At 66.0% G+C, this 42,500-nt stretch carries 29 protein-coding genes, 2 tRNA genes, 2 rRNA genes and 1 pseudogene (1 of these 34 cut by a window edge); 7 read left to right on the forward strand and 27 right to left on the reverse strand.

All coding sequences use genetic code 11. The annotated features are described in order from the left end of the window. Window positions 1-78, forward strand: the 3' end of a protein-coding gene (locus PQ455_RS15975) for an NAD(P)/FAD-dependent oxidoreductase (protein ID WP_273687087.1). The gene continues 1,557 nt to the left of window position 1, outside the view; 78 of the gene's 1,635 nt are visible here — the last part of the coding sequence; the start codon falls outside the window, past its left edge; it ends in the stop codon at window positions 76-78. 250 nt (window positions 79-328) lie between these two features. Here PQ455_RS15975 and PQ455_RS15980 read toward each other — a convergent pair whose 3' ends face one another. The 11 genes from PQ455_RS15980 to cyoA form a co-directional block, all read right to left on the reverse strand. Then, entirely contained in the window at window positions 329-1,495 is a 1,167-nt protein-coding gene (locus tag PQ455_RS15980; RefSeq protein ID WP_273687089.1) for a hypothetical protein, read from the reverse strand. A gap of 1 nt (window position 1,496) precedes the next feature. After that, window positions 1,497-1,904: a hypothetical protein gene (locus PQ455_RS15985; RefSeq protein ID WP_273687091.1), complete on the reverse strand. Its 408-nt coding sequence runs from the start codon at window positions 1,902-1,904 to the stop codon at window positions 1,497-1,499. A 254-nt stretch (window positions 1,905-2,158) separates the two neighbouring features. After that, window positions 2,159-6,373 (reverse strand): translocation/assembly module TamB domain-containing protein, encoded by a 4,215-nt coding sequence (locus PQ455_RS15990; protein ID WP_273687093.1) that lies wholly within the window; start codon window positions 6,371-6,373, stop codon window positions 2,159-2,161. Then, window positions 6,373-8,421, reverse strand: coding sequence for an autotransporter assembly complex protein TamA (locus PQ455_RS15995; protein ID WP_273687095.1), 2,049 nt, complete (start codon window positions 8,419-8,421; stop codon window positions 6,373-6,375). Before PQ455_RS15995 ends, PQ455_RS15990 begins: the two co-directional genes overlap by 1 nt. A gap of 130 nt (window positions 8,422-8,551) precedes the next feature. Then, window positions 8,552-9,094: a response regulator transcription factor gene (locus tag PQ455_RS16000; protein ID WP_273687097.1), complete on the reverse strand. Its 543-nt coding sequence runs from the start codon at window positions 9,092-9,094 to the stop codon at window positions 8,552-8,554. Beyond that, window positions 9,091-10,401, reverse strand: coding sequence for an ATP-binding protein (locus PQ455_RS16005; RefSeq protein WP_273687098.1), 1,311 nt, complete (start codon window positions 10,399-10,401; stop codon window positions 9,091-9,093). Before PQ455_RS16005 ends, PQ455_RS16000 begins: the two co-directional genes overlap by 4 nt. After that, the gene (locus PQ455_RS16010) at window positions 10,398-11,105 is read right to left on the reverse strand and encodes an SURF1 family protein (RefSeq protein ID WP_273687100.1); all 708 of its coding nucleotides are present in this window, start codon (window positions 11,103-11,105) and stop codon (window positions 10,398-10,400) included. Before PQ455_RS16010 ends, PQ455_RS16005 begins: the two co-directional genes overlap by 4 nt. Continuing rightward, window positions 11,102-11,518, reverse strand: coding sequence for a cytochrome o ubiquinol oxidase subunit IV (gene cyoD, locus PQ455_RS16015; protein ID WP_273687102.1), 417 nt, complete (start codon window positions 11,516-11,518; stop codon window positions 11,102-11,104). Before cyoD ends, PQ455_RS16010 begins: the two co-directional genes overlap by 4 nt. After that, window positions 11,515-12,144 (reverse strand): cytochrome o ubiquinol oxidase subunit III, encoded by a 630-nt coding sequence (cyoC, locus tag PQ455_RS16020; protein ID WP_273687103.1) that lies wholly within the window; start codon window positions 12,142-12,144, stop codon window positions 11,515-11,517. Before cyoC ends, cyoD begins: the two co-directional genes overlap by 4 nt. 3 nt (window positions 12,145-12,147) lie before the next feature. Then, window positions 12,148-14,151 carry a cytochrome o ubiquinol oxidase subunit I gene (cyoB, locus tag PQ455_RS16025; RefSeq protein ID WP_273687104.1) on the reverse strand — a complete coding sequence of 668 codons (2,004 nt, stop codon included), beginning with the start codon at window positions 14,149-14,151 and terminating at the stop codon, window positions 12,148-12,150. Then, complete coding sequence (gene cyoA / locus PQ455_RS16030) at window positions 14,151-15,293, reverse strand: ubiquinol oxidase subunit II (protein ID WP_420542877.1); 1,143 nt, start codon at window positions 15,291-15,293, stop codon at window positions 14,151-14,153. Before cyoA ends, cyoB begins: the two co-directional genes overlap by 1 nt. Before the next feature lie 194 nt (window positions 15,294-15,487). On the opposite strand from cyoA, the gene PQ455_RS16035 reads away from it, so the two are divergent. The 3 genes from PQ455_RS16035 (at window position 15,488) to PQ455_RS16045 (ending at window position 19,395) form a co-directional block, all read left to right on the forward strand. Beyond that, a complete protein-coding gene (locus PQ455_RS16035) occupies window positions 15,488-16,816 on the forward strand; it encodes an MFS transporter (RefSeq protein WP_273687106.1) in 1,329 nt (442 codons plus the stop codon). Window positions 16,817-16,880: 64 nt separating this feature from the next. Next, a complete protein-coding gene (locus PQ455_RS16040; protein ID WP_273687107.1) occupies window positions 16,881-18,332 on the forward strand; it encodes an MFS transporter in 1,452 nt (483 codons plus the stop codon). 64 nt (window positions 18,333-18,396) lie between these two features. Further along, entirely contained in the window at window positions 18,397-19,395 is a 999-nt protein-coding gene (locus PQ455_RS16045; protein ID WP_273687108.1) for an LLM class flavin-dependent oxidoreductase, read from the forward strand. A 319-nt stretch (window positions 19,396-19,714) separates the two neighbouring features. On the opposite strand, the gene PQ455_RS16050 is transcribed toward PQ455_RS16045, so the two are convergent. From PQ455_RS16050 to PQ455_RS16100, 11 genes are all read right to left on the reverse strand, one after another. Next, the gene (locus PQ455_RS16050; RefSeq protein ID WP_273687109.1) at window positions 19,715-22,507 is read right to left on the reverse strand and encodes a bifunctional aconitate hydratase 2/2-methylisocitrate dehydratase; all 2,793 of its coding nucleotides are present in this window, start codon (window positions 22,505-22,507) and stop codon (window positions 19,715-19,717) included. A gap of 308 nt (window positions 22,508-22,815) precedes the next feature. Beyond that, on the reverse strand, window positions 22,816-23,502 hold the full coding sequence (locus PQ455_RS16055; RefSeq protein WP_273687111.1) for a response regulator: 687 nt from the start codon (window positions 23,500-23,502) through the stop codon (window positions 22,816-22,818). After that, the gene (locus tag PQ455_RS16060; protein ID WP_273687113.1) at window positions 23,499-26,180 is read right to left on the reverse strand and encodes a sensor histidine kinase; all 2,682 of its coding nucleotides are present in this window, start codon (window positions 26,178-26,180) and stop codon (window positions 23,499-23,501) included. Before PQ455_RS16060 ends, PQ455_RS16055 begins: the two co-directional genes overlap by 4 nt. Continuing rightward, window positions 26,177-26,758: a potassium-transporting ATPase subunit KdpC gene (kdpC, locus tag PQ455_RS16065; protein WP_273687115.1), complete on the reverse strand. Its 582-nt coding sequence runs from the start codon at window positions 26,756-26,758 to the stop codon at window positions 26,177-26,179. The genes PQ455_RS16060 and kdpC overlap by 4 nt, the downstream gene beginning before the upstream one ends. Before the next feature lie 11 nt (window positions 26,759-26,769). Further along, window positions 26,770-28,806 (reverse strand): potassium-transporting ATPase subunit KdpB, encoded by a 2,037-nt coding sequence (gene kdpB / locus PQ455_RS16070; RefSeq protein ID WP_273687117.1) that lies wholly within the window; start codon window positions 28,804-28,806, stop codon window positions 26,770-26,772. A 14-nt stretch (window positions 28,807-28,820) separates the two neighbouring features. Then, window positions 28,821-30,524 (reverse strand): potassium-transporting ATPase subunit KdpA, encoded by a 1,704-nt coding sequence (gene kdpA / locus PQ455_RS16075; RefSeq protein WP_273687119.1) that lies wholly within the window; start codon window positions 30,522-30,524, stop codon window positions 28,821-28,823. 10 nt (window positions 30,525-30,534) lie between these two features. Beyond that, on the reverse strand, window positions 30,535-30,624 hold the full coding sequence (gene kdpF / locus PQ455_RS16080) for a K(+)-transporting ATPase subunit F (protein ID WP_273687121.1): 90 nt from the start codon (window positions 30,622-30,624) through the stop codon (window positions 30,535-30,537). Between the two features lie 309 nt (window positions 30,625-30,933). Continuing rightward, window positions 30,934-31,009, reverse strand: a tRNA-Thr gene (locus tag PQ455_RS16085). An 87-nt stretch (window positions 31,010-31,096) separates the two neighbouring features. After that, entirely contained in the window at window positions 31,097-31,300 is a 204-nt protein-coding gene (locus PQ455_RS16090) for a hypothetical protein (protein ID WP_273687124.1), read from the reverse strand. Further along, window positions 31,297-32,421 carry a PepSY-associated TM helix domain-containing protein gene (locus tag PQ455_RS16095; RefSeq protein ID WP_273687125.1) on the reverse strand — a complete coding sequence of 375 codons (1,125 nt, stop codon included), beginning with the start codon at window positions 32,419-32,421 and terminating at the stop codon, window positions 31,297-31,299. Before PQ455_RS16095 ends, PQ455_RS16090 begins: the two co-directional genes overlap by 4 nt. 29 nt (window positions 32,422-32,450) lie before the next feature. After that, a complete protein-coding gene (locus PQ455_RS16100; RefSeq protein ID WP_273687126.1) occupies window positions 32,451-34,613 on the reverse strand; it encodes a TonB-dependent siderophore receptor in 2,163 nt (720 codons plus the stop codon). A 121-nt stretch (window positions 34,614-34,734) separates the two neighbouring features. On the opposite strand from PQ455_RS16100, the gene PQ455_RS16105 reads away from it, so the two are divergent. Further along, window positions 34,735-36,057, forward strand: a complete 1,323-nt coding sequence (locus tag PQ455_RS16105) for an MFS transporter (RefSeq protein WP_273687128.1) — start codon at window positions 34,735-34,737, stop codon at window positions 36,055-36,057. A gap of 64 nt (window positions 36,058-36,121) precedes the next feature. Here PQ455_RS16105 and PQ455_RS16110 read toward each other — a convergent pair whose 3' ends face one another. Next, window positions 36,122-37,042: a M14 family metallopeptidase gene (locus tag PQ455_RS16110; protein ID WP_273687130.1), complete on the reverse strand. Its 921-nt coding sequence runs from the start codon at window positions 37,040-37,042 to the stop codon at window positions 36,122-36,124. Window positions 37,043-37,351: 309 nt separating this feature from the next. Between PQ455_RS16110 and PQ455_RS21085 the strand changes: the two are divergent. Further along, window positions 37,352-37,495 (forward strand): annotated as a pseudogene (locus PQ455_RS21085) (hypothetical protein); the annotation flags it as partial. 239 nt (window positions 37,496-37,734) lie between these two features. After that, window positions 37,735-37,995, forward strand: coding sequence for a cupredoxin domain-containing protein (locus PQ455_RS16115; RefSeq protein WP_273687132.1), 261 nt, complete (start codon window positions 37,735-37,737; stop codon window positions 37,993-37,995). A 351-nt stretch (window positions 37,996-38,346) separates the two neighbouring features. Here the strand turns inward: PQ455_RS16115 and PQ455_RS16120 are convergent, their stop codons facing one another. The 4 genes from PQ455_RS16120 to PQ455_RS16135 form a co-directional block, all read right to left on the reverse strand. Continuing rightward, window positions 38,347-38,730 (reverse strand): hypothetical protein, encoded by a 384-nt coding sequence (locus tag PQ455_RS16120; RefSeq protein ID WP_273687134.1) that lies wholly within the window; start codon window positions 38,728-38,730, stop codon window positions 38,347-38,349. A 336-nt stretch (window positions 38,731-39,066) separates the two neighbouring features. Further along, window positions 39,067-39,143, reverse strand: a tRNA-Met gene (locus PQ455_RS16125). Between the two features lie 140 nt (window positions 39,144-39,283). Continuing rightward, window positions 39,284-39,398: ribosomal RNA gene (gene rrf / locus PQ455_RS16130) — 5S ribosomal RNA — on the reverse strand. Window positions 39,399-39,510: 112 nt separating this feature from the next. Further along, window positions 39,511-42,301, reverse strand: a 23S ribosomal RNA gene (locus tag PQ455_RS16135). Window positions 42,302-42,500 lie beyond the last annotated feature (199 nt).

A 42,500-nucleotide genomic window follows, 5' to 3' on the forward strand; every position in this document is an offset into this window, starting at 1 on the left:
CTCTCGGCGGCGATCGACGGGATCAAGGTGGCGGAGGCTGTGGCGCTCGCGATGGTGGGGGGAGGGCCAGCAAACTAAAATGACCGCCCCTCACCCCGATGGTGGCGCGCGTCTTGAACGAGTGCGAGGATTGTGCGGCCTCGTGCCAACTCGCGATTGGTGCCAACCGCTGACTTTGTGATATTCCTGCCATTCACCGGCGATGTGACGAACGGCACGTCTTACCAAATGCCGACATTCAGCGATTGCTTCTCTGATCTCATGGGTCGACTGAGATTTAGCCGGTAGCGAACAGGCGGATCTTGCTGCGAAAGTCGGCAAATCCGCCCTAGAAGAAGATGGGTTCACCCTCTACCTTCATCCAATCTCGCCGCTGCCGTTCAACATAGCGGCCATTTACGCCGATCCGAACTCCGTACCGTAGACGGTCACTTGCGGTTAGTTCATCGAACTGATTCCACCCCAACTGACATGTAATTTCGCGACCATAGTCAGTCCTCAATCGGAACGTCTTCGAAGAACCAATGATACTATCTACGATCCCCGTCATGTGGACGTCGCGACCCGCAACTGAGGCGTAGGATGCTCGAATGCGATCGCCTGCGATAGCATCAACTTCTACAAAAACCTCTGCGCCGCCTGAAGTTGACGAAAACTGAAGTTTTGATACGTCGCCGTCCGCAGACGGGAGAATTTCTACAATCTGTTGAATAAATTCGAAGTTATCGCGGCCATAGTCATCAGGAAGCTGGCCTTCCATCGCAAGATCAACCGTCCGCTCAATCTGTTCCGCGAACTCACGCCCACGCTGATACGCTTCCTCGGCGACGGCTTCCGGCTCTAAATTGCGTGTGCGACGTTGCGCTCGCAACCGGGCTCCGTCGATTTCTGGATCGTCGATGGCGATTAGAAGGCTGGCAAATTCCGGTTGCCTCACCGGGTAATCGATGAAGTTCTTGTCTCGACCGCCCGACAGCGAGTTAGGTGTTAGGGCCTTCCGAACAACATCGTAAACGCTGTCAACAAGGCCCTTGAAAGTCGAAAACGGCATACCTTCTTCAGACATTTCATCGCCGTAAAACTTGAATGCAAAAAGAGCATCGGATTGCGCGATTGAGTCTGGCGCCGTCCGAAAGGAACCTAGAAGGGGCACGCCCGACTTCGGCAGGAAACCACGAATTTCACTTTCGCGTTTTTCCTCGTAGCGCTGCACCCCGAGATCGAAATCGGTTTGAAGGAACCAGCAATATGGCTGACTTAAGGCACCGCGAACGGATAGCCGTCCTTGCTTAAGCGCGGTTAGTTCACGCTCCGAAATAGGCGAAGCTAGATAATAATCTCCCGCTTCAAATTCATCCGATTTGAAAAACAAATAGGTTAGAAGTCCAATGCGACAGGTGAAAATCGCAGGCCCGTTCAGAAAGTATAGAACCTCATCTGGGACAATGTGCCCCAGGTTCCAGTCCGTTCTGCCCGTCTGCCACGTTTCCCACATACTACGCCCCACCCGCCAACGGCGGCAACGCGGGTACAAACTTCCCCATCAAATCGATACCATCATAGGCCCAAAACGTGTGGTGCGAAGGCTGGTTGGCCGTTGGCGTCGGAGCCAGCTGGCCATCATCTTCGGTCACATCGCCCCTGAAGATATGCCAACGGGCCGCGTAGCGAAATAGCTCCTGCGCGTGTGTTGCATCTGCCTCGCTTGTCCACACCGAAAGACCAAAGGCCATGCAACCGCCGGCACGTGCCATCGCCTGCTTACGAGGGAGGTCCGACCGAGCGTGCGGCGTAAAATCCTCTTGGCTGGCCGGATCGGTTTCGCAACCATGATATAGGGTCGTGTTCACCTCGGCGGCGTCATGCGGACAGCCGTTCGGGAACCACTCCGGAAACTCACCCATACTTTGACGCTGTTCGGACAGGCTCTCCCATAAGGGCGGCGCTATAGCGGCAAATTCCTAATTTGTAATCCATCGACGTAGCAGGCCCATCGGAATGCTCCAATCCGGATTGGATCGGCTAGCAGGACGCCCCCGAAGCACTGGATTATAGGCTCAGTGAATGGCTGGTCCCGGTGGAAGCTGCCGTTCAAGCTTGACCGGAGGACGCCGTATGCTGGTCGAAACCTGCGCTCCACTCATGCCCCCTCGCCCCCTCAATAATCCTTCGAATACCGCACACTCGCGCTCGACCCACCGAACGACCCCGTCTGGCTCAGCAGGCTCAGCGCCTTCGATAGCGCCACCTCCAGCTGCGTCGCGGTAAAGCCGCGCGCGTCGGTGATGATCTCCACATAGATGTCGTTGGAGATATATTGCCCCGCCGCCAGCGCTGTTCCGCGCCCGGCGGTCTTGTCGGCGCCCAGCACGCGCAGGCGATCGATGCCCGAGGCGGAGCGCAGCTTGCCCAGCGGGTTGAGGCCGCCGCCCGACCCGCGCAGTGAATTGAGCGCGGCGGCCAGCTGGATCGCCTGCGTCGGCGACAGGCTCGTCACCGATTGGCCGAACAGCAGGCGCGACAGCACCTCGTCCTGCGGCAGCGAGGGGGTGGAGGTGAAGGTCACCTGCGGGTTCATCGCCCGGCCGCCGATGTTGATCGTGGCGGTCACGCCCTCCACCGTGGTGCTGGCGGCCAGCGCTAGGCTGGGATCGGTCACCGCCCCGCCCTCGAACCGCACCTTGCCGGTGTTGGCCAGTTCGAACCGGCGGCTGGCGAAGCTGTAGGTGCCGCGCACGACCGAGAGCGTGCCGACCACCCTCGGGTCGCTGGCCGTGCCGCCGACCCTCAGGTCGGTCGCCCATTCGGCCTCCAGCCCCATGCCGCTCACGAAGATCTTGTTGTCGGCGCGCACCCGGATATCGAGCTTCCAGTTGCTCGGCACGCCGGCCGCCGCCTGCTTCTCCGCCTCGGTCTGCGGGCGATCGGTGCGGCGGCGCACGCCTTCCAGCTCGGCGACTTCGGCGGCGCCCTGGCGGATGATCTCGTAGCGCGCCTCGGGAATGGTGAGATCGCCCTTGATGAGCGCGCCGGCCGACTGGCTGTTGGTGACGGCGATATTGCCCGACACGGTCGCGCCCAGCGCGTCGCTGCGCGCCAGCTGCGCCCGTCGCAGGGTCGCCTTCAGGTCGATCGGGAAGCCCGATGCCGCGTCCAGCCCGACGGTGCCGCTGGCGCTGAGCGATCCGCTGCCCGCCTTGCCCGTCAGCGACACCAGCTCCAGCCGGGACTGGGTGAAGCGCCCGTCGAGCGCGATGTTCGAGATCACCGTGCCATAGGCCGAATTTTCGTAGCGCAGCGCATTGGCGCGGGCGATGCCGGTCAGGCTCGGCCGATCGAGCCGCCCGCCGAAATCGGCCGCGACCGCCACCGGCCCGCTCAATTCCTGCCCCGCGATGCCCGTCAGGGTCCACAGCACCTCGGCCGGGCCGTTGTAGCGGATGCCACCCGATAGCGGCGCGGCGAACAGCCGCTCGCTCAGGGTCGCGCCGCCGCCCAGCGGGGCCAGCCGCGCCTGCATCCGCCCGACGATGCCGCCGCCGCGCCGGATCAGCGCGCGCATGTCGCCGCCATTGCCGTCGAGCGTGCCCAACATCGCCACGTCCACCGGCGCGGAGACGACATAGGCCGCCGTCCGCGTGAAGCGGGCGATATCCATCCGCGCCCGCACCGTCGGCACCGTGGCGCCCGGCGCCTGCGTATAATCCACCGTGCCCGTCGCGCGGCCACCCAGGCCCAGCCCCGGCATGAACGCCTCGACGATGCCGACATCCATATTGCCGAGCCGCGCATGGAAATCGGTCGTCGCGCCATAGCGGCCGCGCATCTCGATCTGCCCCTGCGGCACCACCAGGGTCGTCGGCGCCAGCACCCAGTCCGCGCCCGCCTTGGTGACGACGGCGGGGGCGGTGAGGCGGAAGGCGACCCGATTGGCGCTGCCCTTCAAATTCGCCACCACCCGCGTGGGCGATAGTCGCGCCTGCGCGGCCAGATCGAACGGCACGCCCGCGCGACCGTTGGCGGCGAGCGCCACGCTGCCGCTGCCGTCGCGATAGTCGAACCGCCCTTGCGCGCGGGCGAGGCTGGTCTCGCCCTGCCGCACGTCCGTCAGCAGGAAGCGGCCCGTCGCCGCCGGCCCCTTCGGGTACATCGTCGCGGTGGCGCGGATCAGGCCGCTGCCGATGGTGATCTGCTGCGGGCCGGGGATGCGCGCGGCGCTGGCCGCCACGTCCACATCGGCGCGCTGGTTGGCGCCCGCCGCCGACAATCGTACCCCTCCGTTGAGGCCTGATCCGGCCAGGGTGAGCGTCCCCGCGAACGGGCCGGCACTGGTCTGGACGATGCTCCCGCCGAAATCGATCCCGGCGAAACGCGCGCTGTGGATATCCACCGCCAGCGGCCCGCGCCCCGATCGCACCAGCACGTCGGCGAACAGCGGCCCGTAGGCCGATTGCCCCGTCGCCTTGATCGCATAGCCCGCCGCGACCCCGCGCAATTCCGCCTCGACATCGCGCAGGTCCGCGCCCAGCCCCGGCCGCGCCGCGCGCAGCTTCACCAGCGGCCGCTCCAGCGTGCCCGATGCCGTCACCGCCAGCGGCCCATAGGCCTTCGACATGGCGCGCGCGGCAAAGGCGATCCGCCCGGTTTCGATATTGTAGCTGCCCTGCCCGCCCGTGATGGCGAACAACGGCGCGGTCATCCGCAGGCCCGTCAGGGTCGCCACGCCATTCTCGTCGAAGCCGAAGCGCGCCACCGTCACCGCATTGCCGCCCAGCGTGTCGCGCAGGGTGGCATTGTCGAGGCTCCGGGTGACGACGCGGAAACCGCCGCGGATGCCGAAGCCGCCTTGCGCGCCCGGCACCAGCTCGGCATCGGTCGTCAGGCTGATCCGCCCGAGCCCGTCGACCCGGTAATCGTTGACCCGGCCCTTGATCGCGCCGGTGTAGCGGCCCTTGGCGGGATCGGCGAGGATCAGCGCGGTCGCGTCGATCTTGTCCGATTTCAGCTTCAGATTGTCCGACAGCAGCCGCCCGCCCGACCAGGCGAGATCGCCGTCGATCGCCAGATTGGTGAGCAGGCCGCCCGCCGCCGCGTTGAGCCCCGTCACCCGCCGCGCTCGCGCCTTGATGGGGATCAGGATGCGGTCGGCGTCGATCCGCGCCGCGCCCTCGGCGGTCAGCCCCTCGATCCCCATCGTGCCGAAGCCGAGCTGGGCGGCGGTGAGGCGATAGGCGATCGTCGGGGTGGCGAAGGCGCCGTCGAGTGTGGCGGTCGCCCGCACGTCGCGCCCGCCGACATTCTCGGCGATCGCGCCGGGCTTCAGCAATTGCGCGTCGACCTTGAAATTGCCGAAGCGGCTGTTGCCCAGATCGATCAGGCCGGCGGCATCCACCGCCAGCGCCGCCGATCGCGCGACCAGCTTCACGTCGGCGCGCCGCTCGCCGAGGGTCGCGGCGAGGTCGATCGCCAGCTTGGGCTCGGTCAGCCGCGCGGTCGGCCCCTCCATCAGCGCGCCGGGCATCGTGTCGCCCTTCAAGCTGAAAGCGCCGTTGCGCGCGGTCAGCGCCAGATCGGCGAGCGGCGCGGCGCCCGCGCGGCCCGTCAGCCGGCCTGCCCAGTTCGCCCAGTCGCCCTTGCCGCCGATCGTCAGCGCCAGCGGCTTGCCGAGCCCCGAATAGCTGTCCACCAGCCCGCCCACCGGCGCGGTCAGCGTGCCGTCGATCGTCAGCCGGTTGGCATCGGGCACCGCATCCAGCTTCAGCCGAAGCACATCGCCACCCGCGACACCGCGCCCCGCCACCGCGCGCGCATCCAGATCGAGCTTCGCCCGGCCGCTGGCGATATCGGCAGACCCATAAGCGCGCAGCACATGCCGCCGACCGGTCACCGCCGGCTCGATCACGATCCGGTCGATCGCCAGCCGCCCGACCATCACGTCGATATCGGGCAGCAACGGAGCGTTCGGATCCGACGGCACCGGCTTCAGCACCGGCATCCGCAGAACGCGGATTTCGGGCGAGGCCAGCTCGCGCACGTCCACCTTGCTCGAGGTGAGGTAGGCGAACGGCCGCCAGTCGAGCGTGAGCTGCCCCGCCTCGGCGAACACGCCCCGCGGGTCGCGGATCGTGATGTCGCGCGCCACCATCCGGCCGTAGAGCGATCCGTCGATCCGGCCGATGCCGACCTTCATCCCCGACGCGGTCTCATACCCCGCCACCCGATCGACGAGGAAGCGCCGCCCCGGCTGGGTATCGATCGCCAGCACCAGCAGGCCGACGAGCAGCACCAGCCCGACAAGGACGATGCCGATCCATTTGAGGACGCGCTGCCACAACGGGCGGACGGTGGAGATTTCGGGGGCCTCGCTCGCCATCAGAATGCCTGCCCGATGCTCATGTAGAGCGCGATCTTCGATTCACCCGGCTGGCGGTTGATCGGGGTCGCCACGTCGATGCGGAACGGCCCGAAATTGGTGTAATAGCGCACGCCGATGCCCGCGCCGTAGCGCATGTTGCTGATCGAGGGCGTAGACCCCTGCCCCAGCCGACCGGCATCGAAGAAGGGCACGATGCCGTAATTGCCGAAGCGATAGCGCGCCTCGACCGCGAATTCCGTCAGCGATCGCCCGCCGACCGGATCGCCATTGGCATCCTTCGGCCCCAGCTCCTGAAACCCGAAGCCGCGCACCGATCCACCGCCGCCGGCGTAATAGCGCCGCGACGGGGCGATCGAATCCCGGCCCGCGCCCATGATCGATCCGACCCGCGCCCGGCCCGCCATCACCAGCGCGTCGGTCAGCGAATAATAAGCGCTGCCCTCGGCGAGCAGCCGGGCATAGCCATCGAACCCGCCGCCTCCGGTGCGCTTCTGCGCCTCGGGGCTGACCCGGCCGGTCACCCGGAAGCCCTTCGTGGGATCGAGCAGGCTGTCCGATCCGTCATAGCCCAGCTGGAGCGGCACGGCCGCGATCAGATAGGTGCTGCGCGTGCGATCCTGCACCGCCGACTGAAAGCGCGTCTCGCGCGTCGCGATCAGCTCGCCGCCGATGCTCCACGTCCATTTCTTCTGGAAGATCGGCGTGCTGGCGCGCGACAGGCTGCCCGTCAGGCTCACCGTCTGTGCGTTGTAGGCATCGAAATCCTGCCGCGCGACCGAGGCGCCCAGCGCGAACACCCGATCGCGCTGCCCAGCGTTCGATCGGCGGAAAGCGGTGCTGAGGCCCTGCTGCTGCGTCCCCGCGATCGCCTCGACCGACAGCGCGCCTTCGGGCGGAAACAGGTTGCGATGCGTCCAGCCGGCGGTGACCTTGATGCCCTCGCCCGTCCCGTAACCAGCGCTCGCCGCCAGTTGCCGCTGCGGCCCCTTGGTCTGCTTCACCACCAGATCGACCGTCTCCGTGCCGTCGGCGCTGGTCTGGCCGGTGCGGGTCGGCTCGACCGACACGGTCGATAGCAGGCTGGTCGCGATCAACGCTTGGCGCAGATCGTCCACCTGCCGGCTGTCATAGAGCTGGCCGCGATCGAAGCGGGTCAGCACCTCGATATGATCGGCGGTGAACACCGGATCGCCCTCGGCGCGGATGCCGCCGAAGCTGGATTTCGGCCCCGCCGTGATCGGCAGGGTGTAATCGCCATGATGATCGCGCTCGTCGAGCAATATGTCGCGCTTGCCCACCTCGACGAACGGATAGCCGCGCTCGGGCAGGCGCAGCGAGATATTGGCCTCGGCGCTCTCGATCTCGGCAGCGCGGATCGGCGTGCCGGTCTTCAGGTCGAGCGCGTCGCGCGCATGGCGGGTCGGCTCGGGCTCGGCCCCGGTGATGGCGATGCCGCCCAGCGTGTAGCGCGTGCCGGGCGTCGCGGTGAGGGTGACGGTCAGCCGGCTCCTGGCGTTGGGCAGGGTATCGACGTCGGCGGCGGCCAGCCCGTCATAATAGCCCTCGGATCGCATCAGCCGCTCGGCCAGCCCGACATCCTCGCTCGCCCGCGCCCCGACCTGCGAGGCGTTGGCGGCATCGCGCCCGTCCTGTAACAGAGCGGAGAGACTGCGGAACGGCGCCTCCAGATCGACCGGCTTCAGCCCTTTCAGCACCACATCATATTTGATCCGCTCGGCCTTCTCGTCAGTGACGGCAATGGCCGGCGGCGGGGTCGCGTCGAAGCCGGCGATCGGCGGCAGCGGCTGGGCGAGATCGGGATCGGCGGCCGGCACCGACGACGCCTCGGGCGCGGCGACGGGCGGCGGCGCGGTCTGGTCGAGCGGCGGCAGGCTCGCCTCGAACGCGGGATCGTCGAGCGCCTTCTGGTCGGCCTGCGGGGGAGTATCGGCGGATTTCCGGGGATCGGACGCGGTTTGCGCGACAGCCGGCGCGACAAGGCCAAGGCCGCCGCCGACGAGCAGGATCAACGATCGATGAAGCAAACCCGAACCCCTCTTGGCATCCCGGCCGCCTTTGTCGGTCCTCGGACGCTCCCGCTCGGGTGGTAAATCCCGGCGGCGGTTCAGGTTCCCTGCGAAGGGGAATTTCGTCTCCCGAAACGACCGGTGCTCCTCAACTCACCTGGCGCTTGCCCAGCTTCCGCGCCAGGGTCCGCCGGTGCATCCCCAGCCGCCGCGCCGTCTCGGAAATGTTGAAGTCGGTTTCCGCCAGCGTCTCGTGGATACGTTCCCATTCCAGCGTCTTGATCGATGTCTGGCGGGTGGTGACCGGCGCGTCGATGTCGCCCTGTCCCTTCGTAAACGCCGCCTCGATCTCGTCGGTGTTGGCCGGTTTCGCCAGATAATGCGACGCGCCCAGCTTGATCGCCTCGACGGCGGTGGCGATGCTGGCGAAGCCGGTCAGCACCACGATCTGCATCTCCGGATCGTGCGCGTGGAGCGTCTGGACGCAGACGAGGCCGGAGGCGCTGCCGAGCTTCAGATCGACCACCGCGAAACCCGGATCCTCATCCTCCAGCAGCGCCGCCACCGCCTCATGGCTCGCCGCCGCGACCACCCGGTAGCCGCGCCGCTCGAACGAGCGTTGCAGGGTGCGCGCGAAGGCCTGATCGTCCTCGACGATCAGCAGCAGCCGCTCGGCTTCCTCGTCGATCATCTTTGCCCCACCACCAGCGCGGCAAGCGGCAGGGTCAGCCGCACGCAGGCGCCCCGCCCCGCCAGATTGATCGCGCGCAATTCGCCGCCGAGCTTGCGCATCACGTTGAAGGTGATGAACAGGCCGAGCCCCCCGCCCTGCCGCGCCTTGGTCGATCGATAGGGCTTGCCGATATCGGCCAGCATCTCCGGCGCGAAGCCGGCGCCGCGATCGGACACACGGATGTCGAGCATCGCCGCGTCCCCCGTCACCTCCACCCCGATCCAGTCGGGCGAGGCCTCGCGCGCATTTTCCAGCACGTTGACCAGCACCTGCTGGATCGCCGGATCGGACACGATCAGCGGATCGGCGGCCAGCGTGGCGGCATACTCCACCACCACCGCCGGATTGGTCTCCCGCCAGCGGATGACGGTGGCGTCCAGGAAGGCGCGCAGCCGCACCACTTCCGATCCCTCGCCGCGCGCCGCGCCGGCCGATTGCAGCACCCCGGTCAGGATCGCCTTGCAGCGCGCCACCGCCGCCTGCATCTCGCCGATCTCCTCCCGCAGCACGGGATTGTGCTTGAGCAGCGCCATGTGCCGCCAGTCGTTCAGGATCACCGCCAGCGACGACAGCGGCGTGCCCAGTTCATGCGCCGCGCCCGAGGCGAGCAGCCCCATGCGGACGATATGGTCCTCCTCCGCCGCCTGCTGCCGCAATTCGGCCAGCCGCGCGTCGCGGCTCCGCAGATTCTCGGCGATGCGGCGCACGAACAGCACCAGCAGCACGGCGATCATCAAGAAGCAGACCCAGGTGCCGGCGATGTGCATGTCGAACAGATCGTCGCGCGATCCGGGCGGCAGGATCAGCGGGCGATAGGCGAACACCAGCGATCCGGCGCACAGGCTCGTCACCGCGACGATCGCCCAGGTCGTGGCCATGTCGAGCAGGATCGCCCCCAGCACCACCTGCAACAGGAACAGCGCCATGAACGGATTGGTCGCCCCGCCGCTCAGGTAGAGCTGCCCCGCCAGCGAGAAGACGTCGAACAGCAGGGCCACGAACAATTCGGCATTGGCCACCTCGAACCGGCGGCGCAGCACGAGCAGGCTCGTCCCGTTCAGCACCACCGCGCCCAGCGGCAGCAGCAGCATCGGCAGCAGCGGCAGGCGGATGCCCATGCCGAAATGGACCAGCAGGATGGTGACGATCTGCCCCGCCACCGCGATCCAGCGCAGCTGGATCAGCAGCAGCATGTTGGCGCGGCCGGCCGCCTCGGGCGATCGGTCGGGCGTGGCGCTCACGCCCCGCATCTTGAGGACGGTCATGGCCGCCCGCGCTTCCGGTCCTCGCGCATCAGCACGATGTAGCCCCCCGCCACCAGCGCCGCCAGCGCGAACCAGGTGAGGGCATATTGCAGGTGATTGTCGGCAAAGGCGATCACGGTGAGCCCACCCACCGGCAGCCCCTCGCCCGTTCGCGCGGCATCGATGAAATAGGGCGCCACCCGGCCGAGCCCTCGCCGCGCCGCGATGCCGGCCACGTCGCGCGAATACCAATGGTCGGCGGCGGGATCGTTGCTCCGCAGAAAGCCGCCGCCGGGTTCGCTGATGCGGAGGAGCCCGGTGATCCGCACCGGGCCGGCGGGCGGGGCATAAGCGGCGGGGGCCGCCCCCTGCGGCACGAAGCCGCGATTGACCATCAGGATGCCCGCCGCGCCCGTATCGAGCGGGCTCATCACCCAATAGCCGCTGCCGAGATCGGTGGTGGCGCGCACGCGCGTGTCGCGATCGGCAAGGTAACGGCCGATCGCGAAGATCCGGCGATATTCATGGGAGGCGGCGGTGACCGCCGGCCACTCCGCCGATCCCGGCGCCGCCACCGGCGCGGCACCCACCCGCGCCTCGACCCGCGCGATCAGCGCATGTTTCCACACGCGCCGTTCGAGCTGCCACAGCCCCAGCGCGATCAGGCCCGCCACCAGCAGCGCGGCGACGAGGCCCAGCCCCGCCAGCCGCCCGGCCCGTGTCACGGCATGCTACCCATGTCGTGCATGCCGGCCTCGGGCGTGGTGCCGGGCTCCGCCATCACATGCGGCATCATGTTGGTGTTGAGGTGGTACATCACCCACATCGATCCCGAGAGCGTGATGCCGACGATCACGACCGTGAAGATCAGCGCCATCATCGTCCAGCCCCCTTCCGAGCGCGTGCTCATGTGGAGGAAGAAGATCATGTGGACGAGGATCTGCACCACGGCGAACGCCATGATCGCCACCGCCGTCCAGCTCGCGCTGCCCAGCACCTCGCTCATCACCAGCCAGAAGGGGATGGCCGTCAGGATCGCCGACAGGCCGAAGCCGATCATATAGCCGCCCATCGAGCCGTGCGGCGTATCGCCATGATGGTCGTCGTGACTGCCGTGGGCGTGGTCGTGCGCGCTCATCGCAGCATCCCCATGAGATAGACGAAGGTGAAGACGCCGATCCAGATCACGTCGAGGAAGTGCCAGAAGAGGCTGAGGCACATCAGCCGCCGCTGGTTGGCCGCGATCAGGCCGTGTTTGCCCACCTGCACCATCAGCGTCACCAGCCAGACGATGCCGAAGGTGACGTGCAGCCCGTGGGTGCCGACGAGGGTGAAGAACGCCGAGAGGAAGGCGCTGCGCTGCGGCCCGGCCCCCTCGTGGATCAGCATCGAGAATTCGTAGAGTTCGATCGACAGGAAGGCCAGACCGAACAGGCCGGTGATCGCCAGCCAGCCTTGCGTCGCGCCCACCCGCCCCTTGTCCGACGCGAGCATCGCGAAGCCGTAGGTGATCGAGGAGAACAGCAGCATCGCCGTGTTGACCGCCACCAGCGGCAGCTCGAACAGATCACGCGGGCCGGGGCCGCCGGCATAGCTGCCGCCCAGCACCGCATAGGTCGCGAACAGCACCGCGAAGATCAGGCAGTCGCTCATCAGATAGAGCCAGAAGCCCAGCATCGTGCTGCCGCCTTCGGCATGGTCATGCTCGTCGGCGAGGTAGAAGACCGGGGCTTCGCCGTCGGCGGGGAGGGTTGCGCTCGGCATGGTTCAGGCCTCCCCGGCGAGCAGCTTGCTGCGCGCGCCCTCGACCCGCACGACATCCTTCACCGGAATGTGGAAATCGCGCTTGTAGTTGAACGTATGGCCGATCGCGACCGCCAGCAGCCCGACGAACGAGAGACCCGCCAGCCACCACATGTACCAGATCATCGCGAAGGAGAAGATGACGCTCAGTCCCGCCAGCATCACGCCGGTGCCGGTGTTGCTCGGCATGTGGATCGCGCGGAAGCCCTCGATCGGGCGCTGGTAGTTGCGCTTCTTCATGTCGGCCCAGGCGTCCCCGTCATGCACCACCGGCGTGAAGGCGAAATTATAGTCCGGCGGCGGCGAGGAGGTCGCCCATTCCAAGGTGCGGCCGTTCCATGGATCGCCGGTCGTGTCGGCCAGCTTCGCCCGGTCGCGGATGCTGACGGCGAACTGGATCAGCATGGCGGCGATGCCGAGCGCGATCAGGAAGGCGCCGAAGCCCGCGATCACGAACCAGATCTGGAGGCTGGGATCATCGAACACCCGCATCCGCCGCGTCACGCCCATCAGCCCCAGGATGTAGAGCGGCATGAAGGCGAACCAGAAGCCGACCACCCACAGCCAGAAGCTGCGCTTGCCCCAGACCGTATCCAGCTTGAAGCCGAACGCCTTGGGCCACCAGTAATTGATCCCCGCGAACAGCCCGAACAGCACGCCGCCGATGATGACGTTGTGGAAATGGGCGATCAGGAACAGCGAATTGTGCAGCACGAAGTCCGCCGGGGGCACCGCCAGCAGCACGCCCGTCATGCCGCCGATCACGAAGGTCAGCATGAAGGCCATCGTCCACATCATCGGCAGCTCGAAACGGATGCGGCCGCGATACATGGTGAACAGCCAGTTGAAGATCTTGGCGCCCGTCGGGATGGAGATCACCATCGTCGTGATGCCGAAGAAGCTGTTGACGCTGGCGCCCGATCCCATCGTGAAGAAATGGTGCAGCCAGACGATGTAGCTGAGGATCGTGATGACGACCGTGGCGTAGACCATCGACGTATAGCCGAACAGCCGCTTGCCCGAGAAGGTCGAGGTCACTTCGGAGAAGATGCCGAACGCCGGCAGGATCAGGATGTAGACCTCCGGATGGCCCCAGATCCAGATGAGGTTGACGTACATCATCGGATTGCCGCCGAAGTCGTTCGTGAAGAACGCCGTGCCGACATAGCGATCGAGGCTGAGCAGCACGAGCACGGCGGTCAGCACCGGGAAGGCGGCGACGATCAGCACGTTGGTGCACAGCGACGTCCAGGTGAACACCGGCATCTTCATCATGCCCATGCCCGGCGCGCGCATCTTCACGATGGTCGCGATCAGGTTCACGCCCGACAGCAAGGTGCCGACACCCGCCACCTGCAAGCCCCATATGTAATAATCGACCCCGACATCGGGGCTGTAGGCGAGCCCGGAGAGCGGCGGATAGGCCAGCCAGCCGGTGCGCGCGAACTCGCCGATGAACAGGCTCATCATCACGATCACGGCGCCGCCGGTCGTCATCCAGAAGCTGAAATTGTTGAGGAAGGGGAAGGACACGTCGCGCGCGCCGATCTGGAGCGGGACGATATAGTTCATCAGCCCCGTCACCAGCGGCATCGCCACGAAGAAGATCATGATGACGCCGTGCGCGGTGAAGATCTGGTCGTAATGGTGGGCGTTGAGATAGCCCTCCGATCCGTTGAAGGCGATCGCCTGCTGGAGCCGCATCATCACCGCGTCGGCGAAACCGCGCAGCAGCATGACGAGGCCCAGCACCATGTACATGATGCCGATGCGCTTGTGATCCACGGTGGTGAACCACTCACGCCACAGCCAGCCCCACAGCCGATAGCGGGTGACGAGATAGAGGACGCCTAGCCCGCCCAGCGCCACCATCGCGAAGGTGCCGATCAGGATCGGTTCGTGGATGGGGAAGGATTCCCAGGTGAGGCGACCGAAGATCGTCTTCCAGATGCTGTGATCGGCGGACATCAGGCGCGCTCCGCCGCGAGGGAGGCGCCGGTGGGCGCGGTGTTCAACGTCATGTCGCGGTTCTCGTGCGTGCGGGTCGGGGCGGCCTTGCCCGGAGGGGTCGGATCATTGTCCTTGCTGAGGTGCGGCGAGGAGCCCTTCTCTTCCGGCTCCTTCTCCAGCGCGCCGCGATCGCCGACGCCGTCATATCGGAGGCCGCGCGTGTCGCGCGCCGATTCCTTGCCCGCGCCGCCCTTCGCGTCGATCCGCATCAGATCGGACATGCAGCGCTGGCCGGGCCGGGCGCACATGTTGACGATCGCCTGGAACAGCGCGGGATCGACCGTGGCGAAGCGCCGCGCCGGCACCTTCTCGCTCGGCCTCTCCAGCTTCAGATAGGTCGGCCGGTCCATCGCCCCGCCGCCCGCCTTCACGCCCGCCACCCAGCGATCGAAGCCGGCGCGGTCGAGCGCGTGGAAGCGGAAGCGCATGTTGGAAAAGCCCGCGCCCGAATAATTGGCGGAAAAGCCCTCGTAATTGCCCGGCTTGTTGGCGACCGCGTGGAGCGTCGTCGCCATGCCCGGCATCGCATAGATCTGGCCGGCCAGCGCGGGCACGTAGAAACTGTTCATCACGGTCGAGGCGGTGATGGTGAAGCGGATCGGTCGATCGACCGGCGCGGCCAGCTCGTTGACGGTCGCGATGCCCAGATCGGGATAGACGAACAGCCACTTCCAATCGAGCGCGACCACCTGCACCTCGAGCGGGGGGACCGCCTTGTCGATCGGCCGGGCATGATCGATCCGGCCGAGCGGGCGATAGGGATCGAGCAGGTGCGTGCTGAGCCACGTCACCGCGCCCAGGCAGATGATGATGAGCAACGGCGCCGACCAGATCACCAGCTCCAGCGTGGTCGAATGATCCCAGTCCGGGTCGTAATCGTCGCACTGGTTGGCGGCGCGGTAGCGCAGCGCGAAGAACACCGTCAGCGCCATCACCGGGATGATGATGAGCAGCATCAGCACCGTGGAGATGACGATCAGGTCGCGCTGCTGGACCGCGACGTCGCCGGCCGGCGCCATCACGACCATGTTGCAGCCGCCGAGCGCCATCAGGCCGGCCAGCGAGGCGGCGGAGCGGAGGAGACGGGCGGGGGATGGCATCCGGCGGTGGATCATGGGCGGTCGCCTAGTCCGATTGGGCGGGGGCCGACATAGGACACTTTGTCCAATCACCCCATGGCGACGAAACGGCCATTGGGGCAGCATAGGAACAGACAGACCCCCATGGCGGATCCGGCGTGGGGAAAAGACCGTTCCGCCGTTCGTTGCCCGACCAGAAGCCTTGAGGACCGATCATGAGTGCGCAAGCCGCAGCGCCCAACTCGACGTCGATGGAGCAGGACGCCCGCGATCTCCACGATCACGGCGGCACCCCCGCGACCATCGCGATCGGCGTCATCATCGGCCGGATCTCCGAATTCTTCGACTTCTTCGTCTATGCCATCGCCTCGGTGATCGTGTTCCCGGCGCTGGTGTTTCCCTTCGTCGATCGGCTGACGGGCACGATCTATTCCTTCGCCATCTTCGCGCTTGCCTTCATGGCGCGGCCGGTGGGGTCGCTGATCTTCATGGCGGTGGACGAACGCTACGGGCGCGGGGTGAAGCTCACCATCGCGCTCTTCCTGCTCGGCGGATCGACTGCGGCGATCGCCTTCATGCCGGGTTATCAGACGATCGGCATCTGGGCGGTGGCGCTGCTGGCGCTGTTCCGCGCGGGGCAGGGCGTGGCGCTGGGCGGCACATGGGATGGCCTCTCCTCGCTCCTGTCGCTCAACGCGCCCGAAAACCGGCGCGGCTGGTATGCGATGATGCCGCAGGTCGGCGCGCCGATCGCCCTGCTGGTGGTGAGCGCGCTGTTCGCCTTCTTCATCGATGCGCTTTCGGTCGAGGATTTCCTCGGCTGGGGCTGGCGCTATCCCTTCTTCGTCGCCTTCGCGATCAACGTGGTGGCGCTGTTCGCCCGCCTGCGCATCGTCGTGACGCCCGAGTTCGAGGAATTGTTCAAGACCCGCGATCTCCAGCCCTCGGCGGTGATCCCCACCGTCCGGCGCGAGGGGCGCACGATCGTCATCGGCGCCTTCGCCCCGCTCGCCAGCTTCGCCCTGTTCCACATGGTCACGGTGTTTCCGCTGTCGTGGATCGCGCTGTTCACGCGCGAATCGATTCAGCATTTCCTGGTGATCGAGATGATCGGGTCGGTCGTCGGCATCCTGGCGATCGTCGCCTCGGGCTTCATCGCCGACCAGACCGGCCGCCGCACCCTGTTGGGCGCGACCGCCGTGGCGATCGCAGTGTTCAGCGTGGCCGCGCCGCTGCTGCTGACCGGCGGCGATCTCGGCGAAGTCGCCTTCATGGTGATCGGCTTCATGCTGCTCGGCCTGTCCTTCGGCCAATCCTCGGGCGTGGTCGCCTCCAGCTTCTCGCCCCAGTCGCGCTACACCGGATCGGCGCTCACCTCCGATCTGGCGTGGATGTTCGGCGCCGGCTTCGCGCCGCTCGCCGCGCTGCTGCTGACGAGCCATTTCGGGCTGGCCGCCTCGGGCGTGTACCTGCTGTCGGGCGCGGTCTGCACGCTCGTCGCGCTCTACATCAACAAGGAACTGGCGGGCGCCGACCGGGCCTGAGCACGCCGCCCGTCCGATCGGCGCGGGGGTTCACAGCCCGGCCCCCCGCCCCTACCATCCGGACATGGCAGCCCCCTCGCCATCCCCGATCGTCACCACCGACGTTCCCGCCCGGCTCGACCGGCTGCCGTGGAGCCGCTTCCACTGGCTCGTCGTCGTCGCGCTCGGCATCACCTGGATCCTCGACGGGCTGGAGGTGACGCTCTCCGGCTCGGTAGCCGGCGCGCTGCGCGAGAGCCCGAGCCTGCGATTCACCGCCGGCGACGTGGGCCTCGCCAACAGCGCCTATCTGGCCGGCGCGGTGATCGGCGCGCTGTTCTTCGGCTGGCTGACCGATCGGCTGGGCCGCAAGACGCTCTTCAGCCTCACCCTGCTCCTCTACCTCACCGCCACGGCGGCCACCGCCTTCACCTGGGATCTGCCCAGCTTCGCGCTGATGCGCTTCCTCACCGGCGCGGGGATCGGCGGCGAGTATAGCGCGATCAATTCGGCCATTCAGGAACTGATCCCCGCGCGGCGGCGCGGCTGGACCGATCTGGTCATCAACGGCAGCTTCTGGGTCGGCGCGGCGCTGGCCAGCGCGGGATCGATCGTGCTGCTCGATCCCGCCCTCGTCGCGCCCGAATATGGCTGGCGGCTGGCCTTCTTCGGCGGGGCGGCGATCGGCCTCGTCATCCTGCTGCTCCGCCGCTTCCTGCCGGAAAGCCCGCGCTGGCTGGTGATTCATGGCCGCCCGGACGAAGCCGAGGCGGTGGTCGCCTCGATCGAGCGGCGGATCGCGGCCGAAGGCCATGTCCTGCCGCCCGCCATCGGCACCGCACGCCTCCACACGCGGGGCGCGACCTCGCTGGGCGAGGTGGCCCGCACGCTGATCCGCCTCTACCCCGGCCGCACCGCGCTGGGGCTGAGCCTGATGGTGGCGCAGGCCTTCTGCTACAACGCCATCTTCTTCACCTATGCGATGATGCTGACGGACTTCTACGGCGTGCCCTCCGGCGCGACGGGCTGGTACGTGCTGCCCTTCGCGGCGGGCAACGTGCTGGGGCCGCTGCTTCTCGGACGGCTGTTCGACACGGTCGGGCGCAGGCCGATGATCGTCGGCACCTACATGGCCTCGGCGATGCTGCTGGCGGCGACCGGCTTGCTCTTCCGGCAGGGCGCGCTCGACGCGACCGGGCAGACGCTCTGCTGGAGCGTCACCTTCTTCTTCGCCTCGGCCGCCGCCTCCTCGGCCTATCTCACCGTCGCGGAGAGCTTCCCGATCGAGACCCGCGCGCTCACCATCGCGGTCTTCTACGCGATCGGCACGGGTCTCGGCGGGGTGGCCGCCCCCTGGCTGTTCGGCGAACTGATCGAGAGCGGATCGCGTGACGCCATCCTCGGCGGCTATCTGCTCGGCGCCGGCCTGATGGCGCTGGCCGCGCTCGTCACCCTGAAACTCGGCATCGCGGCGGAGGGGCGGCCGCTGGAAGAGGTGGCGCGGCCCCTGTCCTGGGCGGATGGCCCCCAAGATTAAGTTGTCCGGCGCAACTGGCAGCGGCCGGGAGCGCGCCCTACATCCGGGGTCAAAGGAGCGCAGCATGGCCGCCTATTCGATCCTCGACCTGGTGCGGGTCGCCGACAATTCCAGCCCGCGCGAGGCGCTCGACCGCGCCCGCGATCTGGCCGCCCATGCCGAGACGCTCGGCTACACCCGCTATTGGGTGGCCGAGCATCACAACATGCCCGGCATCGCCAGCGCCGCGACATCGGTGGTGCTGGCGCATGTCGCCGCCGGCACCAGCACGATCCGGGTGGGCGCGGGCGGCATCATGCTGCCCAACCATGCGCCGATCGTGATCGCCGAACAGTTCGGCACGCTCGCCCAACTGCATCCCGGCCGGATCGACCTCGGCCTCGGCCGCGCGCCCGGCACAGATCAGCATACCGTCCGCGCGCTGCGCCGCACGCTCACCGCCACCGACAGCTTCCCGCAGGACGTGCAGGAGCTTCAGGCCTATTTCGCCCCGGCCCGCGCGCATCAGGCGGTGCAGGCCGTGCCGGCGGCGGGGACGGAAGTGCCGCTGTGGATATTGGGCTCCAGCACTTATGGCGCGCAGCTCGCCGCCGCGCTCGGCCTGCCCTATGCCTTCGCCTCGCATTTCGCGCCCGATCAGTTGCTGCCGGCGCTGCAAATCTACCGCGACCGCTTCCAGCCCTCGGCCCAGCTCGATCGCCCGCACGCGATGATCGGCGTCAACATCATCGCCGCCGACAGCGATGCCGAGGCGCGGCGGCTGGCGACCACCCAGCAGATGAGCTTCGCCGATCTGTTCCGCGGCACGCGCGGCCTCAGCCGCCCCCCGATCGACGATATCGACGATTATTGGACGCCGATGGAAAAGGCCCAGGCCCAGCGCATGCTGACCCGCGCGATCCACGGCGCGCCCGCGACGGTGCGGGCCGGGGTCGAGGCGCTGCTGGCGGAAACCGGCGCGGACGAACTGATGATCGTGTCCGACATCTACGATTTCGGCGCCCGCCTGCGCTCGTTCGAGCTGATCGCCGAGGCGCTCGAGGTGCGGGCGGAGGCGGCCTGATTCGGCGCGTCTTCGATCGTCAGCAACGCCGCTTGGATGAGCGTTCGACGCAGGCCGGATGGCAGCGCAGACTGGCTGCCGGACAGGGCGTCCGACGGCTGTGGCTCAACCGTCTCCAGCAAGGACCGAGCCGATGGCCAGTCTCACGGTAGCGTTGGCCCGCTGCGTGTAAGCTGCGGGCCTCGGCAACGGTCAAGGCGGCCCGCTACGATGAGCGCAGCATCGGCCGCGCCTTCGAGATAGACGCAAGGCAAGTTGCCTACGCCTGTCCCGAAGGCAAATATATCGGGTCGGCCAGCGCCTGCCAGCCCGGCCCTGTTTAGAACATCACCGCCAGCGGATCGACCGCCGCCGCCTTGGGCGGCGCGAACTTGGTCAGGTCGATGCCCTCGACGGCGGCCTTATATTCCACCGCGCTCGGCGTGCGGCCGAGGATGGTGGACAGGACCACGACCGGAGTGGAGGCGAGCAGCGACTCGCCTTTCTTCTCGGCCGAATCCTCGACGACGCGGCCCTGGAACAGGCGGGTCGAGGTGGCGAGGACGGTGTCGCCCTTGGATGCCTTCTCCTGATTGCCCATGCACAGGTTGCAGCCGGGCCGCTCAAGATAGAGGATATTCTCGTAATCGGTGCGGGTGGCCGTCTTGGGGTTCGCATCGTCGAACTCGAAGCCGGCGTACTTCTGCAGGATATCCCAGTCGCCCTCCGCCTTCAGCTCGTCGATGATATTGTAGGTCGGCGGGGCGACGACCAGCGGCGCCTTGAACTCGACCTTGCCTTCGCTCTTCTCGATATTCTTGAGCATCTGGGCGATGATCTTCATGTCGCCCTTGTGCACCATGCACGAGCCGATGAAGCCCAGATCGACCTTCTTGGTGCCGCCGTAATAGGAAACCGGGCGGATCGTATCGTGGGTGTAGCGCTTGGAGACGTCGGCATTGTTGACGTCCGGGTCGGCGATCATCGGCTCGTCGATCAGGTCGAGATCGACGACGACTTCGGCGAAATATTTGGCATTGGCATCGGGCGACAGCGCGGGCTTGTCGCCCAGGCGGATCTCGGCGATGCGGGTGTCGGCCTTGGCGATCAGGCCCTTCAGGGTGCCCGCCGCATTGTCCATGCCCTTGTCGATCATGATCTGGATGCGCGACTTGGCGATCTCCAGCGAGCCGATCAGCGTCTCGTCGTCCGAAATGCAGATCGAGGCCTTGGCCTTCATCTCGGCCGTCCAGTCGGTGAAGGTGAAGGCCTGATCGGCCAGCAGCGTGCCGATATGGACCTCGATGATCCGGCCCTGGAAGACATTCTCGCCGCCGCATTGCGCCAGCATCTGCGCCTGGGTCGCGTGGACGACGTCGCGGAAGTCCATGTGCGGCTGCATCCGGCCCTTGAAGGTGACCTTCACCGATTGCGGGATCGGCATGGTCGCCTCGCCGGTGGCCAGCGCCAGCGCGACGGTGCCCGAATCCGCGCCGAACGCCACGCCCTTCGACATGCGGGTGTGGCTGTCGCCGCCGATGATGATCGCCCAGTCATCCACGGTGATGTCGTTCAGCACCTTGTGGATCACGTCCGTCATCGAATGATAGACGCCCTTCGGGTCGCGCGCGGTGATGAGGCCGAAATTGTTCATGAAGCCCATCAGCTTCGGGATGTTGGCCTGCGCCTTCTTGTCCCACACCGATGCGGTGTGGCAGCCCGACTGATAGGCGCCATCGACCAGCGGCGAGATGACGGTGGCGGCCATCGCCTCCAGTTCCTGCGCCGTCATCAGCCCGGTCGTGTCCTGCGAGCCGACGATGTTGACCTTCACGCGCACGTCCGAACCGGCGTGCAGCACCTTGCCCGGCGTGACGCCCACGGCATTGCGGTTGAAGATCTTCTCGACCGCCGTCAGCCCGACACCGTCGACGGTGATCTCCTTGTTCGCGGCATAGACCGGTGTCGCCTCGACACCCAGCGTCTGCGCGGCGAAGGTCTGGAGCTTCTTGCCGAACACGATGGCGTAGCTGCTGCCCGCCTTCATGAATTCCATCTTCTGCGGCGTGAAGGCGGCGGCGACGTCGACCAGTTCCTGGCCGGCCTCGTCGGTGAGCTTGCGGTTCTTCACGTCGATCTTGAGGACCGTGCCGGTCTCGACCGAATAGGCCTCCTCCAGCACCGGATTGCCGTCGTTGTTCAGGATCGGCTTGCCGTCGGCGCCGGTCATCTTCACCCAATTCTTCAGGTTGATGCCGATGCCGCCGGTCACGTCGACGGTGGTCGCGAAGATCGGCGAGATGCCGTTGGTGCCCGCCACGACCGGCGCGAAATTGACGAAGGGGACATAAGGGCTGGACTGCTTGCCGGTCCACAGCGCCACATTGTTCACGCCCGACATGCGCGAGGAGCCGACGCCCATCGTGCCCTTCTCAGCGATCAGCATCACCCGCTTGTCGGGATGCTGCGCCTTGAGCGCGACGATCTGGCGCTGCGCCTCGGGCGAGATCATGCACTGGCCGTGCAGCTCGCGATCCGAGCGCGAATGCGCCTGGTTGCCGGGCGAGAGCAGATCGGTCGAGATATCGCCTTCGCCGGCGATGAAGGTGACGACCTTGATCTCGTCCTCGACCTCGGGGAGCTTGGTGAAGAATTCGGCCTTGGAATAGCTTTCCAGCACGTCGGTCGCGATGGCGTTGCCCGTCAAATGGGCGTCGCGCAGGCGGGCCATGTCGGCGTCGTAGAGGAACACCTGCGTCTTCAGCACCTCGGCCGCCTGCTTCGCGAGCGCAGGCACTTCGCCGAGCGTGATGTCGAGCAGCACGTCGATCGAGGGGCCGCCCTTCATGTGCGACAGCAGCTCCAGCGCGAAGGCGGGCGTGATCTCCGGCACGATCGCCGCGCCCTGGACGATCTGCTTCAGGAAGGCCGCCTTGACGACGGCGGCGCTCGTCGTGCCGGGCAGCGTGTTGTAGATGAAGAATTTCAGCGCGTCGGCGCGATGCTCGCTGCCGGCATCGCGGATGAGAGCGATAATCTCGCCCAGCAGCACGCCATCGTCGATCGGCTTGGGCGCGAGCCCCTGATTTTCTCTGCTTGCGATTTCGGCCAGATAATCAAGGTAGATGCTCATCGTGATCCCAATGCCCTGGAGTGCGTGAAGCGGACGCGGCGCCACCGGCCGGCTTCGTCAACCGATCTGCGGCGAATGCGCCGCGCGTACGCCAAGAGGCGGCCACTGACAAGGTAGGCAAAATCCGGGCAAAATGGCGCTCCCGATCCGCGCTAGAGCCGGATATTGTGAGGATTGGTGTGTGGGAAGGCGATAGCCGTGGTGGCAAACGGAAAAGGTCGGGACTGTCAGGACGGACCGCTGCTGACCCCAAGGATCGACGCCGCCATTCACCGGGACAGAGGCCGCATCATCCGCGACACCCGACATCAATCGGGCGATAGCCGATAGCCGATGCCGAGTTCGTTGATGATCAGCGCCGGGCGCATAGGGTCAGCCTCCAGCTTCTGACGAATGTTGCGCACGATGATCCGTAGATATTCGATGCGCTGGTCATAGGCGTCTGGCCAGCCGGCCTGCAGGATCTGCTTATGCGTGACGATGCGCCCCGGCGTCCGCGCCAACTGCTCGAGTACCGCGAACTCCTTGCGGGTCAGATGAAGCTCGGAACCCTCGCGCGTGACCGTGCGGTTGAGGAGATCGATCCTGATCCCGCCCACCTCCACCACAGACGTCGCCCCCTGCGCCTGCAGCCCGTCCCGCAGCGTGGCCCGCAGCCGGGCAAGCAGCTCTTCGCTGTCGAATGGCTTGGTCACATAATCATGTGCGCCGAGATCGAGCGCGGCGACCTTCTGATCGGTCGCCTCGCGGGCGGAGATGACGATGATCGGCGCGGCGCAGCTCTTGCGGAGCAGCTGGACGATCTCCAGCCCGTCGCGATCGGGCAGGCCGAGATCGAGCAGGATGGCGGCTGGCTGGATCGTCTGCGCCGCAGCAAGCGCCTCTGTGGCGTTGATCGCCTCGACGGTCTCATATCCCGCCCGCGTCAGCGCGCTTCGGAGCAGGCGCCGGATGTGCAGATCGTCATCGACGACGAGGATGCGCGCGCCGCTCATCGTTGAGCAGCCCCCTGGTCCAGAACCAGGAGTCGATCGGGGAAAGCGAGGCTGAAAGCGGCGCCCTTCCCATCCTGCCGATTAGCGGCACGCACGGTGATCCCCATCGCCTCGGCGAACCCCTTGACGATGGCGAGCCCGAGCCCGGTTCCGCCCGCGGCTCGATCCGATCCCTCGAGCCGCCGAAAGGTCTCGAACACCTCTTCCTCGCGGCCAGGGGGAAGACCTGGCCCTTCGTCGAGAACCGAAAGCGACAGCCAGCCATAGGAGCGATCGGCGCGGATGATGATCGGCGTTCCGACGGCGCCATAGCGGCCGGCATTGTCCAGCAGGTTGAGCAGGCAATGGTGGAACAGCTGCGGATCGACCGATACCAGCGGAAGATCGGGGGACGCCTCCAGCTGGATGGCATGGCCCTCGAGCACCCGGCGGGCATCGTGAACCGCGCCGGCCACGGCGTCCGCCAGATCGACCGGCTCCGTGTTGAGATGCAGCGCGCCGGCCTCGACACGCGTCATATCCAGCAGGTTCGCCACGAAGCGGTTGAGGCGCAGCGCCTCGCTCTCGATCGTGTCGAGCAGCGGATCCTGGCTCTTGCTGCGCAGTTCGGCGGCGGCGGCCAGCACCGACGTCAACGGCGTGCGCAGATCGTGGCTGACCGAGGAGAGCAGCGCCGCGCGCAGCCGATCCCGTTCGCGCACGGCGTCCACGTCGCGCATCTCGGCCTCCAGCCGCAGCCGTTCGAGCGCCAGCGCGGTCTGATCGATCAGGCTGCCGAGCAAAGCGAGCTGGTCCGACCGGATCGGATCGCCGCCATCCTCGCGCGCCAGCCCCAGCACCGCCAGAACGTGATCGCCCGCCCGCAGCGGCTGGAACTGCCAGTCGGACGCGGTGAGCGTGCCCGTGCCGCGCCCGGCGGGCTGGCCGGTGTCGGTCACCCATTGCGCGGCGGCCAGCTCCATCGTCTCCAGCCGCACCTCGCTCTCGCTCGTCGCCTGCACGGCGAGCCCGGCCGGCTCCTGTTCCAGCAGCAGCACGCGAAGCGAGAGCAATCTGGCGATCTCGGCGCAGGCGATCCTGGCCACCTCGCGCCGATCGTTGAGCGCGGTCAGCTGGCGCAGATAGCCGGCCAGCGCGGCATTGCTCCGGGCGCTCGCGCCGGCCAGATCGGCTTGGATGCGGACGCGCGCATTGAGCTGGCTGGTGACGATCGCCACGCCGATCAGCACGAAGATCGAGACGACATTTTCGGGATTGGAGACCGACAGCGTTCCCACCGGCGGCAGGAAGAAGAAATTGTAGGCGAGGCTCGATGCCAGCCCCGCGTAGAGGCCGGGGCGCAGGCCGAACAGGCTCGCCGCCGCCATCACGGGCACCAGATAGAGCAGGGCGACATTGCCCAGGCTCAGGAAGTTCAGGACGGTGGCGGCCAGCCCGGTGACCGTCGCCACCATCGCCGTGGTCCACAGATAGGCGGATGGCTCGCCCCAGTCGCCCGCGCCGCGCTGCACGGTGGATCGCGGGCGCGTCACGATATCGCTGCCGAAGGGCAGGACATGGACCGCGATTCCGGGCGTTTCCCGCACCAGCCGGTCCACCACCGATCCGTGGCGCAGCTCGAACCATTTCGACCGGACCGATTTGCCGACGATCAGCTGCGTCGCACGGGCCTCGATCGCGAAGGCCTTGAGCCCCTCGATCACGTTGGCGGCGGGCACCGTCGCCGCCTGCCCGCCCAGCCGCGTGGCGAGAGCCAGCACGTCGGCGATATGCTTGTGCTCGGCCGGGCCCAGCGCGCGGCTGCGCGCCGTCTCGACATGTACCGCCGTCCAGGGCGCGTGCAACGCATCGGCCATGCGCTTGGCGGCGCGCACCAGCCCGTCCGCCCCGGCCAACTCGCTCACCGCCACGACGATCCTCTCGCTCGCCCCCCAGATGCCGGTCTGCGCGCTCGTGCGCAGATGCTCCAGCATCCGGCTGTCCACCGCCTGCGCGGCGCGGCGCAGCGCCAGTTCCCGCAACGCCGACAGATTCGATTTGGAGAAGAAATGGCCCAGCGCGCGCGTCGCTTCCTCGGGCAGATAGACCTTGCCCTCCTTCAGCCGCTCGATCAACTCGTCCGGCGGGATATCGACGACCTCGATCTCGGCCATTTCGAGGATCGAGTCCGGCACGGTCTCGCGCACCCGCACCCGCGTGAACGAGGCGACGACGTCGTTGAGGCTTTCGACATGCTGGATGTTGATGGTCGTGAACACGTCGATCCCGGCCGCCAGCAATTCCTCGACATCCTGATAGCGTTTCGGATGGCGGCTGCCGGGCGCGTTGGTGTGGGCGAGTTCGTCGACCAGCGCCAGCGCGGGCCGGCGGTCGAGCAGCGCGTCGAGATCCATCTCGGCGAGCGCGCGGCCTTCATAGTCCACCGCCCGCCGAGGCAGGATCTCCAGCCCCCCGGTCAGCGCCTCGGTCTCGGCCCGGCCGTGCGTCTCGACCGCGCCGACCACGACATCGATGCCCGCCCGCGCCCGCGCCGATCCTTCCGACAGCATCTCATAGGTCTTGCCGACGCCGGGCGCCGCGCCCAGGAATATCTTGAGCCTGCCCCGGCCTTCCTGCACGGCCGCGCGCAGGAAGGCCTCGGGGGAGGGTCGCCCGTCACTTTTGGCGCGCCCGCTCAATGCGCCGCCATTTTATCCAGCGCGAGGTTCAGCGCCAGCAGGTTGACGCGATCTTCGCCGAGAAAGCCGGCCAGCGGATGCGCCACCTGCGCATCGACCAGCGCCCGCATCTGTCCCTCGGCCAGCCCGCGTGCCCTGGCGACCCGCGCCACCTGCACATAGGCCGCATCCGGCGACAGATCGGGATCGAGACCCGAGGCGCTGGCGGTCACCAGATCGGCCGGGATCGCGGTGACGCCCTCCGCCTTCCGCCTGGCGACATCGGCCTTCACGCGATCGACCAGCGCCTGCGACGTCGGCCCATAGTTGGAGCCCGAGGAGGACAGGCCATCATAGCCCTTGCCCGCCGCCGAAGGGCGGCTCTGGAAATAACGGTCGCCGGTGAAGCCCTGGCCGACCACGGCCGATCCGATCACGCTGCCCTTGCCGTCGCGAACGAGGCTGCCGTTCGCCTGGGAGGGGAAGATGGCTTGTCCGATGCCCGTCATGGCCAGAGGATAGGCCAATCCGAGCAGCAGCGCGAACAGGATCGTCAGCACGATCGCGGGCCGCAGCGAGGTGGTGAAGTCATTGCCCATGATGATGGTCCTCAGGCGAGACCAAGGCCGCTCACGGCCAGGTCAATGATTTTGATGCCGGCGAAGGGCGCGAGGAGCCCGCCGAGCCCGTAGACGGCGAGGTTGCGCGCCAGCAGCGGGCCGGCGCCCATCGGCTTGTAGGTGACGCCCTTCAGCGCCAGTGGGACGAGCAGCGGGATGATCAGCGCGTTGAAGATGATCGCCGAGAGGATCGCGCTCTCGGGCGTGCCGAGCCCCATCACGTTGAGCACACCCAGCCCCGGATAGAGCACCACGAACATCGCCGGGATGATCGCGAAATATTTGGCCACGTCGTTGGCGACCGAGAAGGTGGTCAGCGCGCCGCGCGTCATCAGCAATTGCTTGCCGAGGCCGACGACCTCGATCAGCTTGGTCGGATCGCTGTCGAGATCGACCATGTTGCCGGCCTCGCGCGCCGCCTGCGTGCCGGTGTTCATCGCGACGCCGACATCGGCCTGGGCGAGCGCCGGGGCGTCGTTGGTGCCGTCGCCGCACATAGCCACCAGCCGCCCGCCGGTCTGCTCCTTGCGGATCAGCGCCAATTTGTCCTCCGGAGTCGCCTGTGCGAGGAAATCGTCCACGCCCGCCTCGGCGGCGATGGCGGCGGCGGTCAGCGGGTTGTCGCCGGTGATCATCACCGTGCGGATGCCCATCGCCCGCAGTTCGCCGAAGCGCTCGCGGATGCCGGCCTTGACCACGTCCTTCAGGAAGATCGCGCCGAGCAGGCGCCCGTCCCGCGCCACCGCCAGCGGCGTGCCGCCGGCGCGTGCGATCTCGTCGGTGATGCGGCGCAGTTCCGTCGCTGCGGCGGTCTCGCCAAGGCCCGGATGGGCGCGAAGGATCGAATCGACCGCCCCCTTCTGGATCAGCGCGCCGCCGGTGCGGACGCCGGAGATGCGGGTCTGTGCGGTAAAGGCGATGACCTCCGCATCCTCCGGCAGCGCGGCCGTCGTCACGCCGAACCTCTCGCGCGCCAGCATGACGATCGAACGCCCCTCCGGCGTCTCGTCGGCAAGGCTGGCGAGCGAAGCCGCGTCGGCCAGCGCGCGCGGACTCGTCCCGCCGACCGGCCGGAACTCGCTCGCCTGCCGGTCGCCGATCGTGATCGTGCCGGTCTTGTCGAGCAGCAGCACGTCGACATCGCCCGCCGCCTCCACCGCGCGGCCCGATTTGGCCAGCACGTTGAACCGCACCAGCCGGTCCATGCCGGCGATGCCGATCGCCGACAGCAGGGCCGCGATCGTCGTCGGGATGAGCGTGATGAGCAGCGCCGCCAGGATCGCCACCGGCACCGCGCCACCCGCATAGGAGGCGAAGCCCGGGATCGTGCCCACCGCGATCAGGAAGATGATCGTCAGGCCGACGAGCAGGATGGTCAAAGCGATCTCGTTGGGCGTCTTCTGCCGCTCGGCGCCCTCCACCAGCGCGATCATGCGATCGAGGAAGCCCTTGCCGGGCTCGACCGTGACGCGGACCTTGATGTGATCGGAGATGACGCGCGTGCCCGCCGTCACCGCCGAGCGGTCGCCGCCCGCCTCGCGGATCACGGGGGCGCTCTCGCCGGTGATCGCCGCTTCGTTGACCGATGCCACGCCCGCGATCACCTCGCCATCCGAGGGGATGAGGTCGCCGGTCTCGACCAGCACGATCTCGCCCACCTCCAATTGGGTGGCCGGGACCATGCCGTAGGTATCGCCGACGCCCAGCAGCCGCTTGGCCTTCAGCTCGGCCTTCGTATCGCGCAGCGACGCTGCCTGCGCCTTGCCCCGGCCCTCGGCCAGCGCCTCGGCGAAGGTGCCGAACAGCACCGTCAGCCACAGCCACACGCTCAGCTGCGCCTTGAAGGCGGTCGAGAGATTGTCGTGGCCTGCGAAGATCAGGATCGTCAGCAGCAGCGCCACGCAGGCGGTGACGAACATCACCGGGTTACGGATCAGCTGCCTCGGATCGAGCTTCCTGAAGGAATCGGCGATCGCCGGAAGCAGCAGATCGGCGGTGAACAGGGATTTGGTGGATGCGCGTGCCATCGTGGCGCCCCCGCTTAGAAGAGTTGGCCGCGGATCATCGCGAGATGATCGGCGATGGGGCCGAGCGCGAGGCCCGGCAGGAAGGTCAGGCCGCCCAGGATCAGGATGATGCCGACCAGCAGCCCCACCCACAGCGGGCCGGTCGTGGGAAAGGAGCCCGCGCTTTCCGGCGTATATTTCTTCGCGGCAAGGCTGCCGGCGATCGCCAGCATCGGCACGATGGTGAAGAAGCGGCCCACCCACATCGCGATGCCCAGCAGGCCGTTATAGTAAGGCGTGTTGGCGGTGAGGCCGGCGAAGGCCGATCCATTGTTCGCGACCGCGCTGGTGAAGGCGTAGAGGATCTCGCCGAAGCCGTGCGGCCCCTTGTTGAGCGGCCCCGCCAGCCCCTGTTGCAGCACGCAGGAGAGCGCCGTGAAACCGAGTATGACGAGCGGCAGCACCGCGATCGCCAATACGGCCAGCTTCACCTCGCGGCTCTCGATCTTCTTGCCGACATATTCGGGCGTCCGCCCCACCATCAGCCCGGCGACGAACACCGCAAGGATGGCGAACAGCAGGAAGCCGTAGATGCCCGCACCGACGCCGCCGACCACGACCTCGCCCAACTGCATGTTGAACAGCGGGATCATGCCGCCCAGCGCCGTGAAACTGTCGTGCATCGCGTTGACCGCGCCGCAGGAAGCCGCCGTGGTGACGACCGAAAAAAGGGCGGAGGCGGCGGCGCCGAAGCGCACTTCCTTGCCTTCCATATTGGCCCCGGCGACGCCGAGGTTGTGGAGAACCGGGTTGCCCGCCGCCTCCTGCCAGTAACTGACCGCCACGCCCAGGAGGAACAAAAACGACATGGCGGCCAGGATCGCCCAACCTTGACGGGTATTGCCCACCGCCTTGCCGAAGCACCACGTCAGCCCGAAGCCGATCACGAAGATCGACAGCATCTGGACGAAATTGGTCAGCGCGGTGGGATTTTCGAAGGGATGCGCCGAATTGGCGTTGAAGAAGCCGCCGCCATTGGTGCCGAGCATCTTGATAGCTTCCTGGCTGGCGACGGGGCCGATGGCGAGCGTCTGCTTGACGCCCTCGATCGTGTGGACGTCGACCGTGGCGGCCAGCGTCTGCGGCACGCCGCTCGCGATCAGGAAGACCGTGTAGACGACGCAGAGCGGCAGCAGCAGGTAGAGCGTGATGCGCGTGGCATCGGCCCAGAAATTGCCGATCGTCCGCATCTGCCGCCGCGCGAAACCCCGGAACAGCGCGAAGGCCAGCGCGATACCCGTCGCCGCCGACAGGAAATTATGGATGGTCAGCCCCAGCATCTGGCTGAGGTTCGACATCGTGCTTTCGCCCGCATAGCTCTGCCAGTTGGTGTTGGTCGTGAAGCTGATCGCGGTGTTGGCCGCCAGATTCTCGCTCGGCGCGGCCAGACCCTGCCCGTTCCACGGCAGGAAGGCTTGGCAGCGCAGCACCGCAAAGGTGAACAGCATCAGCACCACGTTGAACATCAGCATGTGGATGGCGTAGCGCCGCCAGCTCTGCTCGGCCTTCGGATCGATGCCGGCGAGCGTGTAGAAGCCCGCCTCCACGGGGCCGAGCACGACGTGCAATGGCGTGCGCCGGCCCTCGTAGAGCGCGTGCAGCCAGACGCCGACCGGCTTGGTCAGCGCCAGCAATATGCCGGTAAAGACAAGGATCAGGATCCAGCCCTGAAGCGTCATCGCCACCTCCTCAGAACTTCTCGGGGCGGACAAGCACCGCCACGAGGTAAAGGAGAAGGCCGATCGCGGTGGCACCGCCAAGCCAGAGGTCCAGCGTCATCGCTTGAGCCTCACGCATTGTCGCACAGCCGGACATAGGCGAGCGTCGCCGCCACCAGCCCCAGCATGATCGCGATCCAGAGCAGATCCCGCACAAGAAAACTCCCATTCGCAGACGGCGAAAACCGTCCGGTATCGGGAAGCCGATTAGGGGGAGTGGGCGTAGCGTATCGAGATCGAGATCAGGCGATCCGCATAGTATTTGCGTATAGTCGACGGACTGGAACTGACCGAAGCATATGACCGCGCTCAGCCGGCACGACCCGTCGGGCCGCTCGTTTTGCAAGTCATTGGAATCATTGGATAAAAATGGTGCCGCTTACAGGACTCGAACCTGTGACCCCCGCATTACGAATGCGATGCTCTACCAACTGAGCTAAAGCGGCGTGCCGGTAAGTGCTGGCGCGCCTATCACCGGCTTGGGCGCAGTGCAACCGTTGCCGGGATGCGGCGGCGTAAAATGCGGCGTGCCGTCAGTGATCCCGGCGGCGCCAGGAGAGACAGCGGCCGAGGCCGATCGCAACGAGGGGGGCGGCCAGGCCCAGGGCGGCGACGGTGTCGCGCACGCCGTCACCCAGCAGGCCCGCGATCAGCCCGGTCAGCGTCGCCAGCGCCAGCAGGGCCGGGATCAGGAAGGTGCGGGTGGCGCCGTGGCGGCCGGGGTGGCGGCGGGTCATGCCGGTCGTGGGGCCGGACTGGCGTCAGGCCCCCGGCGGCGGGGACGGGAGAGCCAGAGGTAGAGGCCGCTCGCCAGCACGACGATCGTCACGATATCCAGCAGCGCCCACAACAATTTCATCGACAGGCCGCCATAGTCGCCGAAATGCAGCGGTTGCGACAGGAGCAAAGCCTGCATGTACCACGGCATCGGCCGCTTGCCGGCCATCGCGCCGGTGCGGGCGTCGATCAGGACCGGGGTAAGGAGCTTTTCGGTCGCGGGGGTGGCGCCTTGCAGGAACACCGCGAAATGGTGGCCGCTGGAATATTCCACGCCGGGGAAGGCGACGAATTGCGGGCGCATGCCGGGCGCCGCCGCCATCGCCGCATCGACCGCCGCCTGCACCGAGGCCAGCCGCTTCGGCGGCGTCAGCCCGCCATAGGGCCCGACCAGTTCGGCGAGCTGGTCCGCGCGCCACAGCGCCGTGACGGGGGTGGCGAGCGTGTTGACCACGCCCGTCAGCCCGACGACCGTCGCCCACATCATCGTCGTAATGCCGAGCAGATTGTGCCAGTCGGTCCAGCGCACCCGCGCGCGCCGCGCCTGCCGCACCGTGCCGAAGCGCAGCCGCGCCATGAAGGGCGCGTAGAGCACCACGCCCGACACGATCGCCGCCACGAACAGCAGCCCCATCAGCCCCAGAAACAGCATCCCGCCGAGCCCCAGAAACATGTCGGTATGGATCTGGAGCAGCACGTCCATCACCCCGCCGGGCGGATCGGCGGGCAGGATGGCGCCGGTCCGCGCGTCGAGCGACTGGAAGCGCATCGCCGCCACCGCCGCATCGGGCGCCGGCGCGGTGGTGACGTTCACTACCGGCCGATCGGTATCGAAGCTCATGTAGAGCCCAACGTCGCCCGGCCGCGCCGCCAGCGCGCGGGCGAGAATATCGTCCAGCGACAGGCGGGGGGCGTCGGCCGGCAGCGGCGCCAGTGCGATCCGCGCGTGGGTGGCCGCGTCGATCTCCTCATGGAAGATCAGCGGCAGCCCCGTCACGCAGAGCATCAGCAGGAACAGGGTCGAGACGAGGCTGGTCCATTTGTGGATCGCAGCCCAGACCCGGATGGTCGACGATGTCATATCATCGCCATTACACTCTTATCCCACCCTCAGAACCGCTTCGTCACGGTCGCGATGACCTGGCGAGTCTGGCCCCAGAAGCAGCCCGCCGGCCCGGTGCAGCGGCCCGCGAAGCGCTTGTCGAAGATGTTGCTGCCGTTCACCGCGAAGCGCCAGCCCGGCAGATCGTAGTGCAGCGTCGCATCGAACAGGGTGGTCGCCGGGCTGGTGTAGACCAAAGGGGTGAAGGCCGAGGGCACATTGCCCGGCGTCTGGCTGAGGTAGCGCACGCCGGCACCGCCGCCGAGGCCGGCCAGCGCGCCGGTCTTCTTGGTGTAATCGACGAACAACGAGGCCTTGTGGCGCGGTTGGGCGGCCAGACGCGCGCCGAGTTCGAGCGGGATGTTGCTCTTCGTGATCTTGGCGTCGGTGAAGCTGTAGGCGGCGTTGACGCTCAGTTGCTCGCGGAAGCGGGCGACCGCTTCCAGCTCGACACCCTTGGAGGTGACCTCGCCGGTTTGCACCTGGAAGGCGGCATTGGCCGGATCGGTGGTCAGCACGTTCGATTGCTCGATGCGGAACATCGCCGCCGTCGCGAACAGCTTGAGATCGTCGCCGAGGCCGCGCGCGTCATATTTGATGCCGCCTTCCCACTGCTTGCCCGATGTCGGCACGAACGGCGTGCCATCGGCCCGGGCGCCGATCACCGGCTGGAAGGAGGTGGCGTAACTCACATAAGGCGCGACGCCGGCTTCGGTGACATAGGTGGCGCCCGCGCGCCAGGTGAACTTGTCCTGCTTGTCCCTGGTCGGCGCGGCGGTCAGGTAGCTGGTCTGGGCGATCCAGTCCTGCCGGCCGGAGAGGGTGACGATGAAGCCGCCGAGCTTGATCTGATCCTGCAAATACAGCCCCTGCTGCTTCAGCCGGCGATCGACATAGGGCGGGTTGAGGGCGGGCGCGGCGATCGGCACGGCGCTGTAGACCGGGTTGAACAGATCGATGTTCGACGCGCCGGTGAAGGCGAAGGCCGCCTTGTTGCGATAGTTGCGGTAATCGAACCCGCCGAGCATGCGATGCTCGAGCGGGCCGGTCGCGAAATTCGCGTCCAGCCGGCTGTCGATCGCGAACTGGTGCGAATCCTCCGACGAGGGGAAGTTCGCCCGGCTGACGGTGCGATTGTCCGCGCCGAGGCCCGTCGGATAGATCACCTGCTGATATTCGTGATACTCGCCCCAATTGGCGTTCTGGGTGAATTTCAGCGCGCCGGAGAAGCGGTGGGTCAATTCGTAGCCGCCGCTCCACTGCTTGCGGCGGTAAAAATTATAGTCCGGCTCGCCGAGGTTGATCGAGCGCGGCACCTCCCCCAGCGGATTGTCGAACAGCACGCCGTTGGCGGGCAGGAAGCCGTTGGTGTCGCCTTCGACCCGATCATATTGATAATGGCCGAGCGCGGTCAGCTTCGTATCGGGCGTAATGTCGAAGGCGACGGCCGGGGCGACATAGGCGCGCTTGGCGGTGACGTAGTCGGTCTGGCTGTCGCGGTCGCGATAGAGGCCGGTCAGGCGGGCGCTGATGCCGTCGGTCAGCGCGCCGGTGACGGTGCCGGCGGCCTGCTTGAAATCGTCCTCGCCATATTTCACCTGCACCTCGCCCCCGAAGCGGCTGGAAGGGCGACGGCTGGTGAGGTTGTAGATGCCGCCGGGCGGCGTCGTGCCGTAGAGCACGCTCGCCGGCCCCTTCAGGATGTCGATCGCCTCATAGCCGTAGAGATCGACGCCGACGTTGGCGATCGTCGAGCTGATCGGCGCCTGGAGCCCGTCGATATATTGCACCGGGATGAAGCCGCGCAGGGTGAGGAAATCGAAGCGCAGGTCCGGCCCGTAATTCTCGCCGACGATGCCGGCGGTGTAGCGCACCGCCTGCTGCACATCGACGAAGTTGAGCAGGTCGATCTGGTCGCGCGACACGACCGACACGGACTGCGGCGTCTCGATCAGCGGCGCGGTGGTCTTGCTGGCGGTGATGGCGCCCTGCGGCACGAAGCGGCGCGCGGTGACGACGATCGCGCCATCCGCCTGCTTCACCGTCTCCAGGCTGGGGGCGGTTTCCTCGGCCGGGGCGGCCTGCGTCTGCGCCGTCGCCGGGGTGGCGAGGATGGCGGCGCCACCGCTCAACAGGAGGGACAGGAAGGCGGCGGGGCGGCGGACGACCATGGAGAGAACCCTTTTGCTACGCGAAATACCGGCGGCGGGGCCCTTACCCTCGTCGTCGCCGCGCCCATTGCGGCAAATGCGAATGTGTTGCAATAGCTTCTTTGGGTGAAGAGGCGGGCCGATGCGGATCGATCACACAGCGGCGGACAGGCCGGTCGCGGCGGCCGGCAGGGCCACGATCGGCGGCGCGGCGACGGTGCTGTTCCTGGGGCTCACGGCCGGCGTGCAGATGAGCGATCGCGGCGTCCATGCGATCATCTCGCCGGCGGTGCGCGCGACCTTTCAGGTGGGCGACGCGGTGATGGGCGCGCTGCACGGGCTGGCCGGCATCCTTGTCGCCAGCGCGCTAGCCGTGCCGCTGGCGAAGCTGGCGGATCGCCATTCACGGAAAGCCATCCTGCTCGGCCTGATCTTCTTCTGGGGCATGCTGACCGCGCTCGGCGCGCTGGCGCCCAATTTCGCGCTGTTCTTCGTCGGCCGCGCGGCTTCGGGCGTCACGGAGTTCGCGATGATCCCGATCGTCTATTCGCTGATCCCCGATCTGGTGCCCGATCGGTGGCGGGTGCCCGCGAACCTGATCTTCGCGGCGCTGATGGCGACGGGGGCGAGCGCGGGCTTCTATCTGGCGGGCAATCTGCTCGATCTCGCGGCGCGGGTGGGCGCGGCGCGGGGCCTCGATCCGTGGCGCGCTGCGCTGCTGCTGCTCTCGCTGAGCGCGATCCCATTGCTGGTCGCGGGCCTCGCCACGGTCGATCCACCGCGTGCACGGATGGCGGCGGTGGCGGCACGGGACGAGTCGCTGCTGGCTTTCGTCGTTTCGCAACTGCGCCGCATCCTGCTGTTCCTCGGCGCGGCCGGCGGCCTCGCGGTGGCGGTGCAGGCGCTGACGCCGATGATCGCGATGGCGCTGGTGCGGCGCTTCGGCAGCGACACGGGGGCGGTAGGCCATGCGCTGGGCCTCGTCACGCTGGCCTCCAGCCTGGCCAGCCTCCCCGCCGCCGGCCTGTTCGATCGCGTGCTGCGCGACCGGCTGGGCGAGGGCGCCCGGCCGACGGTGATGGCGGTGGCCGCCGCCCTCGCTATCCCCTGTGCCGCCGGCCTCGCCTTCGCGGCGAGCGCGGGCCAGGCGATCGGGCTGGTCGCCGCTTTCCTGCTCACCACCTGCGTCGCCAACGCGCTGATCCCGACGATGCTACAGGATCTCGCCCCGCCGGCTCTGTGCGCCCGCTGCTTCGCCGCCTACAGCTTCCTGATCGCCGCCTTTTGCGCGGTGGGGCCGCTGCTGTCGGGCCTGATCTCGCAATTCGTGGCGCACGACGATCTGCTGACGGCCATCGCGGCGGCCAGCGTCGGCGCGCTGCTGCTGGCGGTGGTGAGCGCCGGGCTGTCGCGGCGGATGGCGCTGGCGGACAAGACCTTTAATCCAGACGCGTGCGATACGTGATCGCCGAAGGGCGCTTGCGGCTTGAAGCGACAGCAGAATATCGCGCGATATCGCCGATCCCGCTTCAGGGGTGGGCAATCGCATAGTCAAGACCAGCACATAGCGCGGCCACCTGAGCCCGAACGCACTCTTCCGGCGTGGTACGTGGACTGTCAGGATAGACTTCGGTGATCGTCGTATAGCGCGCGCCCGTGATGGACGTGCAGAGGCCCAATTCCGCCAGCGGATAGGCGATCACCCCCTGCGCCACGATTGGCGAGCCGATAATCTCGCCTTTCGCATCAGGCGGTGCAATATGGGTCACCTGCGCTACGGCCGCGATGACGGCCTGCTGGAACGCCGGCTGCGGGTTTGCGCTGTCGTCTACCAGATAGAAACCGTCGGGCACTTCGCCCGGCTCGAACGCTTTTCCATCCCGTGCGGCGAGCGCCGGGCGAAACTCCCTTTCATCGCTGTCGGTCGTCTCGTGCAGATCGATATGGAGCAGAAATCCGGCCTGCGTGGTGCCGACCAACGCCATCAGCGCGGCAGCCTCCCGCGCAGGCGAGTTCGCGTGAAAACTGCGATTGGGGTCGATCGCGTCATGGTTCCAGCGACTGACCCGCTCATACGCCCATGGGCTGACGCATGGCACGGCCAGAAGATTGACCTTGCCGGCGTAACGGGCCGCGCGGGTTTCCAGGAAGTCGAGAACGCCCATTACGCCACTGGTTTCGTAGCCATGAACCCCGCCTGTCACCAGGGCGGCCGGCAGCTTGGGATCGAACGCCCGGCTGCGCAGTGCGTAGAGAGCATAAGCGTCATCGCCATAGTCGAGTTGGCCATAAGCGATCTCGTCATAATGCTCAGCCAAAGCCCTGATGCGCGAGACGATGTCCGCGTCGTAGCCGCGCTGGCGTTCCTGTCGCGCCCGCCACTGATTTCGTGCGTCTTCATCCCACGGCTCGCCCAATGTGCCGATTGGATATCTGGTCGGGATCGTCATGGTGGCCTTATAGGCAAGCTGGAAATACAGTCGATGGGCTGCCGGATAGATTGGGCGCGTGATCGTCGCCGCAAGAAAGGGCTGCAACACCAGATCGCCGGCCGATCATGCGTGCGCAATGCGCACCTAGTCATACGAGTCTCGGTATGCCCATCCTGATCTCCCAAGCTTTTGTTGAGCAATTCCTTCGTCGTTCACCGGCCGACGAAAAATCGTTTGTCCGGATATCGGCCATCATCAGCGGGAATTCGAAGATGCTGGCGGGATCAGTCCCTGCTCTGACACACCCAGGCTCTGCCGGCGACTTTGATGGCGGGCCCGTCACCGTCCACTGCGGCTCGAAATCATCGCCCGCAAGCCAACGCATTGGGCGTCAGCGTTCCGGGCATCGAGCCGCGCAGTCGCTTCACCTACGAATTCCCGCTGATCCAGAGCGGGACATACCGGTATCACAGCCGTTTGGGGCATCACGAACAGATGGGCCATCATGGGTTGTCGATCGTCGACCCGCAGGATGCCGATCCGATCCCCTCGACCGGGGCGTGTGATCATGCTCTCCGACCGGAACTGCCGCCGGCTGGATGCCTTGTTACTGGAGCGCAAGCAGCAGAGCGGATATTTCAACCGGCAGGAACAGACGCTGGCCAGCATGATGGCCGTCCGGCGATCGCCGCGACTGGAGCCGGGCGCGAATGGACCCGACCGACATTTCCGACGTCACCGGATCGACCTGCACGTTTCTCGTCAAGGGCGATGGCCCCGCCGACAACGGGATGGGCCTGTTCGAGCCCGGGGAGCGTGTACGGCTGCGCTTCATCGATACCGCGGCGATGACCATGTTCAACATCCGCCTGCCGGGGCTCAGGCTCACCGTCGTCGCCGCCGGCGGCCGGCCTGTTTGCCCGATTGAGGTGGATGCGTTCCAGATCGCCATTGCCGAACATACGATGTGATCGCCGCGCCTGCCGAAACGCGTGCCTATGCGCTCGTCGCCGAAGCGGTCGATCGCTCCGGTCTCGCCCGCGCGACACTGAACGCCGCGCCTCGGCAAGGCCGCACGCTGCCGCTTCCCGCAAACGTCCGCTCGCCACGATGCGCGACATGGGCATGGCTTGCATGTCGATCAAGGAGATGGTGGTATGCCGATGGCGATAGGCGGCCAGCGCAACCCCCCGCCATGCCGCCCAATCCCGGCGTCCAGACGATCGCACCGTTGGCGGCCGATGGCACCTCCCGAGCCGGGCCAGGGTCAGCCGGTCTCGATCAAAAGCTGCTGGTCTATCAGGATCTGGTAGCGCTCAGGCCTAATCTCGATCGCAGAATGCCGTCGCGTGCCTTTGAAAAACACCTGACCGCAATAGGGAACGCTGGATGTCGGTATTCAGCGGCAGGCGTTCAGCGCAATCGCCAAGGGCGAGATCACCCGGCTGCATGTCGGCCTCAAGGGCACGATGGACGCCGAGCAGTTGCGGCCATCCGCGCGCAAGACCCGCAACGCTATCGCCAAGCGCTTCCGTGACGGTCACAATCGGTGCGGGTCCACGAGTTGGAGGAACAGGTTTCTGGCGTCGATGCGCGACGACATGATGCAACCCGACATCGTCGAGACCTTCATCGCCGAGTATATCGTCGAGCGGACCGGCCGCGCCAATCGGCGGTACGCCGACCGCGAAGATCGTGAGGCCCAACTGGCCGAGGCGACAGCCCGCATCGCCCGGCTAACCGCAGCGATCCTGATGGGCTGGACGCGTCAACGTTCGCCGACGACTTCTATTGGATGGGGCGGCGAAAGGCGGACCGGGAGCGGGAGATCGAGGCGCCCAGGGACGAGACCTCACCCGCCCTGCCCGATCCCCGCCTCGCTCGGACCCACCGACAGGAGGTTGGGCACCTGCTGGCGACATTCTGGGTAGTGTGGGGATCTGGCGTGTGGTTCGGGGGCGGGGAGGCACGGGAAGGGGGCAAGAGAATACCGCCGCAGGAGGGCCTGGGGCGGTTTGGGGTAGTGTGGATTTGGGAAGGATTGGTTGCGGGGACAGGATTTGAACCTGTGACCTTCAGGTTATGAGCCTGACGAGCTACCGGGCTGCTCCACCCCGCGACACTGGGTGTTTTCTGGAAGGGTGTTCCAGAAGGCCGGAAAGGCCGCCTTTGGCGGGAGGGATACTCCGGCTTGGGGCGGCCTGTTCAGGCTTCGAGATTGTGGATGGGTTCTGTGTGCACTGGTGCGCTGGCTTCAATGCCTGGCGGCGACCTACTCTTCCATCGCTTAAGCGATAGTACCATTGGCGCGGACAGGTTTCACGGCCGAGTTCGGGATGGGATCGGGTGGGTCACTGACGCTATGGCCACCAAGCAATGGGGCCAGCGCGGTGCGTTGGGTGTGAAATCGTGCGGGATCACTATGCTGAGGGTCAGCCACCTGTCGATGTCAGGGCGTTTTCAGTCCTGTCATTGATGGTGGGGCTCTCAAGCGCGAATAGAGCAATTAGTATCGGTTAGCTCCATGGGTTACCCCACTTCCACATCCGATCTATCAAGGTCGTGGTCTTCGACCGCTCTAAGATATCTTATCTCGAGGGAGGCTTCCCGCTTAGATGCTTTCAGCGGTTATCCCGTCCGTACATAGCTACCCTGCTGCGCCATTGGCATGACGACAGGTCCACCAGAGGTACGTTCAACCCGGTCCTCTCGTACTAGGGTCAACTCCTCTCAAATATCGACGCCCACGGCAGATAGGGACCAAACTGTCTCGCGACGTTCTGAACCCAGCTCACGTACCACTTTAATTGGCGAACAGCCAAACCCTTGGGACCTGCTCCAGCCCCAGGATGTGATGAGCCGACATCGAGGTGCCAAACAACCCCGTCGATATGAGCTCTTGGGGGTTATCAGCCTGTTATCCCCGGCGTACCTTTTATCCGTTGAGCGATGGCCCTTCCACGAGGGACCACCGGATCACTATGACCGACTTTCGTCTCTGCTCGACTTGTCAGTCTCGCAGTCAGGCTGGCTTATGCCATTGCACTCTAACAGCCGGTTTCCAACCGGCCTGAGCCAACCTTCGCGCGCCTCCGTTACTCTTTGGGAGGCGACCGCCCCAGTCAAACTACCCGCCACAGAGGGTCCCTGAACCAGTTTCATGGTTCGAGGTTAGACATCAGAAAACAACAGGGTGGTATTTCACCTATGGCTCCACGTCAGCTGGCGCCAACGCTTCAAAGCCTCCCACCTATGCTACACAGTTCTTTCCTAATGCCACTCTGAAGCTGCAGTAAAGGTGCACGGGGTCTTTCCGTCTAACCGCGGGTACTCCGCATCTTCACGGAGAATTCAATTTCGCTGAGCATGTACTGGAGACAGTGGGGAAGTCGTTACGCCATTCGTGCAGGTCGGAACTTACCCGACAAGGAATTTCGCTACCTTAGGACCGTTATAGTTACGGCCGCCGTTTACCGGGGCTTCATTTCGATGCTTGCACATCTCCACTTAACCTTCCGGCACCGGGCAGGCGTCAGACCCTATACGTCGTCTTGAAGCCGACTTAGCAGAGCCCTGTGTTTTTGCTAAACAGTCGCTACCCCCTGGCCTGTGCCCCCCATAAGTGCTTGCGCATATATGGGGCCTCCTTCTTCCGAAGGTACGGAGGCAATTTGCCGAGTTCCTTCAGTACACTTCTCTCAAGCGCCTTGGTATACTCTACCTGACCACCTGTGTCGGTTTCGGGTACGGTCTATAAGGTGGGGCTATTTCCTGGAACCACTTCGAAGCCCATCCAATCCGATAAGGATGAACAACACACGTGATCCGTCACACACCACCAGGCCCACGAATATTAACGTGGTTCCCATCGACTACCCCCTTCGGGCTCGTCTTAGGGGCCGGCTCACCCTGCGCGGATTAGCCTTGCGCAGGAACCCTTGGTCTTTCGGCGACAGGGCATCTCACCCTGTTTATCGCTACTCATGTCTGCATTCGCACTTCCGATACCTCCACCACCCATTACCAGATGGCTTCACCGGCTTACGGAACGCTCCGCTACCGCGTGGATAAATCCACACCCTAAGCTTCGGTGCGTGTCTTGAGCCCCGTTACATCTTCGCCGCAGGATCTCTTATTTAGACCAGTGAGCTGTTACGCTTTCTTTAAAGGATGGCTGCTTCTAAGCCAACCTCCTGGTTGTTTTGGAAATCCCACATGCTTTCCCACTTAGACACGACTTGGGGACCTTAGCTGTAGGTCAGGGCTGTTTCCCTCTTGACGACGGACCTTAGCACCCGCCGTCTGTCTCCCGGATATTACTCGTTGGTATTCGGAGTTTGGTTAGAGTTGGTAGATCTCGCGACCCCCGCATCCATCCAGTGCTCTACCCCCAACGGTATTCATCCGAGGCACTACCTCAATAGTTTTCGCGGAGAACCAGCTATTTCCCGGCTTGATTGGCCTTTCACCCCTAAACACAACTCATCCGGTAACTTTTCAACGTTAATCGGTTCGGACCTCCAGTGGGTGTTACCCCACCTTCATCCTGGTCATGCCTAGATCGCCGGGTTTCGGGTCTAATCCATCAAACTGAAGCGCCCTATTCAGACTCGCTTTCGCTGCGCCTACACCTAACGGCTTAAGCTTGCTTGATAGATTAAGTCACAGACCCATTATGCAAGAGGTACGCCATCAGACCCTAAAGATCCTCTGACTGCTTGTAGGCATTCGGTTTCAGGTACTGTTTCACTCCCCTCATCGGGGTGCTTTTCACCTTTCCCTCACGGTACTTGTTCGCTATCGGTCATGCACGAGTATTTAGGCTTAGAGGGTGGTCCCCCTATATTCAGACAGGATTACACGTGTCCCGCCCTACTCAAGTCCTTTGATCTCACTTTCGCATACGGGGCTGTCACCCGCTATGGCCGACCTTTCCAGGTCGTTCTGCTAGTTGAATCAAAGGCACTGGCCTGGTCCGCGTTCGCTCGCCACTACTTACGGAATCTCGGTTGATGTCTTTTCCTCCGGGTACTGAGATGTTTCAGTTCTCCGGGTTCGCTTCACCAAAGCTATGTATTCACTTCGGTGATATCCTTCCCATTTAACCCCAACCGCGGTTGCCCACGGCAGAGATTAAATGGTGAGGATGGGTTTCCCCATTCGGAAATCGTCGGGTCAAAGATTGCTCACACCTCACCGACGCTTATCGCAGCGTGCCACGTCCTTCATCGCCTGTGCATGCCAAGGCATCCACCAAATGCCCTTACCTCACGCTTGAGAACCCACACCACCAACGACAGGACTGAGCGAACCCACCGAAGCCTGCGCCTCGATGACCTCTCCCGCCTGACCGTCAGCCGTGTGGCTTATGCTCAGCATAGTAATCTTGTTGAACGCATCGCTCCCTCCGCCTTCCAACCTGGAAGTCAGGAGAAGCCGACGCATCCCGCATCGATTTCTAGAACCCATTCACAAT

It is taken from the genome of Sphingomonas naphthae, assembly GCF_028607085.1.
Taxonomy (GTDB): domain Bacteria; phylum Pseudomonadota; class Alphaproteobacteria; order Sphingomonadales; family Sphingomonadaceae; genus Sphingomonas_Q; species Sphingomonas_Q naphthae.

Coding starts and splice junctions, on each gene's coding strand:
- PQ455_RS15980 (WP_273687089.1), bottom strand. CDS start 1,495: ATGTGGGAAACGTGGCAGACGGGCAGAACGGACTGGAACCTGGGGCAC.
- PQ455_RS15985 (WP_273687091.1), bottom strand. CDS start 1,904: ATGGGTGAGTTTCCGGAGTGGTTCCCGAACGGCTGTCCGCATGACGCC.
- PQ455_RS15990 (WP_273687093.1), bottom strand. CDS start 6,373: ATGGCGAGCGAGGCCCCCGAAATCTCCACCGTCCGCCCGTTGTGGCAG.
- PQ455_RS16000 (WP_273687097.1), bottom strand. CDS start 9,094: ATGATCGACGAGGAAGCCGAGCGGCTGCTGCTGATCGTCGAGGACGAT.
- PQ455_RS16005 (WP_273687098.1), bottom strand. CDS start 10,401: ATGACCGTCCTCAAGATGCGGGGCGTGAGCGCCACGCCCGACCGATCG.
- cyoD (WP_273687102.1), bottom strand. CDS start 11,518: ATGAGCGCGCACGACCACGCCCACGGCAGTCACGACGACCATCATGGC.
- cyoC (WP_273687103.1), bottom strand. CDS start 12,144: ATGCCGAGCGCAACCCTCCCCGCCGACGGCGAAGCCCCGGTCTTCTAC.
- cyoB (WP_273687104.1), bottom strand. CDS start 14,151: ATGTCCGCCGATCACAGCATCTGGAAGACGATCTTCGGTCGCCTCACC.
- cyoA (WP_420542877.1), bottom strand. CDS start 15,293: ATGCCATCCCCCGCCCGTCTCCTCCGCTCCGCCGCCTCGCTGGCCGGC.
- PQ455_RS16035 (WP_273687106.1), top strand. CDS start 15,488: ATGAGTGCGCAAGCCGCAGCGCCCAACTCGACGTCGATGGAGCAGGAC.
- PQ455_RS16040 (WP_273687107.1), top strand. CDS start 16,881: ATGGCAGCCCCCTCGCCATCCCCGATCGTCACCACCGACGTTCCCGCC.
- PQ455_RS16045 (WP_273687108.1), top strand. CDS start 18,397: ATGGCCGCCTATTCGATCCTCGACCTGGTGCGGGTCGCCGACAATTCC.
- PQ455_RS16050 (WP_273687109.1), bottom strand. CDS start 22,507: ATGAGCATCTACCTTGATTATCTGGCCGAAATCGCAAGCAGAGAAAAT.
- PQ455_RS16055 (WP_273687111.1), bottom strand. CDS start 23,502: ATGAGCGGCGCGCGCATCCTCGTCGTCGATGACGATCTGCACATCCGG.
- kdpC (WP_273687115.1), bottom strand. CDS start 26,758: ATGGGCAATGACTTCACCACCTCGCTGCGGCCCGCGATCGTGCTGACG.
- kdpB (WP_273687117.1), bottom strand. CDS start 28,806: ATGGCACGCGCATCCACCAAATCCCTGTTCACCGCCGATCTGCTGCTT.
- kdpA (WP_273687119.1), bottom strand. CDS start 30,524: ATGACGCTTCAGGGCTGGATCCTGATCCTTGTCTTTACCGGCATATTG.
- kdpF (WP_273687121.1), bottom strand. CDS start 30,624: ATGACGCTGGACCTCTGGCTTGGCGGTGCCACCGCGATCGGCCTTCTC.
- PQ455_RS16090 (WP_273687124.1), bottom strand. CDS start 31,300: ATGACCCGCCGCCACCCCGGCCGCCACGGCGCCACCCGCACCTTCCTG.
- PQ455_RS16095 (WP_273687125.1), bottom strand. CDS start 32,421: ATGACATCGTCGACCATCCGGGTCTGGGCTGCGATCCACAAATGGACC.
- PQ455_RS16100 (WP_273687126.1), bottom strand. CDS start 34,613: ATGGTCGTCCGCCGCCCCGCCGCCTTCCTGTCCCTCCTGTTGAGCGGT.
- PQ455_RS16105 (WP_273687128.1), top strand. CDS start 34,735: ATGCGGATCGATCACACAGCGGCGGACAGGCCGGTCGCGGCGGCCGGC.
- PQ455_RS16110 (WP_273687130.1), bottom strand. CDS start 37,042: ATGACGATCCCGACCAGATATCCAATCGGCACATTGGGCGAGCCGTGG.
- PQ455_RS16115 (WP_273687132.1), top strand. CDS start 37,735: ATGGACCCGACCGACATTTCCGACGTCACCGGATCGACCTGCACGTTT.